Origin of the sequence: Thermomonas beijingensis, assembly GCF_020034655.1 — a bacterium.
GTDB lineage: Bacteria > Pseudomonadota > Gammaproteobacteria > Xanthomonadales > Xanthomonadaceae > Thermomonas > Thermomonas beijingensis.
The window spans coordinates 57,672-104,481 of record NZ_JAIQDJ010000007.1 but is presented as its reverse complement, the minus strand read 5'-3'; the positions used below and the strand labels follow the sequence as shown (position 1 = coordinate 104,481).

Annotated in this window: 38 protein-coding genes and 2 pseudogenes; 13 read left to right on the top strand and 27 right to left on the bottom strand. The window is 61.1% G+C overall.

Annotated features, from left to right (window positions below):
* Together K7B09_RS11150 and K7B09_RS11145 are read right to left on the bottom strand one after the other, a co-directional pair.
* Positions 1 to 1,640, bottom strand: a pseudogene (locus tag K7B09_RS11150) (RHS repeat protein); the annotation flags it as partial.
* Entirely contained in the window at positions 1,637 to 3,457 is a 1,821-nt protein-coding gene (locus tag K7B09_RS11145; protein WP_223629538.1) for a hypothetical protein, read from the bottom strand. The pseudogene K7B09_RS11150 and the gene K7B09_RS11145, both read right to left, overlap by 4 nt.
* A 475-nt stretch (positions 3,458 to 3,932) precedes the next feature.
* On the opposite strand from K7B09_RS11145, the gene K7B09_RS11140 reads away from it, so the two are divergent.
* Both K7B09_RS11140 and pbpC read left to right on the top strand, forming a co-directional pair.
* A complete protein-coding gene (locus K7B09_RS11140) occupies positions 3,933 to 8,876 on the top strand; it encodes an alpha-2-macroglobulin family protein (protein ID WP_223629537.1) in 4,944 nt (1,647 codons plus the stop codon).
* Between the two features lie 53 nt (positions 8,877 to 8,929).
* Entirely contained in the window at positions 8,930 to 11,272 is a 2,343-nt protein-coding gene (gene pbpC / locus K7B09_RS11135) for a penicillin-binding protein 1C (RefSeq protein ID WP_223629536.1), read from the top strand.
* 33 nt (positions 11,273 to 11,305) lie between these two features.
* Here pbpC and K7B09_RS11130 read toward each other — a convergent pair whose 3' ends face one another.
* On the bottom strand, positions 11,306 to 11,788 hold the full coding sequence (locus tag K7B09_RS11130; RefSeq protein WP_223629535.1) for a peroxiredoxin: 483 nt from the start codon (positions 11,786 to 11,788) through the stop codon (positions 11,306 to 11,308).
* A 93-nt stretch (positions 11,789 to 11,881) separates the two neighbouring features.
* Between K7B09_RS11130 and K7B09_RS11125 the strand changes: the two genes are divergently transcribed.
* Positions 11,882 to 12,793, top strand: a complete 912-nt coding sequence (locus tag K7B09_RS11125) for a DnaJ C-terminal domain-containing protein (RefSeq protein ID WP_223629534.1) — start codon at positions 11,882 to 11,884, stop codon at positions 12,791 to 12,793.
* Positions 12,794 to 12,831: 38 nt separating this feature from the next.
* Here K7B09_RS11125 and pilH read toward each other — a convergent pair whose 3' ends face one another.
* From pilH to purB, 11 genes and pseudogenes are all read right to left on the bottom strand, one after another.
* Positions 12,832 to 13,209, bottom strand: a complete 378-nt coding sequence (gene pilH, locus K7B09_RS11120; protein ID WP_223629533.1) for a twitching motility response regulator PilH — start codon at positions 13,207 to 13,209, stop codon at positions 12,832 to 12,834.
* Positions 13,210 to 13,266: 57 nt separating this feature from the next.
* Entirely contained in the window at positions 13,267 to 14,271 is a 1,005-nt protein-coding gene (locus K7B09_RS11115; RefSeq protein ID WP_223629532.1) for a YhdH/YhfP family quinone oxidoreductase, read from the bottom strand.
* The gene (locus tag K7B09_RS11110; RefSeq protein WP_223629531.1) at positions 14,268 to 14,879 is read right to left on the bottom strand and encodes an LOG family protein; all 612 of its coding nucleotides are present in this window, start codon (positions 14,877 to 14,879) and stop codon (positions 14,268 to 14,270) included. The genes K7B09_RS11115 and K7B09_RS11110 overlap by 4 nt, the downstream gene beginning before the upstream one ends.
* Positions 14,876 to 15,229 (bottom strand): DUF3147 family protein, encoded by a 354-nt coding sequence (locus tag K7B09_RS11105; protein WP_223629530.1) that lies wholly within the window; start codon positions 15,227 to 15,229, stop codon positions 14,876 to 14,878. Before K7B09_RS11105 ends, K7B09_RS11110 begins: the two co-directional genes overlap by 4 nt.
* A 65-nt stretch (positions 15,230 to 15,294) precedes the next feature.
* On the bottom strand, positions 15,295 to 16,725 hold the full coding sequence (lpdA, locus tag K7B09_RS11100; protein WP_223629529.1) for a dihydrolipoyl dehydrogenase: 1,431 nt from the start codon (positions 16,723 to 16,725) through the stop codon (positions 15,295 to 15,297).
* A 1-nt stretch (position 16,726) separates the two neighbouring features.
* Positions 16,727 to 17,923 carry a dihydrolipoyllysine-residue succinyltransferase gene (sucB, locus tag K7B09_RS11095; RefSeq protein ID WP_223629528.1) on the bottom strand — a complete coding sequence of 399 codons (1,197 nt, stop codon included), beginning with the start codon at positions 17,921 to 17,923 and terminating at the stop codon, positions 16,727 to 16,729.
* Positions 17,924 to 17,955: 32 nt separating this feature from the next.
* The gene (locus tag K7B09_RS11090) at positions 17,956 to 20,790 is read right to left on the bottom strand and encodes a 2-oxoglutarate dehydrogenase E1 component (protein WP_223629527.1); all 2,835 of its coding nucleotides are present in this window, start codon (positions 20,788 to 20,790) and stop codon (positions 17,956 to 17,958) included.
* A gap of 155 nt (positions 20,791 to 20,945) precedes the next feature.
* Positions 20,946 to 21,455 (bottom strand): DUF7931 domain-containing protein, encoded by a 510-nt coding sequence (locus K7B09_RS11085; protein WP_374348719.1) that lies wholly within the window; start codon positions 21,453 to 21,455, stop codon positions 20,946 to 20,948.
* 2 nt (positions 21,456 to 21,457) lie between these two features.
* Positions 21,458 to 22,639: pseudogene (locus K7B09_RS11080) on the bottom strand (ribosomal protein uL16 3-hydroxylase); the annotation flags it as partial.
* On the bottom strand, positions 22,636 to 23,535 hold the full coding sequence (bla, locus tag K7B09_RS11075) for a subclass B3 metallo-beta-lactamase (protein ID WP_223629526.1): 900 nt from the start codon (positions 23,533 to 23,535) through the stop codon (positions 22,636 to 22,638). The pseudogene K7B09_RS11080 and the gene bla, both read right to left, overlap by 4 nt.
* 5 nt (positions 23,536 to 23,540) lie before the next feature.
* Positions 23,541 to 24,905 carry an adenylosuccinate lyase gene (purB, locus tag K7B09_RS11070; protein WP_223629525.1) on the bottom strand — a complete coding sequence of 455 codons (1,365 nt, stop codon included), beginning with the start codon at positions 24,903 to 24,905 and terminating at the stop codon, positions 23,541 to 23,543.
* A gap of 111 nt (positions 24,906 to 25,016) precedes the next feature.
* Here purB and K7B09_RS11065 point away from each other — a divergent pair, with 111 nt between their 5' ends.
* The gene (locus tag K7B09_RS11065) at positions 25,017 to 26,405 is read left to right on the top strand and encodes a class II fumarate hydratase (protein WP_223629524.1); all 1,389 of its coding nucleotides are present in this window, start codon (positions 25,017 to 25,019) and stop codon (positions 26,403 to 26,405) included.
* A gap of 53 nt (positions 26,406 to 26,458) precedes the next feature.
* Here K7B09_RS11065 and K7B09_RS11060 read toward each other — a convergent pair whose 3' ends face one another.
* From K7B09_RS11060 to K7B09_RS11035, 6 genes are read right to left on the bottom strand one after another with little or no spacing between them, the layout of a single operon-like run.
* Positions 26,459 to 27,160 (bottom strand): DUF2884 family protein, encoded by a 702-nt coding sequence (locus K7B09_RS11060; RefSeq protein WP_223629523.1) that lies wholly within the window; start codon positions 27,158 to 27,160, stop codon positions 26,459 to 26,461.
* Positions 27,161 to 27,175: 15 nt separating this feature from the next.
* Positions 27,176 to 27,847: a hypothetical protein gene (locus K7B09_RS11055; protein WP_223629522.1), complete on the bottom strand. Its 672-nt coding sequence runs from the start codon at positions 27,845 to 27,847 to the stop codon at positions 27,176 to 27,178.
* 40 nt (positions 27,848 to 27,887) lie between these two features.
* Complete coding sequence (locus tag K7B09_RS11050) at positions 27,888 to 28,931, bottom strand: hypothetical protein (RefSeq protein ID WP_223629521.1); 1,044 nt, start codon at positions 28,929 to 28,931, stop codon at positions 27,888 to 27,890.
* Entirely contained in the window at positions 28,928 to 29,794 is an 867-nt protein-coding gene (locus K7B09_RS11045) for an ABC transporter ATP-binding protein (RefSeq protein WP_425507861.1), read from the bottom strand. The genes K7B09_RS11050 and K7B09_RS11045 overlap by 4 nt, the downstream gene beginning before the upstream one ends.
* A 5-nt stretch (positions 29,795 to 29,799) precedes the next feature.
* Positions 29,800 to 30,171: a GntR family transcriptional regulator gene (locus K7B09_RS11040; RefSeq protein ID WP_223629519.1), complete on the bottom strand. Its 372-nt coding sequence runs from the start codon at positions 30,169 to 30,171 to the stop codon at positions 29,800 to 29,802.
* Between the two features lie 3 nt (positions 30,172 to 30,174).
* On the bottom strand, positions 30,175 to 30,420 hold the full coding sequence (locus K7B09_RS11035) for a hypothetical protein (RefSeq protein WP_223629518.1): 246 nt from the start codon (positions 30,418 to 30,420) through the stop codon (positions 30,175 to 30,177).
* 252 nt (positions 30,421 to 30,672) lie between these two features.
* Here K7B09_RS11035 and K7B09_RS11030 point away from each other — a divergent pair, with 252 nt between their 5' ends.
* From K7B09_RS11030 to K7B09_RS11005, 6 genes are all read left to right on the top strand, one after another.
* On the top strand, positions 30,673 to 31,587 hold the full coding sequence (locus K7B09_RS11030; RefSeq protein ID WP_223629517.1) for an FKBP-type peptidyl-prolyl cis-trans isomerase: 915 nt from the start codon (positions 30,673 to 30,675) through the stop codon (positions 31,585 to 31,587).
* 71 nt (positions 31,588 to 31,658) lie between these two features.
* The gene (locus tag K7B09_RS11025; protein ID WP_223629516.1) at positions 31,659 to 32,435 is read left to right on the top strand and encodes an FKBP-type peptidyl-prolyl cis-trans isomerase; all 777 of its coding nucleotides are present in this window, start codon (positions 31,659 to 31,661) and stop codon (positions 32,433 to 32,435) included.
* Between the two features lie 66 nt (positions 32,436 to 32,501).
* Positions 32,502 to 33,854 carry a UDP-glucose dehydrogenase family protein gene (locus K7B09_RS11020; protein WP_223629515.1) on the top strand — a complete coding sequence of 451 codons (1,353 nt, stop codon included), beginning with the start codon at positions 32,502 to 32,504 and terminating at the stop codon, positions 33,852 to 33,854.
* Positions 33,851 to 34,081, top strand: coding sequence for a SlyX family protein (locus tag K7B09_RS11015; RefSeq protein WP_223629514.1), 231 nt, complete (start codon positions 33,851 to 33,853; stop codon positions 34,079 to 34,081). Before K7B09_RS11020 ends, K7B09_RS11015 begins: the two co-directional genes overlap by 4 nt.
* A gap of 15 nt (positions 34,082 to 34,096) precedes the next feature.
* Positions 34,097 to 34,732, top strand: coding sequence for a DUF2058 domain-containing protein (locus K7B09_RS11010; protein WP_223629513.1), 636 nt, complete (start codon positions 34,097 to 34,099; stop codon positions 34,730 to 34,732).
* The gene (locus tag K7B09_RS11005) at positions 34,729 to 35,478 is read left to right on the top strand and encodes a transporter (RefSeq protein ID WP_223629512.1); all 750 of its coding nucleotides are present in this window, start codon (positions 34,729 to 34,731) and stop codon (positions 35,476 to 35,478) included. The genes K7B09_RS11010 and K7B09_RS11005 overlap by 4 nt, the downstream gene beginning before the upstream one ends.
* A gap of 10 nt (positions 35,479 to 35,488) precedes the next feature.
* Here the strand turns inward: K7B09_RS11005 and hflD are convergent, their stop codons facing one another.
* The 3 genes from hflD to K7B09_RS10990 are packed head-to-tail and all read right to left on the bottom strand — an operon-like array spanning position 35,489 to position 37,667.
* Positions 35,489 to 36,103: a high frequency lysogenization protein HflD gene (gene hflD, locus K7B09_RS11000; RefSeq protein ID WP_223629511.1), complete on the bottom strand. Its 615-nt coding sequence runs from the start codon at positions 36,101 to 36,103 to the stop codon at positions 35,489 to 35,491.
* Entirely contained in the window at positions 36,100 to 37,206 is a 1,107-nt protein-coding gene (gene mnmA / locus K7B09_RS10995) for a tRNA 2-thiouridine(34) synthase MnmA (protein ID WP_223629510.1), read from the bottom strand. The genes hflD and mnmA overlap by 4 nt, the downstream gene beginning before the upstream one ends.
* Complete coding sequence (locus tag K7B09_RS10990; RefSeq protein WP_223629509.1) at positions 37,203 to 37,667, bottom strand: NUDIX hydrolase; 465 nt, start codon at positions 37,665 to 37,667, stop codon at positions 37,203 to 37,205. The genes mnmA and K7B09_RS10990 overlap by 4 nt, the downstream gene beginning before the upstream one ends.
* A gap of 60 nt (positions 37,668 to 37,727) precedes the next feature.
* Between K7B09_RS10990 and clpS the strand changes: the two genes are divergently transcribed.
* The 3 genes from clpS to K7B09_RS10975 all read left to right on the top strand — a co-directional run bounded on the left by clpS (position 37,728) and on the right by K7B09_RS10975 (position 41,162).
* Complete coding sequence (gene clpS, locus K7B09_RS10985) at positions 37,728 to 38,057, top strand: ATP-dependent Clp protease adapter ClpS (protein ID WP_223629508.1); 330 nt, start codon at positions 37,728 to 37,730, stop codon at positions 38,055 to 38,057.
* Between the two features lie 72 nt (positions 38,058 to 38,129).
* Positions 38,130 to 40,409, top strand: a complete 2,280-nt coding sequence (clpA, locus tag K7B09_RS10980) for an ATP-dependent Clp protease ATP-binding subunit ClpA (RefSeq protein WP_223629507.1) — start codon at positions 38,130 to 38,132, stop codon at positions 40,407 to 40,409.
* A 24-nt stretch (positions 40,410 to 40,433) separates the two neighbouring features.
* Positions 40,434 to 41,162 carry a 4'-phosphopantetheinyl transferase family protein gene (locus K7B09_RS10975; protein WP_223629506.1) on the top strand — a complete coding sequence of 243 codons (729 nt, stop codon included), beginning with the start codon at positions 40,434 to 40,436 and terminating at the stop codon, positions 41,160 to 41,162.
* On the opposite strand, the gene K7B09_RS10970 is transcribed toward K7B09_RS10975, so the two are convergent.
* The 4 genes from K7B09_RS10970 to K7B09_RS10955 all read right to left on the bottom strand — a co-directional run bounded on the left by K7B09_RS10970 (position 41,117) and on the right by K7B09_RS10955 (position 46,687).
* Positions 41,117 to 41,293: an oxidoreductase-like domain-containing protein gene (locus tag K7B09_RS10970; protein WP_223629505.1), complete on the bottom strand. Its 177-nt coding sequence runs from the start codon at positions 41,291 to 41,293 to the stop codon at positions 41,117 to 41,119. The genes K7B09_RS10975 and K7B09_RS10970 overlap by 46 nt on opposite strands.
* Positions 41,294 to 41,372: 79 nt before the next feature.
* Positions 41,373 to 43,721 (bottom strand): Tex family protein, encoded by a 2,349-nt coding sequence (locus K7B09_RS10965; protein ID WP_223629504.1) that lies wholly within the window; start codon positions 43,719 to 43,721, stop codon positions 41,373 to 41,375.
* A gap of 184 nt (positions 43,722 to 43,905) precedes the next feature.
* On the bottom strand, positions 43,906 to 44,376 hold the full coding sequence (locus K7B09_RS10960; RefSeq protein WP_223629503.1) for a cyanophycin metabolism-associated DUF1854 family protein: 471 nt from the start codon (positions 44,374 to 44,376) through the stop codon (positions 43,906 to 43,908).
* Positions 44,369 to 46,687 carry a cyanophycin metabolism-associated ABC transporter gene (locus K7B09_RS10955; RefSeq protein WP_223629502.1) on the bottom strand — a complete coding sequence of 773 codons (2,319 nt, stop codon included), beginning with the start codon at positions 46,685 to 46,687 and terminating at the stop codon, positions 44,369 to 44,371. Before K7B09_RS10955 ends, K7B09_RS10960 begins: the two co-directional genes overlap by 8 nt.
* Positions 46,688 to 46,810 lie beyond the last annotated feature (123 nt).

Below are 46,810 nucleotides of genomic sequence, written 5' to 3'. Positions count from 1 at the left end.
CTGAGGGCACCGTTGGCGTAATAGCTGGCATTACTGGCCAGGGTGTATGTCGTGCCAGCATCGGGGCGTGCGCTGATGGCGGTGGTTTGGCCCAAGGCATTGACGGTGTAATTCACCGCAACACTGGCCGGGGCGGCTTCGCTGATCACCTGGGCCAGCGCGTTGTAGGTGTAGCCGATGCTCCAGCCTTGCAGTGCATCGGCGGTCATGGCCTCGCCGGTCAGCAGGCGGCGCTTGTTGTAGGCATAGGTATTGGTGACGCTGTTGCCGCTGTTGGATGTCGTGACCGTGCTGGGCAGGCCGTCGGCGGTGTAGGTCCAGCTCTGGTTGCCGTTGCCGTCCGGGAAGCTGAGTGTTTGCAGCCGGTTTCGGGCATCGTAACTGCGGGTTACCGTGCGCGTGTTGGTGCTGCCGCAGGCGGTGCCTGCAGGCAGGCCGGCGGACGAGGCGCTCAGATTGCCGGCAGCATCGTAGGCGTACAGGGTGGTGCCGGTCTCGGGTTCTTCGCTGCGGCACAGCTCCTGGTTAGCGTTGTAGCCGTAGCTGCGGGTCACCCCGCCGCGGGTCAGGCTCAGTGGCTTGCCGAACACGTCGCGCGCGATCGTGGTGCTGGCCCCGTCCGGTGCGTTGATTTGCAGCGGCCAGTCGGTGCTCGGCTGGTCGTAGGTCAGGTAGCTGGTGACCGTCTGGAAGCCGCGGGGGTTGGTCACCCGAGTGAGGAAGCCGTTCAGATATTCCGTCGTGGTGGTCAACGGCTGCCCCAGCTCGCTGTCCTGGCTCACCGAGGTCACCCGGCCCAGCGGATCGTAGAACGTCCACACACCCGTGCTCGGGTTGCTGGTCGCCGAGGGATAGGAGGCGAAGCTCACCCGGCCGTCCGCATCGTAGGCGGTGCGCGTGAAGCGCTCCGTCCCCGACACATTGCCGGCGTCGTACTCGCGCACCAGCAGCGGCCGCCACAGGCCGTCGTAGTAGGTGATCTTGACTGCGTTGCCAGTGGTCTCCGTCAGCCGCCAGTGGCCGGCAGCGATGCCGTACTCGGCGCTGGCGACCGGGACGAAGCTGCGCGTTGTAGCCGCCCACTTGGAGGTGTTGCAGACGTTGTCCTGGGTCTCCGACGGATAGGTGATCCCGGACAACCGGCCCATCGCGTCATAGCTGTAGCAGGTCTTGGCAGCCACCTCATTGGTGACCGACTCGATCCAGCCGTTGTCGTTCACATACGCCGATTGCGAGGTGCCATCCGCGTACAGGATGGTCTGCGGGATGCCGCGCTTCCAGTTCGAGAACGTGGTCGTGTTGTTGCGTCCGTCCGTCACCGTCGCCACGGTGCCGTCGGCGTTGTAGTTGGCGGTTTGCTGCAACTTGCCAAACGCATAACTGGCGGTGGGCAACGCGGTAGCGGGGTCATACGTGGTTTGCGCCACGACGTCGTTGCCGTCACAGCTTGTGTTGACCGGCACCGCGGCCACGCAGGTGACACTGGCGGTTTGGCCGAGCACCCAGATTGCGGTGTTGTCGTGGTAGGTGATGACCTCGGTGCGGGAGTAGGTTTGCGCTAACGCCGGGCCAGTGAGCAGAACACTGGCAGCGAGCAGGGCACGATTCAGCGAAGACAACGTCATGGCGACCGGCCTCATGGCGTGCTCGTCTTGATGATTTTGGTGGGGCGGCCAAAGGTATCAAAGCAATAAGGAACACCGCTGCAATCTGAGGCCACTTTCCAAGTGAACGTGCGGCCTTGTTGGGTGGTGGTGATTTGCCGCTTTGGCATCACGTCACTGGAAATTAACGTATCCCCACGCTGCCGGATACTTGACCCGCTAAACACCGCATAGGGTGCCGCATTAGGATCTGCATAGGTTGTCTCGACAGTACGTGCTGCAGATGTTCCGTTCCAGCCCTCATCTATTCGCAATAACAGGCCCTCGTTAACTGCGAATCGATTACCGAATGTATAGCGGTTGACCACACCATCTGGCGCTGTCACCGTCATGCTGCGGGTGGTGGGCGAGGATGCGGTGCAGGGGCTACCCCCATAAACGAAACAACCATTATTGGGCCCATAGCCATAGGCCCACAGCGCACCTGACGCAGGCAACCCCGGGCCGGTGATATTTTTGCTGATGATTGCGAAGTTTAAATAGCCCGCTGGCTCCACTGCGTATGATGGATATCCGGAATCGAGATCATAAATGCATTCCCTGGGCACCCAGGAGCGCCCCATCACTACAGGAGCCATCGTATAGACAATACTGGCACCGCTAGGCGCAGTGATGCTGCCAATTGCAGAAGAGCCAGTTGGGCCGGACGATCCAGCATCACTCCATTCGCAGCCGTCCCCCAACCCCACGATCTTGTAATTGGAAAGCGCCCCCAAATTGGATACCCACGTGCTGCCATCTGGAAGCGCTACTGTCTCGGCACCGGCATTTTGGCTGTACGTCCAAACCCGACTGCCATCACTGGCAGTCACGCCACTGCTGGAATAGGTAAACGTGATCTTGCGTCCATCACTTGCCGCCATTTGCAACAGCTGCCCTGGATTGCTCGCATTCCATGTATAAATCACGGCATTGCCAAAACGATCGGCCACCTTGGTGGGGTAAATCCTGACCTCGACGCGCGGCAGAGTGAAGTTCATGGCCAGACTGGGATGATCAGTGCCACCGCTGGCATTTCCATGACGGGCTGGGACGGCACCCGAAACGCCCGCCAACCCCATTTGCATAACAGGCTTTGCGATCATTTGGTTGGGGCGACTCACCATTTGATTCAATGTGTAAGTCAACCCCTCCGGGGTCACAATCTCAAAGCCCTCACCCTGACTGCCACTCTCGCTGCTGGCTGCCAAACCGACACAACGGGCAACTGATCCTGCCTTGGTGACGACTGGATAAGTCTTGCCGTCAGCAGGGACACGCGGCGTGCCTTGCAGTAACTCCTGATCCCCAGCGCCTGGTAGATGCAAGAAGCTGCCATGCCAATATTCGTCGGCCAGGTAATGGCCGCCTTGGAAATACATATCTGGTGGCGCTGCAAATTGTGAGCATCGGCTGTAATACCCTGTGCCGCCATCCGGCACCGTCCAGCCACGCGGATTATAAACATGGTTAGCAAAAATTCCATGCAGATATGGGATGTCAAGATCCCAGACACCAATGAAACCACCCGCGTACTTGTCACCAGGAACAAAGCGCCGTGCCAGGCGCACCGGCAACGCATTTGTTCCAGGAAGATCAATGTCCGTTTGGATTATCTCCAAGCCACCACTGGCCAAATCAATCTTGTCGCCAAAACCGTCATTGCCAAAAACCGTGATCTCGCCACTGTGCTTGATCAGCTTTGAGTATTCATCCGGAATCGTTACCGATTGGGCCGCAGCCAAGCTGGGCAGCAACGACACCAGAGCCAGCAACAGCCCGTCGCGCCAACGATTATTCAATGACCCGTCCATAGACTCCCCTCCATGACGAAACGTCGCACACAGGTGCGGGCTTGCCTTGGCATATTGTGTTTGCCTTGCAAGCACCACCGGCGTCTAAAACGGCGATGTCCCCTGAGCTTGCAGCCATGGCGGCGGACTTTAACACCCCACTATTTCCATTTGCAACAGGATGTTTATCAACCTGCGGCCATCCGATCGCCCGACCGTATACAACACCTTGCGCTGCGCGCCGGGGAGTTCCGTGACCAGCTTGGCGGCAGGTGAAGGCAGCGGGAGTTCTTCGAGCGTAGTGCGCAAGCGCAGACTTCTGCTGACTGTGGCATCGAAGCCAAAAGCAAAGCCGGCCCGAAGCATCCATCGTGATTCAGCCCAGGCCCGACGTTAAGGCCGGGCTTGGGCGTATGCGGGTCATGCAAACTCACGTCCTGAAATTCGCGTGCTTCGCGTCCTATACTCAAACCCAGTTATCTGCGATGGAATCGCCATGCCTCGTTCAAGGATCCCGCTGCTGCGTTCTCTGCTCACCGCCGTGTTGCTGGCAAACCTGCTGCTCGGCCTGGCTGCCTGCAAACGCAATACAGAAGGGCAACTGCCCACCGCCAGTGGCGAGGCGATCAAGGCAGAGCGCGCAGCGGTCAAGGGCTTTGCGGTGGTGCGCGCGTATCCGGAGCAGCGCTCGGATGCGCTGACGGTGGCGGTGGAGTTCTCGCGGCCGTTGGTGGGCACGCAAGAGTTTGACAAGCTGGTATTGATTGATGCCAGCGGCGAAGATCGGAGTGGTTGGGCGCTTGGCGATGACGGCAAAACGCTGCGCTATCCGAATGTCGAAACCAACAAAACCTATACCCTGAAATTGTCCGGCACGCTGACCGCCGCTGATGGCACGACCTTGGGCAAGGATGTTGAGCTGAAGGTGTACACCGGCGAGTTGGAGCCGGTGGTGGGGTTTGCTTCGCAGGGCAGTGTGATTCCGGCGAAGGAATCACGCGGTTTGCCGGTGGTGTCGGTGAATGTGGATGAGGTGGACGTCGAGTTTCTGCGCGTGCGCGATACGGCGTTGCCAAAGTTCTTTGCCGAATATCAGCGTGCGGGCAAGCGCAGCAATTGGGAATTGGATCCGTCCTGGTACGATCCGGACGATGCCGACAGCCGCTCGCCAATCTCGAAATTGGCCGAGCCGGTGTACATGAATCGCTTTGTGCTCGGTGGCGCACGCAACGAGCGTGTATTGACCTATCTGCCAATCCAGAGCATTGGCGAGTTGCAAAAGCCGGGCCTGTATTTCGCGGTGATGAAAAAGACCGGCTCGTTCAAAGGTGAATTTGACACTGCATTTTTCAGCGTCAGCGACATCGGCCTGCATGTGCGCGCCTACAAGGACAAGGTGTTCGTGCATACCGCATCGCTTGCCACTGGCGATGGCTTGGGCGGGGTGGACTTGCAGGTGCTGGACGCACGCGGCGAGGCCATTTTCAAGGCCAGCACCGACAGCAATGGCAACGCACTGCTGAACTACACGCTGGATGCCGCGCATGTACTGACCGCATTGCGCGGCAAGGACATGTCGATGTTGTCGTTCAACCAGCCGGCACTGGATCTATCTGAATTTGCAGTGGGCGGCCGCGAACAGGCGTGGTTCGATGTGTTCGCGTGGTCCGGGCGTGATTTGTATCGCCCCGGCGAGACTGTGCGCGTGTCGGCGCTGCTGCGTGATTTTGATGGCAAGCCGGTGCCAGCAAAGAATGGCAAAACCCAATCGCTATTCGTGCGATTGAAACAGCCGGACGGCAAGACCTTCATTGAGTCGCGGATCGAGCCGGGTGCACAAGGCTATTTCCGTTTCGAAAAAACCATTCCCGCCGAGGCCCCCACTGGCCGTTGGCAAGTGGAGTTCCGTACCGACCCTGCCAGCAAGGACGCGGTCCAGGGCATGAGCCTGCGCATCGAGGAATTCCTGCCCGAGCGCATGAAGCTGGATCTGGATAGCGATGCGCCCGTGCTGCGGCCCGGCCAGCCGTTCCGGCTGCAGGCCAAGGGCGCGTATCTGTACGGCGCGCCGGCTGCCGGCAACCGCTTCACCGCCAAACTGGCGGTACGCGTGGACCAGCATCCGCTGGAGGCGTTGAAGGGCTGGTTCTTCGGTGATCCGACGGTGGTGCTGCCGAAAGACGCCAAGGATGTGGTGGATGCGCAGCTGGATGCCAAGGGTGAACTGCGGCAGGAGTTGCCACTGCCTGCGGAGGTTAAAAACAACACCCCGGTGCAGGCCATTGTGGCCGGAAGCCTGTTTGAATCCGGTGGCCGCAGCGTCAACCGCAGCGTCAGCCGCACCTTATGGCCGGCGGATGTGCTGGTAGGCGTGCGGCCATTGTTTGACGATGTCGAGGGTGCCAATCCCAATGCCAATGCCGGCTTTGAGTTGATGCGCTATGGCCGTGACGGCAAACCGCAACCCGGCAAGGGCCTGAAGGTGAGTTTGGTGCGCGAGCTGCGCGATTATCACTGGACCCACGATGACAGCAGTGGTTGGAATTACGATTTCACTCGCCGCTACAAAACCATTGAAACCCGCACCGTGGATGTTGGTAATACTGCGCTGCGTTTTGATATGCCGGTGGAGTGGGGCGATTACAGGTTGGATGTGTTCGACCCGGCCACGCAATTGACCATGCGCTACCCGTTCCACGCCGGCTGGGGATGGGACAACGAAAACCGCGGGCTGGATGCACGCCCCGACAAGGTCAAGCTGGCGCTGGACAAGCCCGCCTATCGTGCTGGTGACAAATTGAAAGTGACGCTGACCCCGCCGCATGCCGGCAAGGGCTTGGTGATGGTGGAATCCGATCGCATGTTGTTCGTGCAGTCGCTGGATGTGAAACCGGGTACCGTGGTCGAAATTCCCGTCACCCAGGACTGGGAGCGGCACGATATCTACATCACCGCCTTGGTACTGCGCGGTGGTAGTGCCGCCAGCAAAATCACCCCGGCACGTGCAGTGGGCGAGGTGTTCGTGCCGATGGATCGCAGTCAGCGCCGGGTTGCGGTGGGCTTGACGGTGCCATCGCAAGTGCGGCCTGAACAACCGTTGCAGGTGACCGTAAGTGCACCGCAGCTGGCGGGCAGGCAAGCCTTCGCGACGGTTTCGGCGGTGGATGTGGGCATCCTCAACATCACCCGCTTTCCGGTGCCGGATGCCAATGCGCACTTTTTTGCCCAGCGCCGCTTGGGGGTGGATGCGTATGACATCTATGCCCGCGTGATCGAGAGTTTCGACGGTGCCACTGCACGCATGCGCTTCGGTGGTGACATGGCCTTGGCCGCACTGCCGCAGGCACGTCGCCCGACGGCGCGGGTGCAGACCGTGGACCTGTTCGCAGGCCCGGTGCAATTGGATGCCAAGGGCAGTGCCAGGGTTGCGGTGAATGTGCCGGATTTCAACGGCACCTTGCGGGTCTCCACCTTGGTGTATTCCGACACGCAGTACGGCAATAAAGATGCGGAAGTAGTGGTGCGCGCGCCGATCGTCGCCGAAGCCAGCATGCCGCGTGCGATGGCGCCGGGGGATCGTGGCATGGTGACGCTGGACATCAGCAACTACACCGGCAAACCGGGTGACTTCAAACTGCAGGTGGAAGGTATCGGCCCGGCAGCAATTGCCGAGGGTAGCCGAAGCCTCAAGCTGGGCAGTGAAGCCAAATCGACGCTGAGTTTCCCGTTGTCTGCGCAGGAAGGTTACGGCGTGGCGCAGGTGCGGGTGCGGGTGGAAGGCAACGGCTTCAAGGTGGATCGCAAATATGATCTGCCGGTGCGCCCGGCGTGGCCGTCGGTGTTGCGTACACGCACGCAGGTACTTGCCACCGGCGGTGCCGCCAGCATGGATGGCAGCCTTGCGGAGGGTTTGATGCCCGGCTCGGTGCACGCACGCATGCTGGTCAGTGCGCTGCCACCGATTCCGTTTGGGGCGGCGCTCAAAGGCGCACTGGATTATCCGTATGGCTGCGCCGAGCAAACCACCAGCAAAGGCTATGCGGCATTGGAGCTGGATGCCGACACCGCGCAACGGTTTGGTGTGACCGGGTTGACGCCCGAGCAACGCCGTGCGCGCATGGACGGTGCGTTTGGCCGGTTGGCGTCGATGCAGTTGGGCAATGGGCATTTTTCGATGTGGGGCAACGACGACAACGCCGACCCGCAGCTCACCCCGTACATCGTTGATTTCCTGTTGGATGCGCGCCAAGCCGGCTTTGCGGTACCCGATGGCGTGCTGCAAAAAGCCCTGCAACGCCTCAATGAGGATTTGCTGTCTGGCGGCAGCGGGTTCTACGGACGCGATCATCGCGAGTACTTGCAGTTTGCCTACAAAGCGTATGCCGGGTATGTCCTTGCCCGGGTCAATCGCGCGCCGTTGGGCACCTTGCGCAGCTTGTACGACAACGATCGCAAACATGCGTTGAAAGGGCTGCCATTGGTGCAGCTTGGCTTGGCGCTGGCGATGCAGGGTGACAAGCAGCGCGGCGAAAAAGCGATTGCCGATGGGTTTGCGTTCAAGGGGGATCGCCAAGGCTGGCTGGGCGATTACGGCAGCCCCCTGCGCGACGCTGCATTGATGATCGCCATCACCCACGAACGCGGCTACAGCAAGCCTGCGTATGACGCCAAGGTGATTGAACTGGGCCGCGAGTTGGAAGCACGGCGTGCAGCTTCGCCGTGGTTGTGGCTGAGTACGCAAGAACAAATCGCCTTGGCGCGTTTGGGTAAAGCCCTGCTGGTTTCGCAAACAAAGTTGGTGTCCGGCACATTGACCAGCGCCGGCGCGAACGAAGCTATCGCTGCCAGCAAGGGCTTCAGCCGTGAACTTGACTATGCCGCACTAGCCAAGGGGCTGCGCTTCCTGCCGCAAGGTGAAGGCCCGTATTACGCCAGTCTGGATGTAGCTGGTGTGCCGCGCACAGCACCGGCGGCGGATGCGCGACAAATCAAAGTCGAGCGCAATCTATTTGGCACCGATGGCAAGCCGTGGACGGCGCGTGCGCTGAAGGAGGGCGAGGCCTTGATCGTGCGCGTGGTCATTACCGCCGACCGCAACATGCCCGATGCCTTGCTGACTGATTTGTTGCCAGCCGGGCTTGAGATCGAAAACTTCAACCTGGGCGATGCCAAGCAGTGGGCCGACGTGGTGGTGGATGGCATCAACATCAGCGACCGCGCAAACGAGGCCAGCCTGAATCATGAGGAGTTCCGCGATGATCGTTATGTGGCGGCATTGAAGCTGCAAGCCGGCAGTCCCGCCAAATTGTTCTACTTGGTGCGTGCAGTCACCCCCGGCAGTTACACCGTCCCCCCGCCACTGGTGGAAGACATGTACCGGCCCGAGCTGCGTGGTGTGGGTAAATCCGTGCCTGACCGCATCACGGTGGTGCAGCCGTGATCCAGTGGCCTTCTTCCGGTTTCGGAAGAAGGATCAAAGCCACCGCCATCCGCATGTTGCCCTGGCTACGCTGGGGCACGGTGATGGTGTTGTTGGCGTTGCTGATTCTGGATGCCGCATTTCCATTACCGCTGCCCAAAACACGCGATGCGGCAGCCGTCGTGGTGGCACGGGACGGCACCCCGCTGCGCGCATTTGCCGATGCACATGGGGTGTGGCGTTACCCGGTCAGCCCCGAGTCGGTATCGCCGTTGTATCTGCAAGCGTTATTGGGTTACGAAGACCGCTGGTTCTGGAAGCATCCCGGGATCAACCCCATCGCGATGTTGCGTGCCGGGGCACAGGTGTTGCGCAATCGCCACATCGTTTCGGGTGGCTCTACCTTGACCATGCAAGTAGCACGCATCATCGACCCTGCGTTGCGCGATGGCAGTAGCCGCAGCATCGGCGGCAAGCTGCGGCAAGTGTTGCGTGCGCTGCAACTGGAAGCGCATTTGTCCAAGCGCCAAATCCTGACCCTGTATTTGCAGCGCGCACCGTTTGGTGGCCCCATTGAAGGCGTGGAAGCGGCCAGCTGGGCCTATCTTGGCAAGCCCGCCGCGCAACTCTCGCATGCTGAAGCGGCGTTGCTGGCGGTATTGCCGCAATCACCCACTCGATTGCGTCCGGATCGCAACCCGGAAGCCGCCCAGCATGCGCGTGACAAAGTGCTCGATCGCATGGCTGCGCTTGGCATTTGGTCCAAGCCGCAAGCGGACGATGCACGCATTGAAACCGTGGTCTCGCGGCGCCTGCGCAATCCGATGGACGCAGCGTTGCTGGCGCAACGTTTGCATCGCAACCAGCCAACGCTGCCGCGTATCGTGTCCACGCTTGATGCGGGCCTGCAACGTGCGTTGGAAGAACGCGTGGCCAGTTATTTTTCCGACCTGCCGCCGCGCACGTCGGCTGCCTTGCTCGTCATCGATAATGCCACGCTGCAAGCGCGCGCCTATATCGGCTCAGTCGCCTTCGGTGATAAACAGCGCTTGGGTGATGTGGATATGGTGCAAGCGTGGCGCTCGCCCGGATCCACCCTCAAACCTTTCTTGTACGGAATGGCGCTGGAGGATGGGCTGATCCACTCCGAAAGTTTATTGCTGGATGCACCGCAATCGTTTGACGGCTATCGGCCCGGCAACTTCGACAAAGCATTCAATGGCCCCATTGGTGCGGCCGAAGCGCTGCGACTGTCGCTCAATGTACCGGCGGTAGAGCTGTTGAACCGGGTTGGCCCGGCGCGGTTTGCAGCACGCCTGCAACACGCGGGGCTTGTGCTGAAGTTCCCTGCCGGTGCAGCGCCGAATCTTTCCATGATCCTGGGCGGCACAGGGGCCAAGCTGGAAGACATGGTGGGGGCATTTGCGGCCTTGCATCGTGCTGGCATTGCCGGGCATGTGCGCTTTACCCAGGATGCACCGCTGATCGAGCGCCGTTTGCTATCGCCGGGGGCGGCGTGGATCGTGCGCGAAATCTTGGTGGCCAATCCGCGCCCTGGCGAGGCCCGCGAGTTGTTCGATAGCGGCCGGCGTCCGCAGGTGGCGTGGAAAACCGGCACCAGCTATGGCTTCCGCGATGCCTGGGCGCTGGGTGGCACCCCGCGTTATAGCGTCGGCGTGTGGGTCGGGCGGCCCGATGGCACGCCTTTGCCCGGCCAATACGGCGCGGTTACCGCGTTGCCGTTGTTGTTCGAAGTCATCGACAGTCTGCCGCACGCACCCACCGATCCGGTGCGCGTGCCAATGCCGCGCAACGTGTCCGATATCGCCATCTGCTGGCCCTCTGGCCTTGCTGCCGATACGCAATCGGCTGCGTTGTGCGCCAAGCGCATGCAGGCGTGGGTGTTGGATGGCGTGGTGCCGCCAACCTTTGCCGAGCGCCAAGCGCGATTGTGGAATCCCGGCATCGAACACTTCGACGTCGATGCGCACAGCGGCCTGCGGCTGTCGGCCAATTGCCGCCAGCCGCATGCATCCATTCCGCGTTCGATCGCACGTTGGCCAGCCTTGGCCTCGCCATGGTTGCCACAGGCATGGCGTGCGGCGGCCACGTTGCCGGCGCTGGCCGCCGATTGCGAGGACGATGGCCGCAATGCCACCACAGCACTGGTCATTGAGGGCGTGAACGATGCCGCCACGCTGATCCGTCCTCCCGGCCAAGGTGGCGGCGTGAAATTGGCCCTGCGTGCCACCGGTGCCAGTGGCAGGGTGCAATGGTTGCTGGATGGGCGTTGGATCGGTGAAACCGAGGCTGCGCAACCGTTGGCCTATGAATTTTCAAGCCCCGGCAAGCATACGCTGACAGCACTGGCCGATAGCGGCGCGTGGAACAGTTTGGGCTTCACAATCTTGCAGTAGTCGGGCGATCAGGCACCGGCTTGCGGGATGCAATCACTGCGGCAAATGCGTCAGTACGTACTCGGCCGAAGACACCCGAAACTCACCCGGTGCTTCCACCCATAACCCTTGCACCACGCCGTTATCGGCATACAGCGCAAACCGTTTGCAGCGCACGCCCATGCCATAGCCGCTGGCATCCATCTGCAGCCCCAACGCACGGGTGAAATCGGCGTTGCCGTCCGCCAACATTCGCAAGCCATCGGGGACATGCTGGCTTTTGCCCCAGGCCTGCATCACAAACGGGTCATTCACTGCCATGCAGGCCACTTCGATACCGCGCGTGCGGAACGCATCAAACTGTTCAACAAAGCCGGGCAGGTGGCGTTCGGAGCAAGTGGGCGTGAACGCACCTGGCACCGCAAACAGCAGCAACTTGCGGTCACCAAACAGGGTATGGGTATCGATCCGATGCACGCCGTTATCAATATAGGCAAGCACGGCTTCCGGGATGTGATCGCCAACTTGAATCGGCATGTTCGGGCCTCATTTCGATGAAAATACAGTGTACCCCGGGTTGCGCGGAGCGCAGGATGTTTCCTGCTGCGCAAACCCGGTCAAGGAGCAATCATGGAATTCAAAGATTACTACGGCATTCTGGGCGTTGAACCCAGCGCGGGCGACGCGGAAATCAAGACCGCGTACCGCCGCCTGGCGCGCAAATACCACCCGGATGTCAGCAAGGAAAAAAGCGCCGAGGAATCATTCAAGGCGGTCAACGAAGCCTATGAGGCGTTGCGTGACCCGGCCAAGCGCAAGGCGTATGACCAGTTGCGCGCCGGCGGCTACCGGCCGGGCGACGAAGTTCGCCCGCCACCGGGCGGATTTGGGCACGGACCGGGCGGGGGCGTGGATTTCGATGAAATTTTTGCAGGCGGTGGTGCTGGCGGCGGGTTTTCTGATTTTTTCGAAAATATGTTCGGGCGCGGTAGTCGTGCGGGTGGCGGCCCACGTTCAAATACCCGCGGGGGCGCACCGGCCGCCGATACCCGCGCCAAACTGGCGGTACCGTTGCAATCGGTGTACGCGGGCAGCAGCGTGCGTGTCACCGTCAACGGTCGCACCCTGGAAGTTCGGGTACCCAAGGGCATCAAACCCGGGCAAGTGATCCGCTTGGCCAAGCAGGGCAATGCCGGGCGTGATTTGTTGTTGGAGGTGGAATATGCCGCCGACCCGCAGTTCGAGGTGGATGGCAGCAACGTGATTCATGTGCTGCCGGTGGCCCCGTGGGAGGCAGCCTTGGGGGCGACCCTCAGCGTGCCAACCCTAGGCGGCGCGGTGGAGCTGAAGATCCCGGCGGATTCCGAATCCGGCCGCAAGCTGCGTTTGCGCGGACGAGGCTTGCCCAATGCCGGTACTGCGGCCGCTGGCGATCAAATCGTGGAACTGGAGATTCTTGCACCCAAGGCGCATACGGATGCGCAGCGCAAGGCGTACGCCAAGATGCGCGATGTGTTTGGCGAGGATTGGCGGCGCGCGTAAGGCGCGCAGGATCAGGCTGCGGGATCAGTGCGCTGCGTTCAGGCAGCGCCGGAACCGCCCAGATACTGGTTGATCAGATTGGCCAATTCGGTTTCGTTGAATGGCTTGGTGATGTACGCCTTGGCCCCTTGGCGCATGCCCCACACGCGGTCGGTGTCCTGATCTTTGGTGGTCACCAGAATCACCGGAATGTGTTTGGTGGTGGCATCACGGGTAATGGCGCGGGTGGCCTGAAACCCGTTGAGGTTAGGCATCACCACGTCCATCAGGACCAGATCAGGAATTTCGCGCTTGGCGGCTTCCGCCCCGGCGGCTCCATCTTCAGCGGTCAGTGCTTCATGGCCGAGTTTTTCGACGATGCGACGGATGCTCATCAGCTGGGAGGGTGAATCGTCAACAATCAGAATGCGTGCCATGGGAATCCCCGGAAATTCAATTGGATTGTAGCGGTCGCGGCGTAGCCTGCAAGCAGCTCAAACTGGGTTTGCGATACTCACCACGCTGCGGCCCAAGGATTGACCGGCCAACATGGCTGAAAATACCTCTGCAAGACCGTCTAAGCCTACTTCACGGGTGCAGATGGCGTCCAGATTGTCGGGTTTCCAGCTGTCCGCCAACCGCCGCCAGACCTCTTCACGGATATCGCGCGCGGTGCCGGCCGAGGCTACCCCCAGCAGCGACACGCCGCGAATGATGAACGGCATCACCGTGGCATGCAGTTCGTGCGACGCCGCCAGCCCGCAACTGGCCACATTGCCGTAGGGTGCGGTCTGCGCCAACAGGGCGGCCAGCATCGGCCCGCCGACATTGTCCAGACCGCCGCCAAAGCGGGCGGTGTCCATCGGTTTGGTGGTGGCCAATGCGTCGCGGCCCAAGACTTCGTGCGCACCCAGCGACTTCAGATAGTCCGCATGCTCGGGTTTTCCGCTGATCGCGTGGACTTCATAACCGGCCTTGCGATAAATAGCCAATGCCAACGAGCCCACGCCGCCGCTGGCCCCCGTCACTGCCAAAGGGCCGTGCGCCGGTGTTTGGCGATTGTCTTCCATCCGCAGCAAGCCCAGTGCAGCGGTGAAGCCAGCGGTGCCCAGGATCATCGCTTCGCGCAGGCTCAGCCCTGTGGGCAACGGGATAACCCACTTCGCCTCCAGCCGTGCATATTCGCTATAACCGCCGTCGCGGGTTTCCGACAGGCCACTGCCGGTCACCAGCACCGCGTCGCCTTCTTTGAAGGCCGCATCGGTGGATGTCACTACATGCCCCGCCACATCAATCCCGCCCACCAGCGGAAATTGCCGCAGGATTTTGCCTTGGCCGGTACCCGCCAGTGCGTCTTTGTAGTTGATGGAGGAGTACGCGGTCTTGATGATCACCTCGCCGGAGTTGAGATCCGTCAGCGCGATCGATTCCAGCCCGCTGCGGTAGCCCGCCGCGTCATTGTGAATTCGGAATGCGCGAAACGACGAGGGAATGCTCATACGTCCTCCGATGACAATTTGAGTTGGCTGCGGCGTTTTTCATCCAGCCATTTGTCGGCCTGCGCCGGAATGTAATTGCGCATCCACGTCAGCAATGTATCGATGTCATGGCCTTGCCACAGGTCGTGGCGCTGCTCCGCGTGCAGAAAACGCTCGCGCACCATGGTGTCCAGCATCGCCATCAGTGGCTCCCAAAAGCCATTGTTGTCGAGGAAGGCGCAGGGTTTCTTGCCGAGGCCCAGCTGCCGCCAAGTCAGCATTTCGAACATCTCGTCCAGCGTGCCGAAGCCGCCGGGGAGGGCAACGAAGCCGTCGGCCAGTTCGAACATGCGTGCCTTGCGGGTGTGCATGGAATCCACGATTTCCAGTCGCGTCACATCCTTGTGCGCCACTTCCCAATCGACCAGCTGCTGCGGGATCACGCCGATCACTTCACCGCCGCCGGCGAGGACGGCATCGGCCACGATGCCCATCAGGCCGACGTTGCCGCCGCCATAGACCAGCGCGATGCCGTCGCGGGCGAGGCGCGCGCCGAAGTCGCGGGCCAGCGCGGCGTAGGCCGGATCACCGCCGGCGTTGGAACCGCAATAGACGCAGAGGGTCTTCATCCTGCACTCCTGAAATGGGTCAAGGCCGCCTGGGTGGCGCTCATGCCGGCGAAGGCGGCGACCGCCGCCACCGCGAAACACGCCCAGACCGGCCAGCCGGCCCGCAGCGACAGGCTCAGCGCCGGGAAGAACGCCAGCCCGCCCAGCACGAACCAAAAGATATCCATCGACAGCCGCGCCACTTGGCGCGGGTCGCCGGTGTCGACGTACAGCCAGCCCAGCACCAGCAGCGACGTCACCGGCAGCGCCGCCACCAGCGCGCCCAGCAGGCCGGGGCGCTTGGCGAGGCCCGAGGCGAGCAGCACCAGCGCCACCGTGATCGTCGTCTTGAGCAGGAACTGCAGGGGCATCGGCGTAGCGGGACCTCGAAATGCGAACGGCGCCGCGAGGGCGCCGTCCGGGGACGCGGGCGGCCTTAGTTGGCCTTGTGGATCGCCCGCTTGTGCACCGCCATCGCGGCGTCGTGCACGGCTTCGCTCAGCGACGGGTGGGCGTGGCAGATGCGCGCCAGGTCGTCGGCGCTGCCCTTGAACTCCATCGCCAGCACGCCTTCGTGGACCAGCTCGGACACGTTGGCGCCGACCAGGTGCATGCCGAGGATCGTGTCGGTCTCGGCATGCGCCAGCACCTTCACGAAGCCCGCCGGCTCGGCCATCGCCACCGCGCGGCCGACCGCCGCGAACGGGAAGCTGCCGGCCTTGTACGGGATGCCCTCGGCCTTCAGCTGCTCCTCGGTCTTGCCGACCCAGGCGATTTCCGGCTCGGTGTAGATCACCCACGGAATGGTGTCGAAATTGACGTGGCCCGGCAGGCCGGCGATCAGCTCGGCCACCGCGATGCCTTCCTCGAAGCCCTTGTGCGCCAGCATCGGGCCGCGCACGCAGTCGCCGACCGCCCACACGCCGTCGACGCCGGTGTGGCAATGCGCGTCGACCTCGATCTGGCCGCGCTCGTTGAGCTTCACGCCGGTGCCTTCGGCCAGCAGGCCCTTGGTGGCGGCACGGCGGCCCACGGCCACCAGCAGCTTGTCGACCACCAGGCTCTGCTCGGCGCCCTTGTCGTCGGTGTAGCTGACGTGCACGCCGTCCTTCTTCACTTCGGTGTTGCTGACCTTGCAGCCGAGGCGGATGTCCAGGCCCTGCTTCTTGAATTCGCGCGCGGCGACCTTGCCCACTTCGGCGTCGGCGGCGGCGAGGAAGTTCGGCAGGCCTTCGAGGATGGTGACCTCGGCGCCCAGTCGCTTCCACACGCTGCCCAGCTCCAGCCCGATCACGCCGGCGCCGATCACGCCGAGGCGCTTCGGCACCTGCTCCAGGTCCAGCGCGCCAACGTTGTCGATGATGTGTTCGCCGAACTTGGCGAACGGCAGTTCGATCGAATCCGAACCGGCGGCGAGGATGACGTTGGTGCCCGCAAGCGAAACCTCGGAACCGTCGTGCTGCTTGACCTTGACGATGTTGCCCGGCTGCAGCTGGCCGAAGCCGTAGAACGCGGTGATCTTGTTCGCCTTGAACAGCGCCGCGATGCCGCCGGTGAACTGCTTCACGATGCCGTCCTTGCGGGCGACCATCTTCTTCACGTCGATCGCAGGCGACTCGAAGCTGATGCCGTGCTGGTCGAAGAGGTGGCCCATGTTCCAGAACTGGCGGCTGGAATCCAGCAGCGCCTTGGACGGGATGCAGCCCACCCGCAGGCAGGTGCCGCCCAGCGCCGGCTTGCCGTCCTTGCCCAGCGCGGCGTCGATGCAGGCGGTCTTCAGGCCCAGCTGCGCGGCGCGGATGGCGGCGTGGTAGCCGGCGGGGCCGGCACCGATGACGACGACGTCGAAAGTGTGTTGTTCGCTCATCTCACATCCCCAACAGCATGCGGTGCGGGTTTTCCAACTGGTTCTTGATATCGACCAGGAACAGCACGGCTTCCTTGCCATCGATGATGCGGTGGTCGTAGGACAGCGCGATGTACATCATCGGTGCGGCAATGACTTGGCCGTTTTCGACGATGGCACGTTCCTTGATGGTGTGCATGCCGAGGATGGCGCTCTGCGGCGGGTTCACGATCGGAGTGGACATCAACGAACCAAAGGTGCCGCCATTGGTGATCGTGAAGGTGCCGCCCTGCAGGTCATCCAGACCCAGTTTTCCGTCGCGCGCTTTCTTGGCATAAGTGGCAATGCCTTGTTCGATCTCGGCAAACCCCATGCGTTCGACATTGCGCAGCACCGGAGTCACCAAACCCTTGTCGGTGGACACCGCGATGCTGATATCGGCATAGCCGTGATAGATCACATCGCTGCCATCCACCGAGGCATTGATGACCGGGTACTTCTGCAGTGCGTTGGCGGCGGCCTTGGCAAAGAAGCTCATGAAGCCCAGCTTGATGCCGTTGGCCTTTTCGAACTGCTCGCCCAGCTCCTTGCGCATCTGCATGACCTTGGCCAGATTGACTTCATTGAACGAGGTCAGCATCGCAATCGAGTTTTTCGACTGCATCAGGCGTTCGGCGATGCGGGTACGCATACGGGTCATCGGGACGCGTTCTTCCGGGCGCGCGCCGCCACCCACGCCGGCGGTCTTGCCACTGGCGTAGTTGACGATGTCTTCCTTGGTCACCATGCCGCGACGGCCGGTGCCGGCGACATCCGCAGGATTTACGCCGCTGGTGGTGGCGGCAAAGCGTGCGCCTGGCGGCAGGGTCTCGGCGGCGGCAGCGGCGACGGGCGCAGCTGGGGCGGCGGCGGCCGGAGCCGTCGCCTGCGGTGCCGGTGCAGCGGGCGCCGGTGCGGCGGGTGCGGGTGCTGCGGCAACGGCGCCTTCTTCAATCAGCGCAAGCAGCTGCTGGCTGGTGACGGTGGCACCTTCGGCAAACTTGATCTCCTTGATCACGCCATCCACCGGCGAGGGCACTTCCAGCACCACCTTGTCGGTTTCAAGATCAAGCAGGTTTTCGTCACGCTTGACGGTGTCGCCAACTTTTTTATGCCAGCTGGCAATCGTGGCGTCGGAAACGGATTCGGGAAGAACCGGGACTTTGACTTCGGTGGCCATATGGGCGTCCTGTCGGAAAATAGGTCTGAAGGTCAGTCAGCGGCAGTGTCGCCGGCGACGGGATTGGTGAAGGCATCGTCCAACAGCTGCTGCAATTCGCGCAGATGGTCGGCCATATGCCCCACGGCGGGTGATGGCGAGCGCGGCCGGCCAGCGTAGCCCAAGGTTTGTTTGGCTTGCAGGCAGGCACACAAATGGTGCTGGATCTGGTACCAGGCACCTTGGTTTTGCGGTTCTTCCTGACACCACACAACCTCGCCGGCCTTGCTGTACTTGGCCAGTTCGGCGGCCAGCCGGGTGCGTGGGAACGGGTAGAGCTGCTCGACGCGGACCAAGGCCACATCGGTCTTGCCGCGCTTTTGCTGGTCTTCCAGCAGGTCGTAATAGACCTTGCCGGAGCACAACACCACGCGCTTGACCTGCTTCGCATCGGCGTTGGCATCGCCAATCAGATGCTGGAACTCGCCATTGGCCATCTCTTCCAGCGAGGACACTGCCAGCTTGTGGCGCAGCAGCGATTTCGGGCTCATGACCACCAGCGGTTTGCGGGTGGTCATGTGCAGCTGGCGACGCAGCATGTGGAAGGCCTGCGCCGGGGTGGAGGGTACGCACACCAGCATATTCTCCAGTGCGCACAGTTGCAGGAAGCGCTCCAGCCGCGCCGAGCTGTGTTCCGGGCCTTGGCCTTCGTAGCCGTGCGGCAGCAGCAAGGTCAAGCCGGCCACGCGGCCCCACTTGGCCTCGCCGGCAGCCACGAATTGGTCGATCACCACCTGCGCACCATTGGCAAAGTCGCCAAACTGGCCTTCCCAGATGCACAGGGTGTTGGGGTCGGTGGTGGAGAAGCCATATTCGAACGCCATCACCGCTTCTTCGCTGAGTAGCGAATCAACCACCGCAGCGCGTTCGGGTGAGCTGACCAGTTGCCGCAGCGGCAGGTAATAACGGTCGGTCTTCTGGTCGTGCAAGATCGCGTGACGGTGGGTGAAGGTGCCACGGCCGACGTCCTGGCCGACCAAGCGCAGGGCGAAGCCTTCATCCAGCAAGGTGGCGTAGGCCAGGTTTTCGGCAAAACCCCAGTCGCCGGGCTGTTCGCCTGCGGCCATCTTGCGGCGGTCGTCATACACCTTGGCCACGCGCGAGTGCAGTTGCACTTCGTTGGGGATGGTGTTGATTTGCGCGGCCAGCGCTTTGAGCTTGTCCATGCCCACGGCGGTACTGATGGCATCGGAGAGCTTGCCGGAGAGCAGCTTGGGCCAATCCACGTACAGCGGATCGGTGGGGGCCAGTTTGTGTGCAGCGGCAACTTCGGTGGTGCATTCACCGGAGTCCAATTTGTTGCGATAGGTATCCACCAAGGCAGTACCCGTACCGGCGGAAATGACACCGGCGGCTTCCAGCTGCGCGGCGTACAGCTCGCGGGTGGTCTTGTGTTGGCGGATGACCTGGTACATCAGTGGCTGGGTGATCGACGGTTCGTCGGCCTCGTTGTGACCGTGGCGGCGGTAGCACACCAGATCGATGACCACATCCTTGGCAAATTGCTGGCGGAACTCGAACGCCAGTTGCGCGGCAAACACCACGGCTTCAGGATCATCGCCGTTGACGTGCAGCACCGGAGCGCCCACGAACTTGGCGATGTCGGTGCAGTAGCGGGTGGAGCGGGTGTCTTCCACGTTGGAGGTGGTGAAGCCCACCTGATTGTTGACCACCACATGCACGGTGCCGCCCACCGTGAAGCCGCGTGCCTGCGACATCTGGAACAGCTCCATCACCACACCCTGGCCGGCAAACGCCGAATCGCCGTGGATCAGGATGGGCATGACTTGCTTGCGGGCGTGATCGCCACGGCGCTCCTGACGCGAGCGCACGCTGCCGGCGACCACCGGATCCACGATTTCCAGATGCGAGGGGTTGAACGCCAGCGCCAGATGCACCGGGCCGCCGGGGGTACTGACATCGGCAGAGAACCCCATGTGGTATTTCACGTCTCCGGCAATGGCGTGTTCGTCGTGGTCGAATTTGCCTTCGAACTCATCGAACAATTTGCGCGGGTTTTTGCCCAGTGTGTTCACCAGTACGTTCAAACGGCCGCGATGGGCCATCCCGATGATGACGTCCTTGACACCGGCACTGCCGGCACCGCGAATGACGGTGTCCATCAATGGAATCAGCGCATCGCCGCCTTCCAGCGAAAAGCGTTTCTGGCCGACGTATTTGGTGTGCAGGTAGCGCTCCAGACCTTCGGCGGCGGTCAGGCGTTCCAGCGTGCGGCGCCGGGTATCGGCATCCAGGTTGTAATTGCCACCGGCCGCTTCCAGCCGTTGATACAGCCACTGCCGCTGGTCGGCCTCGAAAATGTGCATGAACTCTGCACCGATACTGCCGGTGTAGGTGGCTTGCAGGTGTGCAACCAAATCACGCAGCTTCATTCGCGTCTGACCCGCCACGCCGCCGGTGCTGAACTCATCGGCAAGATCCGACTGGCCCAGATGGTGGAAACCCAGATCCAGATCCGGTGGGTTGACCGGCGTGGCCATGCCCAGCGGGTCAAGCTTGGCAGCCAGGTGCCCGCGTGAGCGGTAGGCGGTGATCAAGCGGCCGATATTGCGTTCGCGCTCATCGCCACCTGCGCTGCCGGCCAGTTGGCCTCGGGCGGCTAATTTGCCGGCCTCGGCAATCTGCTCGATGACCGCAGAGTGCGGCACATCACCGGCTTCGCGGCCATGCAGGCCATCGAAATACTGTTTCCATTTGCCATCAACACTGTCCGGCGCAACCAGATATTGCTCGTACAAGTCTTCGATGAACGCGCCATTGGCGCCGAGTTGGGAGGTTTGAGCGAACTGCTTGAGGAGACTGTCCACGGGGTGGCTAGCAACCTATTGGTGGGGAAGGGAATGGGGCTTGTCTGCGCCAGAAACAAAAACAGGCTGAAAATGAATACGCGCAAACAAAGAATTGGAATTATAGCCACAGGGCCCCGCCTGCAGTACCGATTCCGGTCAAGAAAATGCCGGTTTCAGATTCCCAAAGCCCTGTATTCAGCTATGGGTCGGGAACGCTCCCAGATTTCTTCGAAGCGTTGCTGCAACTGCCGTACGCGGCCGCGCCCATCCAAGCAGGCAATCCCCTCGGCGCGTTCACCCAGCGTGCGCGTGTAATAACCGCCGGTGTCATTGGCCAGCATGGCGCTGCGATCTTCGCGATAGACCGGATCATTCACTTCGCGGAACTGGAACACGCTGGGCAGCCGCTGCGCCAATTCCAGCAGTTTGGCGTGCGCCGCCTGTGGCGCGGTGGCATCGTGCAACAGGATCAACACTTGGCCATCGCGGCCGGCGGTGGCAAAGTCGCGCAGCGCGGTGAGCAGGTCGGCATGGTCGAACAGCCAGGATTCCATATCCAGGCTGCGGATCCACACGCGGCGGCGGGCATTGGCCACGATTTGGGTGGCCAGAGCAATGGCGGTGGGATGGTCGCTGACCCGAATCAGCGTGCTGCTGTCAGCGTTGTCACTGGCGTCGTTCATGGGGCGTCCTCCTGCATCAGTTGGTAGTGCCCGGCACCGAGCAGGGCGATGACAGCGGCACGCCCGGCATCGCTCAGGCCCGCATGCAGCGGGGCGTCGATGGTATCGCTGGCAGCCAGCACACGGGCGTCGGCGCTGGGCAGCGGGTAGGCAGCACCGCCCGCATACAGCCGTGCCGTATTGTCGCTGGCGCAGGCTGCCTGCCGCCACGCCATCCGCGACCAAGGGTGGCGGATGAGTTGCGCGCCATCGGCCAGCGCCAGTGCCACCCCATCGCCAGGCGGCGGGTTGTCGGCGGGCACCGGCAACACCGCGCTGCGATAGGTGGTGATGAAGCTGCCAAACCAGTCGCCAAAGCGGTCGGGGTCATCCATGCGCAGCTGTTGCAAGGCCGCGTGCACACGTTGGATAGCGGCGGCGTCGATTTCGTTGGGGTCACTGGGCAGGACGATATCGGGATCAGCGTAGCGCAGCTCGTCCGGGGCATCGGCAGCCAGCGTATCCACGTAATCACCCAGCAGTTCGGCCGCTGCCGGCGCACGCATCCCGACCGAAATGGTCAAACACGCATCCACTGCCACCCCGTGGTGCGGCACCCCGGGCGGCAGATACAGCATGTCGCCGGGTTGCAGCACCCAGTCATGGCTGGGCGTGAAGTCGCGCAACAGTTTGAGTTCCACATCGTCGCGACATGCCAGCGGCGGATGTGCACCGGCATCGATCTGCCAATGCCGCTGACCCTGGGCCTGCAACAAAAACACATCGTATTGATCGACATGCGCCCCCACCGAACCGCCGGTGGCCGCAAAACTGATCATGATGTCGTCGATCCGCCAGCGCGGCAGAAATTCGAAATGCGCCAGCAATGCGCGCACATCGCCATCCCACTTGTCCACATCCTGCACCAGCAAGGTCCAGTCGTGGTCGGGCAGGCCAGGGAAGTCGTCTTCGGCAAACGGCCCGTGGCGCACGCGCCAACTGTCGTCGCGTTTGTCGTGTTCAATCAAGCGCGCCAACACGCCATCTTCGCAGGCCAAACCGGCGAGGTCTTCAGGTTCAATCGGCGGGACAACATCAGGGAATGCATTGCGAATCAGCAGCGGCTGCTTTTGCCAGTAGTCGCGCAGGAACACCGCAGGGGGCATGCCCAGCAGTCCTTTGCCGGTGGCGTCGATTTCGATCATGGCTTCGCCCCGGCTTGCTCTTGTTGCAGGCGCGCAGCCAGTGCGATGCGCCCATTGGCGGCGTAAGTTTTGCAGGCGTTGGCATCAATCAGCGGTGCGCGCCCTTGCATCCGTGCAAATAAATTGACTGCAAGTGGATGTGGCGCAATCTGGATGTCGCAGGGCAGCGCGGCGATGGTGTCCAGGCCGTGCTCAAATGCGGCCACATAGGCCGGGTGCGCAGAGTATTGGAAGTCGTTGTCCGAAATCGCACTGCTGCTGTCGGTATAGGCGATATTGAGGCAGTGCTTGCCTGCGCAGGACCGCCATGTCCAAGAGGTACCCCCCGCGGCGTGTCCGGGCGTGGCATGTGCGGTCAGCGCCAATTGGCTGCCAACGCGAATGGTTTCGCCATTCGCAACGACTGCAGTGTTTGCAACCGGTGGAAAGACCGTGGAGCCATCCAGAAATTGCGGGTCGCTGCGGTCGCCGTGGCCAGACTGGAACGTGGCAAGCGCGGGCGCACGCACGCGCACCACTGCACCGGTGATGCGCTGCAAATAGGCAATACCGCCGGCGTGGTCACGGTGCTCGTGCGAGTTGACGATGTACTTCACATCCTGTGGCTTGAAACCCAATGCACGGATATTGGCCGCGATCAGTGGGCCTGCGGCCTCGCTGGCACCATCGATCACTACATGGCCTGCAGGGGATGTCACCAGCAAGGCCGTCAGCCCGCAACTGCCCACATACCACGTATTGCCAAACAGCTTGCGTGGCGGTGCGCGGTCATCCCAGCCGTCCATGACAGTTGCATGGGCAGGACAATGTGGCACCGCTGGCTGCTCGCGCTTGGCGGCGCTGACGGTGCAAGCCGGCAGCATCATCAGTACGGCAAACGTGCGCGCAAGCTGCATGACGCTCAAATACTCCGCGCCAAGTACGCGGCCAGGCCGGTATAGCGGCCCGGCGTCATCGCCAGCAGGCGCTGTTTGGCGTCGGTGGGCAAGTCCAGCGTTTCGATGAAAGCGCGCATCGTGGTGGCATTGATGTCCTGGCCACGCGTCAACGCCTTCAGTTGTTCATACGGATTAGGCAAGCCGTGGCGACGCATTACGGTTTGCACGGCTTCGGCCAATACTTCCCAACTGGCGTCGAGGTCGGCGTTCAAGCGTTCGGCGTTCATGATCAGCTTGTTCAAGCCGCGCTGCAGGGCATCGAAGCCGATCAACTGATGGCCAAACGCGGTGCCGAGTGCGCGCAGCACGGTGGAGTCGGTCAGGTCGCGTTGCCAGCGTGAGATCGGCAGTTTGGCGGCGAAATGTTCGAACAGGGCATTGGCAATGCCGAAGTTGCCTTCGGCGTTTTCAAAATCAATCGGGTTGACCTTGTGCGGCATCGCGCTGCTGCCCACTTCGCCGGCCTTGACCACCTGCTTGAAATAGCCTTGCGAGATATAGCCCCAGATGTCGCGGCACAAATCAATCAGGATGGTGTCGATGCGCTTGGCCACATCGCTGAGTTCAGCGATGCCATCGTGCGGCTCGATCTGGGTGGTGTAGGGCTGCCAGTCAAGATCCAGCGATTCGACGAAATGTTTGGAAAACGCCGGCCAATCCATATCGGGATAAGCCACGCTGTGCGCATTGTAATTGCCCACCGCGCCGTTGATCTTGCCCGGCATCGGCAAGCCGGCCAGCACTTCGCCTTGGCGTTGCAGGCGCGCCACCACATTGGCCAATTCCTTGCCCAGGGTGGTGGGTGAGGCAGTCTGGCCGTGGGTGCGCGAGAGCATCGGCTGGCTGGCGTAGTCGTGCGCCATCGTGCGCAGTTTCTCGATCAGGCCATCGAGTTTGGGCAGCAGCACATCCTGCCGTGCCTGGCTCAGCATCAGTGCATAGCTGAGGTTGTTGATATCTTCGCTGGTGCAGGCAAAGTGGACGAATTCCAATGCGGGCCCGAGCTCGGCATCGTCCTTGAGCTGTTCCTTGATGAAGTATTCCACTGCCTTCACGTCGTGATTGGTGGTGGCTTCAATGGTTTTGACGCGGGCGGCATGCACCACCGAAAACCCATCGGCCAATTGCCGCAAGCGGCTGATTTGGGCATCGGAAAATGGCTTCAATTCGGGGATTGCAGGTTCAGCCGCCAATGCCAGCAACCATTCCACTTCCACCTTCACCCGCGCCTTGATCAGGCCATATTCGGAAAAGATCGGGCGCAGGGCGTCCACTTTGCCGGCATAGCGGCCATCGAGCGGGGACAGGGCGGTGAGGGTGTCGGACATGGAGGCGAGGGACTGGAAACGGGCCTCTATTGTAGAGCCGAGCTTGCTCGGCTGCGTTCTTTGGCTAGCGCCGAGGCGTACCCTAGGCGGATCGACAGGAGGACGACGCACATGGCCAAGCGCACGGATTTTCGGATCGAACACGACAGCATGGGCGAGTTGCGGGTACCCGTAGCGGCGCTGTGGGGCGCGCAAACCCAGCGTGCCAAGGACAATTTCCACATCTCGGGGCGGCCGATGCCCGCCGCGTTCATCCGCGCCTTGGCGCTGGTCAAAGCTTCCGCCGCGGTGGTCAATGGGCATTTGGGCCTGCTCACCAAGGCGCAGAGCGAGGCCATCATCCATGCCGCCACGGCGGTGGCCGGTGGCGCGCATGCCGACCAATTCCCGGTTGACCGCTACCAGACCGGCTCCGGCACGTCATCCAATATGAATGCCAACGAGGTGATTGCGCATGTGGCCAGTGCTGCGTCGAAGCGGGCGGTGCATCCCAATGATCATGTCAATCTGGGCCAAAGCAGCAATGACGTGATTCCCACCAGCCTGCGGGTGATGGCGGTGCTGGAAACCGAGCACACCTTGTTGCCGGCATTGAAGCACCTGCGCAAGGCTGTGGATGCACGCGGCAAGGCGCTGGGCAATGTGGTGAAAACCGGGCGCACACATTTGATGGATGCGATGCCGCTGACCTTTGCGCAGGAGTTTTCCGCGTGGTCGGCGCAGCTCACCTCGGCGCAGGCGCGGATTGAAGGGTGCTTGAAACGCGTGCGGCGCCTGCCGATTGGTGGCACCGCCATTGGCACCGGCATCAATGCCCATCCCAAGTTCGGCAAAGGCGTGGCCAAGGCGCTGACGGCGGCCACGGAATGCACATTCGAGCAGGCCAAGAATACATTCGAAGGGCTGGCCGCGCAGGATGACCTGGTGGAACTGTCGGGTCAGTTGAACGCGCTGGCGGTGGCGCTGATGAAGCTGGGCAATGATTTGCGCTGGATGAACTCGGGGCCGTTGGCAGGCCTGGGGGAAATTGAATTGCCGATCTTGCAGCCGGGTAGCTCGATCATGCCGGGCAAGGTCAACCCGGTGATTCCCGAGGCGCTGTGCATGGTGTGCGCGCAGGTGATGGGCTTGCACCATGCGGTGACGATTGCCGGCCAGAGCGGCAATTTTCAGCTCAATGTGATGCTGCCGCTGATTGCCTGCAATTTGGATGAGGCCATCGGCTTGCTGGCCCACGCCATGCAGGAGCTCGCCGACAAAGCCATTGCCGGCTTGCGCGTGCGCGAGGCGAATGTGCAGCAGGCACTGGACCGCAATCCGATTCTGGTCACCGCGCTCAACCCGGTGATTGGGTATGAGAAGGGTGCCAGGATTGCCAAGCGCGCCTACGCGGAAAACCGCCCGGTACTGGAAGTGGCGTTGGAGGACAGTGGGCTGGATGAAGCGACGCTGCGCCGACTGCTGGATCCGGCCAAGTTGACGCGGGGCGGAATTGGGTGAGGGCTGGAAAGAAAAATCCCCGCCGAAGCGGGGATTGGAGCGTGGCGCGGTGATTACTGCTTTTCGTCTTCGCTATTGCTGTCGTCACTGATCACAGCGACACCCTTGTCACCCTTTTTGCCGCAGTCGTTGATGTCGTCCTGGGTCATTGTGGCGTAGGGCTTGAAGGCGGGCAGGGAGCCGGCCAGGGCTTGCTGGCTGGCCAGCATCGGCGGCAGATAGGCACAGAGTTTCATGGCCTGGGCTTCGATCTTTTTGCCTTCGGCCTCCATCCGTGCTTCAAAATCCTTCTGGCCTTTTTCGCCGCCAAAAATCGCCCCGGCCACGCCTTGCAGCGCGGTGCCGGCAATATCGGCACCCTGCGAGCCAATCGCCATGCCGGCTTCGGCAATGTTGATGATCTGGCCGCGATACGCCAGCAATTGCTGGCGCTGCGCCGGGGTGATGGCGACCGGCTTGCCATCAATCAACAGATCGCCCTGCGGGCTGATTTCGCCTTTCGGCAGGCCACTGGTGTGCCTGCTCACATTGTGGCCGTTGACATTGATTTTCATGTCGCCGTTGAGGCTGAGATTGCCCTCGCGCAGTTCCTTGCGCGCTTGTGTCAAGGCTTTGTCCACTTGCTGGCCGATAAAGCCTTTGTCCGCAGTGGCGGGCGGTGCCGGTGGCGTGGGCGGGGCGGGCGGAGCCGGCGGTTGGCTGCACCCCAACAGTGGCATGCAGGCGATCACGGCAGTGGCGATTCTGATGTTCATTGCATTTCCTCGGGTTCAGCGGATGGCAAATTCACGGCGAACATCGCTTTCGCATTGTTCGACATCATTGGCATCAAGATTGGCGTAGGGACGAAATTGCGGCACGCTGCCGGCCAGTTGCTGCTGTGAGTCGCGCACCTTTGGCAGAAGCCGGCAGATGCCGCGCACGCCCGGTTCCACTTGCTCGCGCACCACGCGGTCGACGCGACGCTCCAAGCTGCCAGTCATCGCGCCGACCATCAGGCTGAGCCACGAACCGCCAACTGCGTCCAGCGCGGCCTCGGAGCCTTTCTGGCCAATATCAATCCCGATCTTGGCCACTTCGACCACCAGTCCGCGATAGGCCAGCAGTTGCCGCCGCTGATTGGTATCAATGGGCTGCATCTGGCCGCCGATCAAAAAATCGCCTTGCGGGGTGATTTCCGCAGTGGGGAGTGCACTGGACGCCTTGCCAGGTGCGTCGTGGCGGCGACCAACTTGAAAGTTGCCGTCCACTTTCAAGTTGCCGGTATCCAGCTCGCGGCGGGCCTGTGCCAATTCGGTGCGAACCTCCTTGCGGGCTTCGGCCAAACTGTGTTGGACGTCGGTCTGGAGGCCGGTATCGGACGCCGGGTGGGCGTCGGCCTGCCCCGGTATCAGCAAGCTGCAGGCAACGAGCAAGGGGAGAGCGGCGATACGTAGGTGCATGTGCTGGTCCTCGGGATGTGTTGAATGCGCGGTTGCAGGTTCAGTTGTCGTCGCGCCAACGACGCAGGCGGATGGCGGCGATGATCATGGCGATGCCGGCCACCGCACCCACCCACAACTGCGGTGCGGCAAAGGCGGTGTACATCGACTGCACCACGGCCAGATGCTTGGGGAAATCGCTGGAGGTCAGCGCATCGGTATTGGTGACGATGAACCAAGTGCCCGGGAACACGCCGCCCAACAGGTGTGCCACCACGTTCTTCCAGAACCAACTGCTGCCCAGGTTGAACACGTGCATCAGGTTGAACCAGGTGACAAACACGCCAGCGAATACCGGGATCATGATCGCCCACAGGAACGGCTTGCTCTTGGACCATGCCGAGCAGAGCAGCAACCAGCCCACGCTGGGCAGTGCCCACAAGGCATACAGCGGGATGGCGGCCAGTACCACGCCGGCATTGGCCAGCAAATTGGAAGGGCTCCACAACAGGGTCAGCGGGTTGCCGTGATGGATCAGCACGAACACGCTGAGCAGCAGCAGGAAGGCCAGCATGCAGGCGATACCGATCACCATCGCAATGGTGGGTGCGACCACCAATGCACTCAGTACCTTGGCCAGCACGGTATCGCGGTCGGACACCGGCAATGACTTCCAGAACAGCACGCTGCGATCCTTGCGTTCGTCGAACAAGGTGCCCAAGCAGTAGAAGAACACCACAAAGCCCAATACCAGCATCGGCCAGAACATCGCTGAGGCGGTGCTCATGCTGACTGCGCCGGCCAGCTGCTCGGCATCGGACGGGCTCATATGCGAGGTGATCGTGCTCAAGTCCAAGCCATTGACGCTGAAGTGCCCGTCCACCTGGATTTTGCCGCTGCTATTGCGCAGCGCCACTTCGCCCAGGATCAAGCCCATCAAGGTCAACAGCAGCGAGATGCCGCCCGCCCAGATCGGTGCCCAGAAAAACCCGCCTTTGTGTTCCCAGAATTCACGCTTGAGCAGCAGCTTCAGCTTGTGGGTGGTGTGCGGGGGCGTGGCCGCTTTGACCGGGGCGCGCTCGGCCGCTTCGAAAGTGGCGTTCATGCGTAGGTTCCTTTCATGGTGGCGACGAACAGATCGGCCAAGCCCGGGGTGCGGGTCTCGCCAAGTTCGCGCAGGCGTGCCGGGTCGGCACCGTCGAACAACATCACCGTCTTGCCAAACGGCAGACTGCGTTCATCAATCGGCTGCAATGCACGTGCGGCTTCCAGTTTGTCGGCATTGAGCAGCACTTCGGTATAGCGCTCGCCCAAGCTGTCCATTTGTGCGTTCAGCGAAATTTTGCCGTCACGGATGAACATCACATCGGTCAGGATGTGCTCGACTTCTTCCACTTGGTGGGTGGTGATGATGATGGTCTTGTCTTCATCGAAATAGTCTTCCAGCAGGCGCTGATAGAACTGCTTGCGATACAGGATGTCCAGGCCCAAGGTGGGTTCGTCCAACACCAGCAGTTTGGCGTCGATCGCCATCACCAGCGCCAGATGCAACTGCACGATCATGCCCTTGGACATTTCGCGTACTTTCAGATTGGGCTTGAGCTGGGTGCCTTGCAGGAAGCGCTGACACTTGCCGGCATCAAAGCGTGGATGCACGCCGGCGACGAACTCGATGGCCTGCGCCACCGTGATCCAACGCGGCAGCACCGCCACATCGGCAATGAAACAGACATCGTTCATCAATTCATCGCGTTGGGTGCGTGGGTCCTTGCCCAGCACTTTCAACTCGCCCTCGAACGGAATCAGCCCCAACACCGCTTTCAGTGCGGTGGTTTTGCCGGCACCGTTGGGGGCAATCAAACCAATGATGCGGCCCGCGGGGATGTCGAAGTTGGTGCCATCCAGCGCCAACTTGTTTTTGTAGGCCTTGCGCAGGCCACGTGCGGAAACAACGGATGCAGTGGTCATGGTGTTCACTTTGGCCCCCATTTGCTCTTGGGATCCAGCAGTTCTTCAATCGTCAGGCCCAGCCGCTGGATGCGCTCCAGCATCAAGGGCCATTCTTCGCGCAGAAAACGTTCGCGTTCGCTTTGCAGTAGGCGCGCGTTGGCGCCATCGGTGACGTACATACCTAGGCCTCTGCGTTTTTCGACAAGTTGATCGTCCGCAAGCTCCTGGTAGGCGCGCGAGACGGTGATCGGGTTGAGTTGGTATTCGGCGGCCACCTGGCGCACCGAGGGCAAGGCATCGCCAGGCTTCAAGATTCCGTCCAGCAACATGGCCACGACGCGATCCTTGAGCTGGCGATAAATCGGAGCGCCATCGCTCCATTCAACGGCAGTCATGACTCACTCCTTCGGGAGAAAGAAGGAAAAAAACGGCATCCGCACGGATTGGTAAGTACGGCGGGTCACGCCGTGGTTCACTCGTGCGGCAGGGGAGACTTCGCCGACACCAGCCGCTTGCGAGGTGGTGGCAGCCAAGGTTTGGGAACGCGTTTCCGGCGCGGCCGGCGTGCTGGCCAACAAGGTGACAACCAGCAAAGCACTACTGGTCAGCATGGCCATCAGGGTGTTGTGGAGCTTGCGGTTCATGGTGAACGTCCTGCTCTGGGTGTTCGGTGTTGTAGGCAACTATAACACTATATTTTTGCCCGTCAACCCCCCATGCACCCAACTGATGGCAGGGGGGCTGATGCCATGCGGACACCTGCGTTGGCCTGAATCTGAACGCCACACTCACCCACCGCATCACAACAGGATTGCCCCCGACAGCCATGCGCATGACAATACAGGGCTATGCCTGCGCCGGTATCCTGCCGCTGCAGTCCGTCTGGAGCACGAACAATGAACTTTGCATCACGCGCCTTGAGCGCACTGCTGCTGGCTGTCATCGCATCGGGCAGTGTGCATGCGCAAGACGCCGCCCCGGTCAGCGAACGCGACAAAGTGGGCTACATGATCGGGTTGGATGTGGGCAAGTCGATTGGTCCAGGCTTTCTGGATCTGGACATGACCGCGCTACAGCGCGCCGTGGAAAACGGCATGGTCAACGGCCAGCCACTGCTGAATGACAGCGACGTCAAAGTCACGCGGCAAGCCTTGATCGACAGTATCAGCGCACGCAAGGCCGGCAAACCGGCAACCAGCATCGACCACGTCAAAGCCGGGTTATTGGTGGGTGGCAATATCGGGACATCATTGGCCAGCATCCACACGGAATTCGACTTGCCGATGTTCATGCATGGCGTGAAAGATGGTGCCAATCCGGCGGCAAAACCGGCATTGGATGATGCCGAAATCGCCAGGGTGCGCAGCGCATTTTCCGCCCACATGGGGGAAATCAAGGCTGCCAAGCGCGAGGCCGATGCCAAGGCTTCCAGCAAACTCGAAGATGATTTCCTGGCCCGCAACAAACAGGTCAAGGGCGTATTTACCACCCTCAGCGGCTTGCAGTATTTGGTGCTGCGGCAAGGCAATGGCCCGCGTCCGAGGCCTGGCCAAAAGGTCAAGGTCAATTACGTGGGCACCTTGCTGGATGGCAAGAAATTCGATAGTTCCTATGACCGTGGCCAGCCTGCTGAATTCGGGCTGGATCAAGTGATCAAGGGCTGGACCGAGGGCGTTGGTCTGATGCCGGTGGGTGCCAAATATCGGTTCTGGATCCCTGCGCGTCTGGGCTATGGCGAGAAGGGCGCCGGCACCGAGATTCCACCCAATGCCACACTGATGTTTGATGTGGAACTGCTGGGCGTCGAATAAGTCAAAGCACGTCGTACTACATGCAATGGGCGGGCTTGCCGCCTCACTCAACTACCTGGAGTTCCACACTGATGAAGCCGTTTGCCCGCACCACCGCGCTGACCGTTGCCATGTTGCTGGCCCTGTCCGCTTGTAAGGCTGAACAAAAGCCGGTCGATGTTTCGGCCGACAAGACCGAAGCCGGCAAGACGGCGACCGACAAAACCGGTATTCCGGGTTTGGCCACCGAGAAAGAGCAGGTCAGCTACACCATCGGTATGGCGATGGGTAAGCAACTGTCGGAAATCAAGGACGAGGTAAATCTGGACACCGTGGTCAAAGCACTGCGCACGCAGATGGCTGGCGAAAAAGTGTTGGTGACCGACGAGCAAGCACAGAAGATCATGCAGGAATTCGGCCAGAAAATGCAGGCCAAGCAAATCGCCAAGATGATGGAAGAGGGCAAGCTCAACCAGGAAAAGGGTGACAAGTTCCTCGCCGAGAACGGCAAGAAAACCGGCGTGGTGACCACCCCGTCAGGCTTGCAGTACCAGGTGATGACCGCAGGCAAGGGCGCCAAGCCCACCGCTGCCGATGGTGTGAAGGTGAACTACAAGGGCACCTTGCTGGATGGCAAGGAATTTGACAGCTCCTACAAGCGCGGCGAACCGGCAGTGCTGCCGCTGGGTGGCGTGATCCCCGGCTGGTCCGAGGGCCTGCAGCTGATGCAGGTGGGCAGCAAGTACAAGTTCTGGATTCCGGCCAAGCTGGCCTACGGTGAGCAGGCACCGCCGATGATTGGCCCCAACCAGGTGCTGGAGTTTGAAGTCGAGTTGCTCGACATCATCAAGCCGAACGCCGCCAAGTAATCTGTTTGCCATCGCCCGTGGCGTACCCTTGGGTGCGCCCGGGCGTTGTGTTTTGGAGGATGGCCAATGCGTGTATGTATCTTCGGCACCGGCTATGTGGGGCTGGTCACCGGAACCTGTCTGGCCGACGTTGGCCACGATGTGGTGTGTGTCGATATCGATGCGGGCAAAGTGGAACGCCTGAATGCAGGCGTGATCCCGATTTTCGAGCCCGGCCTCACGCCGATGGTGCAGGCCAACCACGCGGCCGGTCGTTTGCGTTTTACCACTGATGCCGCGCAGGGTATTGCGCATGGAGATGTGGTGTTTATTGCAGTGGGCACTCCGTCCGACGAAGATGGCAGTGCGGATTTGAGCTATGTCCTGGCCGTGGCACGCAGCATCGGCCAGTCCATGCAAGCACCCCTCGTGGTGGTAAATAAATCCACGGTGCCAGTGGGGACTGCAGACAAGGTGCGCGCCGCGATTAGTGATGTACTTGCACAGCGCGGTATCGACATCGCATTCGATGTGGTGTCCAATCCGGAATTCCTGAAGGAAGGTGCAGCTGTAGAAGACTGCATGCGCCCCGATCGCATCGTCATTGGTGCCAACAATCCAACCGCGATTGAAATGCTGAAGCGCCTGTACGCGCCGTTCAACCGCAATCACGATCGCATCGTGAGCATGGATGTGCGTTCGGCCGAACTCACCAAATATGCCGCCAACGCCATGTTGGCCACCAAAATCAGCTTCATGAATGAGATCGCCAACATCGCCGAACAAGTGGGGGCTGATGTCGAGATGGTGCGCAAGGGCATCGGCTCAGACCCGCGCATCGGCTGGCATTTCATCTATCCGGGTGCCGGTTATGGTGGCTCGTGTTTCCCCAAGGACGTGCAGGCGCTGGCCAAAACTGCCCAGCAATTCGGCGTGCGGCCGCGACTCCTGGATGCGGTGGAGGCGGTGAATGCCGCACAAAAAGAACATCTGTTTGAATTGATGGTGCGCCATTACGGCAGTGTCGAAGCGCTGCATGGCAAGACTGTGGCCTTGTGGGGCCTGGCCTTCAAGCCTAATACCGACGATATGCGCGAAGCCTCCAGTCGACGCCTGTTGCAGCGCTTATGGGACGCTGGCGCGACGGTGCGCGCCTATGATCCCGAGGCCATGCCGGAGACGCGGCGCATTTATGGCGAGCGCGTCGACTTGGTGCTGTGTGATTTTGCAGAGGCTGCACTACACGGTGCCGATGCGCTGGTGGTGATCACTGAATGGAAGCAGTTCCGCAGCCCCGATTTTGCCAAGCTGGCCACCAGGCTGGCCGATGCTGTGGTGTTTGATGGCCGCAACCTGTATGCCCCCGACGAGGTGGAAACCGCGGGCCTGGCATATTACGGCATCGGGCGCGGACGATCCCTGCAAAGGCCTGCGGCATGAGTGCCGACCTAGAACAACGCATCGTCGATTTGGAAGTGCGCATCGCCTTCCAAGAACATGCCCTGCAAGAGCTCTCCGACGCACTGGCCGCTGCACGCAGCGAAGAAGCCAGCAATTCGCTGATGCTGCATCGGGCACTGGAAGAATTGCGACAATTTCGCAGCGCGATGGCGGCCAGTCCCTTAACGGTGGATGCCGCCAGCGAGCCCCCCCCTCCGCATTACTAAGCCATAGACGTAGCGATGAGCAACTCCTTGCGTGACCAATTGAAAGGCCTCGGCTTCAAGGAGCCTCCGACGCCTGCGCCCAAGCCCGCACATGCACCACGGCCTGTGCACGCCCCGCATGCCGCTGCAGGTAAACCAGGCGCAGGGTCAGGTGCACGGCCAGGAAATAAACCTGCAGCCGGTGGTCGCAAGTCCGACCCGCGTGCCGCGCAACCACGAACCCGCGAAGACATTGATTTGGCCAAGGCCTATGCCATTCGTGCGCAGAAAGAAAAAGACGAGCGCATCGAGGCCGAGCGACTGAAGCAGGAAGAGGCGCGTTTGCGTCGCGAAGCCAAAGCCAAATTGGAGGCCTTCCTCAAGGACAAGGCGCTGAATGCCGCAGATGCCGAGCATGTCCGCCATTTCGAATACGGTGGCAAGATCAAGCGCATCCATGTGACCGCCGAACAACTCAAGGCACTCAATGCAGGCGCCTTGGGAGTGTTGCAGATGAATGGCCGGTATCTGCTAGTAGAAGCGGCGGTGCTGGACGCGGCACAGGCCATTTTCGCGCAAGCTGTTGCGTTGAGAGTGGACCCCGATGCACTTGCGCCCGACGATCCGTATGCGGATCCGCAATACCGGATACCGGATGATTTGGCGTGGTGAAGTCAAGAGCCGCCTGCATTGGTCTGCTGGTGCTGTTGCGTGCAGCACCGCTGTATGCGCAGGATGCCGCGGCGTTTGATCGGCCCGGAATTGGCTTTGCCAGCACGACGGTGCCGCGTGGTAGCCTGGCGTGGGAGCAGGGGCTAGCGGACGTTTCAACGAATCACGATGCCAGTGGTCGACAGCGGCAGTGGGTTGCAGACACCTTGTTGCGTTATGGACTGCGTGATGGGCTTGAATTGCAGCTTGGTGCTGATAGCTATGCTTGGCAGCATGCGAGCGATGTCAGCGGGCATTGGCGCGCGCAGGGGATGGGGAATAGCCGTCTTGGTCTGAAGATGTCGCTGCCTAGTCACACGGATGCATTTTCCTGGGCGATGCTTGCCACGGCCAGCTTGCCCACCGGCCGAGCGCCCATCGGCGGTGGCACGCGTGGCTATGATCTTGGCATCACTGCGCAATGGGCGATGGCCAACGATTGTTCGTTCGCGCTATATGCCGATCACAGCCTCGGCCATGAGCGCGGTTGGATGCTGTCGCCAAGTTATAACTTCAATTTCAGCCAACACTGGGCCGGTTATCTCGAAGCCGGTATCGGGAGTGGTTCGCAGCGAGGCCGCATGCTCGGCAGCGGCCTGACCTGGCAACCAAGCCCACGGTTCCAATTGGATGTATCCGCGCTGCGCGGCGTGCAGGGTGCAGCGGATTGGCAGGCAGGGCTTGGAGTTTCGCTGCTGATTCGGTAGCGAATCCGTCTTACCCGGGGATGCGGGCATCAATTGCGGCCGCCATTTGCCGGCGTGAAAACACAAAGTCCCATAAGCTGCCGCCCAGTTGTCTCCACAGCACGGCGGCACGCAGCGCGGCCATCAGTAGGGCACGAATTTCGGCGACCACACCTGCTTGCCCCAGATAGTGCGGGTTGCCTTGTACCATCACCCGAGGGCGCAGATTGCTGAGGGTGTCGGCGTAAAGCTTGGCCAGCTCGGAAATGACGTTGGCATGCGTGCTGCCCATGGTATTGGCATTGGCTTGCAATCGCAGTAGCGCCGTCTGCACCTGGGTCACCATCGCGCCGGTGCGTACAAAGCGGCGCTCCAGTTGCAATACCGCCAGCGCAAGCTTGCCCAGGGCTTCGTCCTTGTTGCCGTTGGCCAAGTAGTCACGCAATTGGCGCAGCCCCGTGTGCAGGCCATTGGCGCTGCCGAACACGGCTTCGGTGCTGTGCGCATCAATCCGGAACACACTGTCCAGCGCGGCCTGTACTTGGCTGCTGTCGGACTGGCCGGTATCTGCAATTCGGCGCACCTGGGCCAAGGCTTGCAACATGCCTGCCAGCGCCAATACGCGGTCGTCGAACGGATTACTCATGCACAATTTCCGGGAACAGGGGCGTCGGTGGCGGCGATCACGGCGCCGCCCAGACAGACCTCGCCATCGTAAAGCACCAGGGATTGACCAGGGGTGACTGCGCGCTGCGCGCGTGCAAACTGCACTGCAAGCGTACCGTCATCGTGCACTGTCACCGTACAGGGCTCGTCTGGTTGCCGATAGCGGGTTTGCGCGGTGCAGGGAAACTGCGGTGCAGGCGGCGCACCGGCGATCCAATGCGCGGTTTCGCTGCGCAAGTTGCGGGACTGCAACCACGGGCTGTCATGGCCCTGGTCGACATACAGGATGTTATTGGCAACATCCTTGGCCACCACAAACCACGGGGCTTGCGGCCTGCCACGCATACCGCCGATATTCAGGCCTTCGCGCTGGCCCAAGGTGTAATAAAACACGCCGCAATGTGCACCGATCCGGAGACCCTCCGGGGTGCGCAGCTCGCCTTCCTTGGCAGGCAGGTATTGCGCCAGGAAGCTGCGGAAATCACGTTCACCGATAAAGCAGATGCCAGTGGAATCTTTTTTCTCGGCGGTGCGCAGGCCGTGCGCACCGGCAATTTCGCGGATCCTTGTTTTTGCCAGCTCGCCCAGCGGGAAGCGGGTGAACGCCAATTGCGCCTGCCCCAGCTGGTGCAGGAAGTAGCTCTGGTCCTTGCTGCGATCGACCGCACGCAGCAGCCGGAATGTGCCCATCCGTTGATCGACGCGGGCGTAATGGCCGGTGGCAATGGCATCGGCACCCAGCTCGTGCGCGGCATCGAGAAAATGCTTGAACTTGATCTCGCGGTTGCACAGCACGTCCGGGTTGGGGGTGCGGCCAGCGGCGTATTCGGCCAGAAAATACTGGAACACGCCTTCCCAATATTCCTTCGAAAAATCACGAAACCGGATCGGAATACCCAGCGCGCCACACACGGCTACGGCGTCGCGGCGGTCGTCTTCGGCACGGCACTGGCCACTGCCATCGTCGGCCCAGTTCTGCATGAACAGGCCAATGACTTCGCAACCCGCATCGCGCAGCAGCAGCGCGGCCACCGAGGAATCCACGCCGCCAGACACGCCCACCACGATCTTGTTGCCGGTCATGGCAGTTGCTGCACCAACGTCAGCGGGTGCCGGCTGCCGCCCAGATAGTCTGCCACCACCTTCCAGACCAATGGACTGCGGTGGCGCGATGCTTGCGCCTGCAATTCCTGCGGACTCAGCCACAGGGCGCGCACGATCCCGTCATCCAGTACCGCGTCGGCAATTTCATCCAGCCGTTCAGCGGCGAATGCAACGCGCAGATAGTGTTTGCCGGTTTCGCCAGCCTGCCATTGGTAAAAGCCGACCACATGGGTGATGCGCACGTTCCAACCGGTTTCTTCACGGGTTTCGCGCAGCGCAGCGGCGATCAGGCTTTCATCCGGCTCCAGATGGCCGGCAGGCTGGTTGATCACCAATGCACCATTGACCTGTTCCTCCACACATAACAACCGGCCATCATGCACCACAACCGTGGCCACGGTGATATCAGGCTGCCAGAAACGCGGGGGTTGTGTGTGCATCAGGCTATTGTCCTTGTTGCCGGCCGTATCGTCCATGCACCGGCTTCGTATAATTGGCACATGTCAAACCAATCTGATAAACCGCAGCACACCCATGAGCATGGCGTGGCCGTGGCGTCGGCACGCCCGGGCGTGGCGCGGCCACCGTTGTACACCGTGTTTTTACTCAATGATGATTTCACCCCGATGGATTTCGTGGTGGACGTGTTGATGCAGTTTTTTACGATGGACCTGGAAAAAGCCACGCAAGTGATGCTGCACGTCCACACCCGTGGGCGCGGGGTGTGCGGGGTATTTACCCGTGAAATCGCCGAATCCAAGGTGGCGCAAGTCAATGATTATGCCCGCCTGAACCAACACCCATTGTTGTGCACAATGGAAAAGTCTTAGTACGAGAGGGGACTTGTTTCAGGCTGGAATGCACCTTAAATAGTGGGAAATGCTTTTGAAAGGCGGTGCACCATGTTCAGTAAAGATCTCGAGCTCACCATTGGCAATTGCTACAAGCGCACCCGCGAGGCGCGCTATGAGTTCATGACGGTTGAGCACCTGCTATTGGCATTGCTTGACAACACGTCAGCAGAATCGGTGCTGCGTGCGGTGCACGCCGATATTCCCAAGCTTCGCGATGAGTTGAACAATGCGATTGAAGTGTCGGTGAACCGTCTGGCCGATGGCGATGCACGCGATACTCAGCCTACATTGGGCTTCCAGCGCGTACTCCAGCGCGCGGTGTATCACGTGCAGTCCTCGGGCCGCAAAGAGGTCACCGGGGCCAATGTGTTGGTGGCGATTTTTGGTGAAAAGGATTCACACGCAGTGTACTTCCTCAATCAGCAGGATGTGCATCGGCTGGACGTGGTCAATTACATCAGCCACGGCATCGCTAAACATGAAGACGAACCCACGCCGCCGCCAGCAGATGCTGATCACAAACCCGACGCGGGCGAGACCGACGCCAAGACCGACCCGCTGAATGAGTTCACCAGCAACCTCAACGAAGCCGCATTGGCCGGCAGGATTGACCCGCTGGTGGGCCGTGCCGAAGAGGTGGAACGTACCATCCAGGTCTTGTGCCGCCGGCGCAAGAACAATCCGCTGTACGTGGGCGAATCCGGCGTGGGCAAGACGGCGTTGGCCGAAGGCCTGGCCAAGCGCATCGTGGATGGCGAAGTGCCTGCCGTTCTTTCCGAGGCCGTGATTTACGCACTGGATTTGGGCGCCTTGGTGGCCGGCACCAAATACCGTGGTGATTTCGAAAAACGCCTGAAATGCGTGCTGGCGGCACTGAAAAAATTGCCACATGCAATCCTGTTCATCGACGAAATCCACACCATTATTGGCGCCGGTTCGGCCAGCGGCGGCACCATGGATGCGTCCAATCTGATCAAGCCGGTGCTGGCCAATGGTGAGCTGCGCTGCATTGGCTCAACGACATTCCAGGAATATCGCGGGGTGTTTGAAAAAGACCGCGCACTGGCGCGGCGTTTTCAGAAAATCGATATCACCGAGCCCACCGTGGCCGAGGCGGTGCAGATTTTGTTGGGACTGAAACCGCGCTACGAAGCGCATCACGAGGTCAGCTACGCCGACGATGCGATCCGTGCGGCAGTGGACCTGTCGGTCAAGCATATCGGCGACCGCCTGCTACCGGACAAGGCCATCGATGTGATCGACGAGGCCGGTGCACGCCAACGCTTGCAGTCGCCGGAAACGCGCAAACACCTGATTGACGTGGAAGAAATCGAAACCATCGTGGCCAAGATGGCGCGCATTCCGGCCAAGCAAGTCAGCGCCTCCGACAAGGACGTGCTGCAGCATCTCGAACGCAATTTGAAGATGGTGATCTTTGGCCAAGACCCGGCCATTGCCACCTTGGCCAGTGCAATCAAATTGGCGCGCTCAGGGTTGGGCAACCCCGACAAACCGATCGGCAATTTCCTGTTTGCCGGCCCCACCGGCGTGGGCAAGACCGAGGTGACGCGCCAACTGGCGATGCAACTTGGCATCGAGCTGATTCGTTTTGATATGAGCGAATACATGGAGCCGCATTCGGTGTCGCGCTTGATTGGCGCGCCTCCGGGCTATGTGGGTTTCGACCAAGGCGGGCTGCTGACCGAAAAAATCGTCAAGACGCCGCACTGCGTGCTGTTGCTGGATGAAATCGAAAAAGCGCACCCCGACATCTTCAATATCCTGTTGCAGGTGATGGACCGCGGCACGCTGACCGATACCAATGGCCGCGAAGCCAATTTCCGCAATGTCATCATTGTGATGACCACCAACGCCGGTGCCACCCAAGCGGCGCGCCGCAGTATCGGTTTCACCAAGCAAGACCACAGCCCGGATGCAATGGAGGCGATCAGGCGCAGCTTCACGCCCGAGTTCCGCAACCGGCTGGATGCCACCGTGCAATTCCAGGCCCTGAGCTTTGACCACATCTTGCGGGTGGTGGATAAATTCCTGATCGAGTTGGAATTGTTGCTGCACGAAAAACACGTCGCCTTGTCGGCCACGCCGGCCGCGCGCGAATGGCTAGGCCAAAATGGCTTTGACCCACTGATGGGCGCACGCCCGATGGCGCGCTTGATCCAGGACAAGATCAAGCGCCCGTTGGCCGACGAATTGCTGTTTGGCAAACTGGTGAGCGGTGGCCGGGTGACCTTGGATGCGGTGGCGGGCGAATTGGCGCTGGACGTGCAGGCTGAACCGGAAAAACTGCTGCCGGCGTTGGTGGAATAGCCGCGTGCCAAAGGCGCCACCCGGATGAGTACGCTGGCGCGTTTGCAATTGCTGCGCATCGGCGATGTGGTGGCGCAGGCCGCTGCGCATGCCGATCACTGGCTGACCGAGGCCGAGCGCCAGCGGCTTGCGGCCATGCGTGCGCAAGCGCGACGCGACAGCTTTATCGCCGGGCATTGGCAGGCCCGCCAGTTGGCAGCGCAGCAGTTGGGGGTCGCGTGGCAGCGCATTACGCTACACACGCATCCCGATGGTCGCCCACGGTTGTGCGCCGATGCCAGCGATGCACCGTTGCAGCTGTCCATCAGTCACAGCGGTGACTGGTTGGTGCTGGCGGTGGCCGAAGCTGCCGTTGGCGTGGATATCGAACTCCCACGCCGCACCCGGAATTGGGATGCACTGGCAGAGTTTGTCTGTTCACCTGATGAGCTGGCCTATCTGCAACAGCAGCCCGCAGCGCTGAAGCAAGCTGCTTTCCACCAATTGTGGACACTCAAAGAAGCCCACGGCAAATGGAGCGGCGAAGGCTTGCAGCCCAAGCAGGCGCAATTACTGACCGCCCAGCCGACCGGTTCTGCCCAGGCTGACGCCTGCACGTGGTTGTTTGCGCACGGTGCGCTGGCCGTGTGCGGGCCAGCCGCCAGTCAATGGCGGGTGGAAGGCGCAGCAGCCATTGCTGCCATGGTCGGCGCACCCGACTACTGGCGCTATGTGGCCTCAGGGTGCCGTGCCAGCCACGCCGCCAGCGCCTGACGGTAGTACGTCAACTCTTCCGAGTAAGTATCGTTCACGCAGGGGGCGCAGCCGCTATCGCAGCAGTCACTGGGCAGCGGTGGCTCTGGCGGCAAGGGGCGGGGATCGTCGGGGGTGGTCTGGATGGTCATTTCAGCCCATTATCCATGTCCGCTCGGCTGCGTCCGGCCGTGCAGGTAAACCAGTGTGGGATTCCAAGGCCAGCACGGTTCAGCCGCGCCGCAGCCCTTTCAGTGCATCGGCCAGCGCGGTATTGAGTGCCGGTGCTGCTTGCTGCGGGCGAGGGGCAGGGCGTGCGCCACGGTCCTGGTTTCGGTCATTGCCGCGCACCGCGTTGCGGTCGGCGCTGCGGGGCTGCGCTGGGCCAGGTTCGTCGCTCATGCGGCAGGTGAGTGCAATGCGCTTGCGTGCAACATCCACTTCCAACACTTTGACCTTGACGATGTCGCCGGCCTTGACCACGTCGCGCGGGTCTTTCACGTAGGTGTCGGACAGCGCCGAGATATGCACCAAGCCATCCTGATGTACGCCAATATCGATGAACGCACCAAACGCCGCGACGTTGCTGACCACGCCTTCCAGCACCATGCCGGGGCGCAGATCCTTGATGTCTTCCACGCCGTCGGCAAACTGCGCGGCCTTGAACTCGGGGCGCGGGTCGCGGCCAGGTTTTTCCAGCTCTTTCAGGATGTCACGCACGGTTGGCTCACCGAAGGTTGCATCGGTAAATTGCGCAGGCTTGAGCGAACGCAAAAAGCTGGCATCACCGATGATTTGCTTCACCGATTTGCCGCCGGCGGCCAGGATGCGTTCCACCACCGGGTAGGCTTCCGGGTGCACGGAGGAGGCATCCAACGGCTGCTCGCCATCCATGATGCGCAAAAAACCTGCGCACTGTTCGAAGGTTTTATCGCCCAGGCGCGGCACCTTCAACAATGCCTTGCGTGATTTGAATGCACCATGGGCATCGCGGTGCGCCACGATGTTTTCTGCCACCGTGGCCGATAGCCCGGACACCCGCGCCAGCAGTGCGCTGGAGGCGGTATTCACGTCCACACCCACGGCGTTCACGCAGTCTTCCACCTTGGCATCCAGCGCACGCGCCAGCCGGTATTGATCCACATCGTGTTGATACTGGCCCACGCCAATGGCCTTGGGTTCGATCTTCACCAATTCCGCCAATGGGTCTTGCAAGCGGCGTGCAATCGAGACCGCACCACGGAGCGACACATCAAGATTGGGGAACTCCTTGGCTGCCAATTCCGAAGCCGAATACACCGACGCACCGGCCTCGCTGACCACAATTTTCTGCGCCTTCAATTCGGGCGCCCGCTTGAGCAGATCACCGGCCAGTTTGTCGGTTTCGCGTGATGCGGTACCGTTGCCAATCGCAATCAGTTGCACGTTGTGTGCACTGCACAGCTTGCGCAGCGATGCCAACGATTGATCCCATTGCCGGCGTGGCTCGTGCGGGTAGATGGTGTCGGTGGCCACCAGTTTCCCGGTGGCATCCACCACTGCAACCTTGACTCCGGTGCGCAGGCCAGGATCCAGCCCCAGCACCGCTTTCGGGCCAGCGGGTGCAGCCAGCAACAGGTCTTTCAGGTTGTCGCCAAATACTGCAATTGCTTCGCCTTCGGCTTTTTCGCGGGCTTGATTGAACAAGTCCAGCAGCAAATGCATATGGATTTTGGCGCGCCATGCCAACCGCACTGCATTGCGCAACCAAACATCCGCAGCGCGGCCACGCACTTCTATCCCGGCATGCAAGGCAATCCGGCCTTCGGCATACAGATGACCGGCTTCGGCATCGTTGCCGGGGTCAAGGTCAAGCTGCAAAAACTCTTCACGGCGACCACGCAACAGTGCCAACAAACGGTGCGATGGAATCCTTGCCAGCGGCTCTGCGTGGTCGAAATAATCGCGGAATTTTTCACCCGCCAACTGTTTGCCTTCCACCACCTTGGCGCGAATCACCCCTTCGCGTGACAGCCAGTCGCGCAGCTCACCCAGTAGCGCCGCATCTTCACCCCAACGTTCAATCAGGATGGCGCGTGCGCCTTCCAGTGCGGCCTTGGCATCAGCCACGCCTTTTCCCGCATCCACAAACGCAGCGGCAAATTCCTCCGGCACATGGGTTGGGTCCTGGATCAAGCCGTCGGCCAGCGGTTCCAGTCCGGCTTCGCGTGCGATCTGGGCGCGGGTGCGGCGCTTCTGCTTGTAGGGCAGGTACAAATCTTCCAGTCGCGATTTGCTGTCGGCAGCCAGGATGTCGGCGCGCAACGCGTCGCTGAGTTTGCCTTGGTCTTCAATGCTGGCAAGGATGGTTGCGCGGCGATCTTCCATCTCGCGCAGATAGGTCAGCCTTGTTTCCAGATTGCGCAGTTGGGTGTCATCCAGCCCGCCGGTCACTTCCTTGCGGTAGCGGGCGATGAAGGGCACGCTGGCACCTTCGTCCAGCAACCCTACCGCGGCCAGCACCTGCGCGGGTTGCGCGCTGATTTCAGAGGCAATAGTGGCGGCAATTTTGCGGGCGATGGCGGGGGAAAGCTCGGTCATGCGAAGGACAAACCAAAGGCGAACGGAACTGCCATTTTCGCCCTGTTCCGGCCGGCGCGTAAGCTTGACAGGCTGGCGTTTGCATGCAAACGCGGCGTGCGTTATTGACAGGAGCGACCGCTGGTCGCGACTGCTCTGCCACCAAGCCTGCCGCACGCAGGGCGCGCTCCTGCCGGGGCCAAGGTTACAAAAACCGGTCCAGCAGCTTCTTGCTGTTGCGATCCAAGGCAGCCAGATCTTGGATCAGATAATGCACGCCGTGGCTATCGGCAATCAGCAGGGTAGTGGTGCTGATGCGGCGGATATCGTCTTCGGCTTTCAGGGTGAAGGTGGTCTCGCCGCGATTGGTGGCTACTGTCCATTGGCTGGGCGTTACAAAGCTCGACACGCTGACGATGCGTTCGATTACCGGCATGAATTCGCGCTGCGCAAGTTCTGCCTCGATGATTGCCTTGCGCGAAGCATCCAGTGCAGACAGGCGCGGGACCCACACCAATTCATGACCGTCATGTCCCACCAGCGAGACGCCTTCATCGGGTGCAGCAATCGGAAATGCACGCACCGGTACTACGCCGCCATGCGTGCTGCCATCACCCAAGGTGAGTTGCAGCTGGCCAAAGGCATCCTCGGCCAAGGTGAAATCAAGATCACTCACGGTTGATGCCTCCCAGCGTGAGTTCCGCCAGTTGATCTTCCTGATCCACATTGCGCAACTGCGCTTGATACAGCCGCCAATAGGCACCTTGTTGGGCCATCAGCTCATCATGTGGCCCAACTTCGACAATGCGTCCGCGATCCATCACCACCAGACGGTCGGCCTTGCGCAGGGTGGACAAGCGATGGGCAATGGCAATGGTGGTGCGGCCCTTGACGAGGTTGTCGAGCGCGCGCTGGATTTCCTTTTCGGTTTCGGTATCCACCGCCGAGGTAGCTTCGTCCATGATCAAGAAACGCGGATCAATCAGCAATGCGCGTGCAATCGAAATGCGCTGCCGTTCGCCCCCCGATAGCCCTTGCCCGCGTTCGCCAACCAGCGAATCGTAGCCATGCGGAAGGCGCAGGATGAACTCATGCGCGTGTGCGGCGCGGGCAGCAGCTACGATCTCGTCACGGCTGGCATCGGGTTTGCCGTAGGCGATGTTTTCGGCAATGGTGCCGAAGAACAGGAAAGGTTCTTGCAGTACCAGACCGATATGCCGGCGGAAGTCCGCAATCGCCAGCGAACGAATATCCACCCCGTCCACCAGCACCGCGCCCTCCGTCACGTCATAAAAGCGGCAAATCAAATTGACCAATGTACTTTTGCCGGAGCCACTATGACCCACCAAACCAATCATTTCGCCGGGTTGGATATGCAGATTCAAGCCACGAATCACGCCGCGGTTGCCATAACGAAAGCCCACATCGCGCAAGGTGATCGCGCCTTGTACAGCGGGCAGTGACACCGGGTTGGCCGATTCCGGCACGCTGGAAACGTGGTCGAGGATGTCGAAAATGCGCTTGGCACCGGCAGCGGCCTTCTGCGTGGCTGAAACAATTCGGCTCATCGAATCCAAGCGCGTATAGAAACGCCCGATATAAGCCAAAAATGCGGTGAGCACACCCACCGTGATTTGGTGCTTGGAAACCTGCCAGATGCCAAATGCCCATACCACGATCAAACCAAGCTCGGTGAGCAGTGTGACCGTCGGGGTAAACAACGACCACACCTTGTTGAGTTTGTCGTTGACTGCCAGATAGTGACGATTGGCTACACGGAAGCGATGAACTTCGCGGCCCTCCTGGGCAAATGCCTTGACCACGCGAATACCGGGGATGGTGTCGGCCAGCGCGCTACTCAGTTCAGACCATGCGCGGTCGATTTTTTCAAAACCGTTGCGCAGCTTGTCACGCACCAACTGGATCATCCAGGCGATCAATGGCAATGGCAGCAAGGTCACCAACGCGAGTTTGGCGTTGATCGAAAACAGGATCCCTGAAATCATCGCCAGCATCAGTACATCGGTGGCGAAGTCGAGCAGGTTCAGCGACAGGTACAGGCAGATGCGGTCAGATTCCGAACCAATGCGCGCCATCAAATCGCCAGTGCGCTTGGCACCGAAATATTCCAGCGACAACTTCAATAAATGCTCATAGGTGACGGTACGCAGATCACAGCCAATGCGCTCGGATACCAGCGCCAGAATATAGGTGCGCGCCCAACCCAGAAGCCATGCCACCAGTGCCGACCCCAAAATGCCAGCCAGCAACAGCAGGACAAATTGATGATCAATGTCACTGCCGTTTTGAAACGGGATCAACACCTTGTCCATCAACGGCATGGTGAGATACGGCGGCACCAAGGTGGCACCGGTGGAAGCCAAGGTCAGCAAGAAGCCCGCCAGCAGCGGCCATTTGTAAGGTCGCGCAAACCGCCAGAGCCGCAGCAGCGTCCATGTGGACGGTGGCGTGTGCAGCTCGCGTACGCAGGTGGGACATTCGTCCTCACCGTCAGGCAATGGGGCTTTGCAAATCGGGCACAGGGTGTCATCGTCATCCACCGGCTGCGCGCCCTGCAGGCTGTCCAGTTGGCGCTCGAACAAGCCCAGTAAGCGCAGCGCAGCGACGTTCTGGTTCAGGGTGAAGCGGCAATGCAATAGCCGGGCTTTGGTATCCAGCAATTCAATCAGACCCACACCGGCATGATCGCCATGCCGCAGTTGCAAACCGGGGGCCAGTGGCCACGCTTGCCAACCCTGCGCGTGCGGCATGTGCGCGAGCAAGCGTTGATCGGTCAGTACCAATACGCCATCAGCAAAGTGCAGGTCCTCATCCAAATCCATCGTGAAGGCACTTAGTACGGCCTCATCCGGCTGCAATTGTTGAACAAGCTGATGCAGCCACTGCTCCGTCAGCCCGTGGCGCTGGCCACCCAGCCTGTCGATGGCTGCGTGGGAAATGGGAAGTGAGGTGGCTACGGCTGACATAAGGATCTTTAAATTATCCGTAACATGACGGAAAAGCGTGGCTGGGGTAGGCTGAATGCGTACCCTGAAGCATGGCAGTATAGCGAGGGCACGCGGGGTGTCGGTTGAGAGCACCACACACCC

What these genes read in the sequence shown, in the direction of transcription:
- K7B09_RS11145 (WP_223629538.1), bottom strand. Translation starts at nt 3,457, where the DNA reads ATGGACGGGTCATTGAATAATCGTTGGCGCGACGGGCTGTTGCTGGCT.
- K7B09_RS11140 (WP_223629537.1), top strand. Translation starts at nt 3,933, where the DNA reads ATGCCTCGTTCAAGGATCCCGCTGCTGCGTTCTCTGCTCACCGCCGTG.
- pbpC (WP_223629536.1), top strand. Translation starts at nt 8,930, where the DNA reads ATGTTGCCCTGGCTACGCTGGGGCACGGTGATGGTGTTGTTGGCGTTG.
- K7B09_RS11130 (WP_223629535.1), bottom strand. Translation starts at nt 11,788, where the DNA reads ATGCCGATTCAAGTTGGCGATCACATCCCGGAAGCCGTGCTTGCCTAT.
- K7B09_RS11125 (WP_223629534.1), top strand. Translation starts at nt 11,882, where the DNA reads ATGGAATTCAAAGATTACTACGGCATTCTGGGCGTTGAACCCAGCGCG.
- pilH (WP_223629533.1), bottom strand. Translation starts at nt 13,209, where the DNA reads ATGGCACGCATTCTGATTGTTGACGATTCACCCTCCCAGCTGATGAGC.
- K7B09_RS11115 (WP_223629532.1), bottom strand. Translation starts at nt 14,271, where the DNA reads ATGAGCATTCCCTCGTCGTTTCGCGCATTCCGAATTCACAATGACGCG.
- K7B09_RS11110 (WP_223629531.1), bottom strand. Translation starts at nt 14,879, where the DNA reads ATGAAGACCCTCTGCGTCTATTGCGGTTCCAACGCCGGCGGTGATCCG.
- K7B09_RS11105 (WP_223629530.1), bottom strand. Translation starts at nt 15,229, where the DNA reads ATGCCCCTGCAGTTCCTGCTCAAGACGACGATCACGGTGGCGCTGGTG.
- lpdA (WP_223629529.1), bottom strand. Translation starts at nt 16,725, where the DNA reads ATGAGCGAACAACACACTTTCGACGTCGTCGTCATCGGTGCCGGCCCC.
- sucB (WP_223629528.1), bottom strand. Translation starts at nt 17,923, where the DNA reads ATGGCCACCGAAGTCAAAGTCCCGGTTCTTCCCGAATCCGTTTCCGAC.
- K7B09_RS11085 (WP_374348719.1), bottom strand. Translation starts at nt 21,455, where the DNA reads ATGAACGACGCCAGTGACAACGCTGACAGCAGCACGCTGATTCGGGTC.
- bla (WP_223629526.1), bottom strand. Translation starts at nt 23,535, where the DNA reads ATGCAGCTTGCGCGCACGTTTGCCGTACTGATGATGCTGCCGGCTTGC.
- purB (WP_223629525.1), bottom strand. Translation starts at nt 24,905, where the DNA reads ATGTCCGACACCCTCACCGCCCTGTCCCCGCTCGATGGCCGCTATGCC.
- K7B09_RS11065 (WP_223629524.1), top strand. Translation starts at nt 25,017, where the DNA reads ATGGCCAAGCGCACGGATTTTCGGATCGAACACGACAGCATGGGCGAG.
- K7B09_RS11060 (WP_223629523.1), bottom strand. Translation starts at nt 27,160, where the DNA reads ATGAACATCAGAATCGCCACTGCCGTGATCGCCTGCATGCCACTGTTG.
- K7B09_RS11055 (WP_223629522.1), bottom strand. Translation starts at nt 27,847, where the DNA reads ATGCACCTACGTATCGCCGCTCTCCCCTTGCTCGTTGCCTGCAGCTTG.
- K7B09_RS11050 (WP_223629521.1), bottom strand. Translation starts at nt 28,931, where the DNA reads ATGAACGCCACTTTCGAAGCGGCCGAGCGCGCCCCGGTCAAAGCGGCC.
- K7B09_RS11045 (WP_425507861.1), bottom strand. Translation starts at nt 29,794, where the DNA reads ATGACCACTGCATCCGTTGTTTCCGCACGTGGCCTGCGCAAGGCCTAC.
- K7B09_RS11040 (WP_223629519.1), bottom strand. Translation starts at nt 30,171, where the DNA reads ATGACTGCCGTTGAATGGAGCGATGGCGCTCCGATTTATCGCCAGCTC.
- K7B09_RS11035 (WP_223629518.1), bottom strand. Translation starts at nt 30,420, where the DNA reads ATGAACCGCAAGCTCCACAACACCCTGATGGCCATGCTGACCAGTAGT.
- K7B09_RS11030 (WP_223629517.1), top strand. Translation starts at nt 30,673, where the DNA reads ATGAACTTTGCATCACGCGCCTTGAGCGCACTGCTGCTGGCTGTCATC.
- K7B09_RS11025 (WP_223629516.1), top strand. Translation starts at nt 31,659, where the DNA reads ATGAAGCCGTTTGCCCGCACCACCGCGCTGACCGTTGCCATGTTGCTG.
- K7B09_RS11020 (WP_223629515.1), top strand. Translation starts at nt 32,502, where the DNA reads ATGCGTGTATGTATCTTCGGCACCGGCTATGTGGGGCTGGTCACCGGA.
- K7B09_RS11015 (WP_223629514.1), top strand. Translation starts at nt 33,851, where the DNA reads ATGAGTGCCGACCTAGAACAACGCATCGTCGATTTGGAAGTGCGCATC.
- K7B09_RS11010 (WP_223629513.1), top strand. Translation starts at nt 34,097, where the DNA reads ATGAGCAACTCCTTGCGTGACCAATTGAAAGGCCTCGGCTTCAAGGAG.
- hflD (WP_223629511.1), bottom strand. Translation starts at nt 36,103, where the DNA reads ATGAGTAATCCGTTCGACGACCGCGTATTGGCGCTGGCAGGCATGTTG.
- mnmA (WP_223629510.1), bottom strand. Translation starts at nt 37,206, where the DNA reads ATGACCGGCAACAAGATCGTGGTGGGCGTGTCTGGCGGCGTGGATTCC.
- K7B09_RS10990 (WP_223629509.1), bottom strand. Translation starts at nt 37,667, where the DNA reads ATGCACACACAACCCCCGCGTTTCTGGCAGCCTGATATCACCGTGGCC.
- clpS (WP_223629508.1), top strand. Translation starts at nt 37,728, where the DNA reads ATGTCAAACCAATCTGATAAACCGCAGCACACCCATGAGCATGGCGTG.
- clpA (WP_223629507.1), top strand. Translation starts at nt 38,130, where the DNA reads ATGTTCAGTAAAGATCTCGAGCTCACCATTGGCAATTGCTACAAGCGC.
- K7B09_RS10975 (WP_223629506.1), top strand. Translation starts at nt 40,434, where the DNA reads ATGAGTACGCTGGCGCGTTTGCAATTGCTGCGCATCGGCGATGTGGTG.
- K7B09_RS10970 (WP_223629505.1), bottom strand. Translation starts at nt 41,293, where the DNA reads ATGACCATCCAGACCACCCCCGACGATCCCCGCCCCTTGCCGCCAGAG.
- K7B09_RS10965 (WP_223629504.1), bottom strand. Translation starts at nt 43,721, where the DNA reads ATGACCGAGCTTTCCCCCGCCATCGCCCGCAAAATTGCCGCCACTATT.
- K7B09_RS10955 (WP_223629502.1), bottom strand. Translation starts at nt 46,687, where the DNA reads ATGTCAGCCGTAGCCACCTCACTTCCCATTTCCCACGCAGCCATCGAC.